General features: G+C 68.8%; 57 protein-coding genes, 1 tRNA gene and 1 pseudogene (2 of these 59 cut by a window edge). 34 read left to right on the top strand and 25 right to left on the bottom strand.

The window, feature by feature from the left end; all coding sequences use genetic code 11:
• The 8 genes from AC3IPP_RS13385 to flgF all read right to left on the bottom strand — a co-directional run.
• Window positions 1-1276, bottom strand: the 5' portion of a protein-coding gene (locus AC3IPP_RS13385) for a DUF885 domain-containing protein (RefSeq protein WP_489149312.1). It extends 515 nt beyond the left edge of the window; only the first 1276 of its 1791 coding nucleotides appear in the window; the start codon lies at window positions 1274-1276; the stop codon falls past the left edge of the window.
• A gap of 63 nt (window positions 1277-1339) precedes the next feature.
• The gene (locus AC3IPP_RS13380; RefSeq protein WP_489149311.1) at window positions 1340-1852 is read right to left on the bottom strand and encodes a hypothetical protein; all 513 of its coding nucleotides are present in this window, start codon (window positions 1850-1852) and stop codon (window positions 1340-1342) included.
• An 8-nt stretch (window positions 1853-1860) separates the two neighbouring features.
• Complete coding sequence (locus AC3IPP_RS13375; RefSeq protein ID WP_087141028.1) at window positions 1861-2364, bottom strand: hypothetical protein; 504 nt, start codon at window positions 2362-2364, stop codon at window positions 1861-1863.
• Window positions 2365-2400: 36 nt separating this feature from the next.
• The gene (locus AC3IPP_RS13370) at window positions 2401-2877 is read right to left on the bottom strand and encodes a hypothetical protein (protein ID WP_489149310.1); all 477 of its coding nucleotides are present in this window, start codon (window positions 2875-2877) and stop codon (window positions 2401-2403) included.
• A 124-nt stretch (window positions 2878-3001) separates the two neighbouring features.
• Window positions 3002-3727 (bottom strand): flagellar basal body L-ring protein FlgH, encoded by a 726-nt coding sequence (gene flgH, locus AC3IPP_RS13365; RefSeq protein WP_256968228.1) that lies wholly within the window; start codon window positions 3725-3727, stop codon window positions 3002-3004.
• An 11-nt stretch (window positions 3728-3738) separates the two neighbouring features.
• Window positions 3739-4518, bottom strand: a complete 780-nt coding sequence (gene flgA, locus AC3IPP_RS13360) for a flagellar basal body P-ring formation chaperone FlgA (RefSeq protein ID WP_489149309.1) — start codon at window positions 4516-4518, stop codon at window positions 3739-3741.
• Between the two features lie 16 nt (window positions 4519-4534).
• Window positions 4535-5323: a flagellar basal-body rod protein FlgG gene (gene flgG / locus AC3IPP_RS13355; protein ID WP_046651706.1), complete on the bottom strand. Its 789-nt coding sequence runs from the start codon at window positions 5321-5323 to the stop codon at window positions 4535-4537.
• A 14-nt stretch (window positions 5324-5337) separates the two neighbouring features.
• Window positions 5338-6075: a flagellar basal-body rod protein FlgF gene (gene flgF / locus AC3IPP_RS13350; protein WP_087141024.1), complete on the bottom strand. Its 738-nt coding sequence runs from the start codon at window positions 6073-6075 to the stop codon at window positions 5338-5340.
• A 179-nt stretch (window positions 6076-6254) separates the two neighbouring features.
• Between flgF and AC3IPP_RS13345 the strand changes: the two genes are divergently transcribed.
• From AC3IPP_RS13345 to AC3IPP_RS13285, 13 genes are all read left to right on the top strand, one after another.
• Entirely contained in the window at window positions 6255-6914 is a 660-nt protein-coding gene (locus AC3IPP_RS13345) for a flagellar basal body-associated FliL family protein (RefSeq protein ID WP_087141023.1), read from the top strand.
• Between the two features lie 2 nt (window positions 6915-6916).
• On the top strand, window positions 6917-7999 hold the full coding sequence (gene fliM, locus AC3IPP_RS13340) for a flagellar motor switch protein FliM (RefSeq protein ID WP_489149308.1): 1083 nt from the start codon (window positions 6917-6919) through the stop codon (window positions 7997-7999).
• A gap of 1 nt (window position 8000) precedes the next feature.
• Window positions 8001-8615 carry a DUF6468 domain-containing protein gene (locus AC3IPP_RS13335; RefSeq protein WP_087141021.1) on the top strand — a complete coding sequence of 205 codons (615 nt, stop codon included), beginning with the start codon at window positions 8001-8003 and terminating at the stop codon, window positions 8613-8615.
• A 157-nt stretch (window positions 8616-8772) separates the two neighbouring features.
• Complete coding sequence (locus AC3IPP_RS13330; protein ID WP_489149307.1) at window positions 8773-9681, top strand: MotE family protein; 909 nt, start codon at window positions 8773-8775, stop codon at window positions 9679-9681.
• Between the two features lie 66 nt (window positions 9682-9747).
• Window positions 9748-9987, top strand: coding sequence for a DUF3297 family protein (locus AC3IPP_RS13325; protein ID WP_087141019.1), 240 nt, complete (start codon window positions 9748-9750; stop codon window positions 9985-9987).
• Window positions 9988-10095: 108 nt separating this feature from the next.
• Window positions 10096-11502, top strand: a complete 1407-nt coding sequence (locus AC3IPP_RS13320) for a M20/M25/M40 family metallo-hydrolase (RefSeq protein WP_489151065.1) — start codon at window positions 10096-10098, stop codon at window positions 11500-11502.
• A 10-nt stretch (window positions 11503-11512) separates the two neighbouring features.
• Window positions 11513-11597, top strand: a tRNA-Leu gene (locus AC3IPP_RS13315).
• Window positions 11598-12214: 617 nt separating this feature from the next.
• Window positions 12215-13909, top strand: a complete 1695-nt coding sequence (locus AC3IPP_RS13310; protein ID WP_489149306.1) for a sodium:solute symporter family protein — start codon at window positions 12215-12217, stop codon at window positions 13907-13909.
• A 12-nt stretch (window positions 13910-13921) separates the two neighbouring features.
• A complete protein-coding gene (locus tag AC3IPP_RS13305; RefSeq protein ID WP_218779206.1) occupies window positions 13922-14053 on the top strand; it encodes a putative transporter small subunit in 132 nt (43 codons plus the stop codon).
• 104 nt (window positions 14054-14157) lie between these two features.
• Window positions 14158-15846: an alkaline phosphatase family protein gene (locus tag AC3IPP_RS13300; RefSeq protein WP_489149305.1), complete on the top strand. Its 1689-nt coding sequence runs from the start codon at window positions 14158-14160 to the stop codon at window positions 15844-15846.
• A gap of 158 nt (window positions 15847-16004) precedes the next feature.
• On the top strand, window positions 16005-17471 hold the full coding sequence (gene pyk / locus AC3IPP_RS13295) for a pyruvate kinase (RefSeq protein ID WP_087141016.1): 1467 nt from the start codon (window positions 16005-16007) through the stop codon (window positions 17469-17471).
• A 9-nt stretch (window positions 17472-17480) separates the two neighbouring features.
• On the top strand, window positions 17481-18521 hold the full coding sequence (locus AC3IPP_RS13290; protein WP_489149304.1) for a DNA adenine methylase: 1041 nt from the start codon (window positions 17481-17483) through the stop codon (window positions 18519-18521).
• A gap of 36 nt (window positions 18522-18557) precedes the next feature.
• The gene (locus tag AC3IPP_RS13285) at window positions 18558-18770 is read left to right on the top strand and encodes a hypothetical protein (protein WP_489149303.1); all 213 of its coding nucleotides are present in this window, start codon (window positions 18558-18560) and stop codon (window positions 18768-18770) included.
• A 7-nt stretch (window positions 18771-18777) separates the two neighbouring features.
• On the opposite strand, the gene rnhB is transcribed toward AC3IPP_RS13285, so the two are convergent.
• The 10 genes and pseudogenes from rnhB to AC3IPP_RS13235 all read right to left on the bottom strand — a co-directional run bounded on the left by rnhB (window position 18778) and on the right by AC3IPP_RS13235 (window position 25259).
• On the bottom strand, window positions 18778-19428 hold the full coding sequence (rnhB, locus tag AC3IPP_RS13280; protein WP_489149302.1) for a ribonuclease HII: 651 nt from the start codon (window positions 19426-19428) through the stop codon (window positions 18778-18780).
• A gap of 81 nt (window positions 19429-19509) precedes the next feature.
• The gene (locus AC3IPP_RS13275) at window positions 19510-20466 is read right to left on the bottom strand and encodes an alpha/beta hydrolase family protein (protein WP_489149301.1); all 957 of its coding nucleotides are present in this window, start codon (window positions 20464-20466) and stop codon (window positions 19510-19512) included.
• A gap of 308 nt (window positions 20467-20774) precedes the next feature.
• Window positions 20775-21125, bottom strand: a complete 351-nt coding sequence (locus AC3IPP_RS13270; RefSeq protein ID WP_489149300.1) for a DUF1493 family protein — start codon at window positions 21123-21125, stop codon at window positions 20775-20777.
• Window positions 21126-21195: 70 nt separating this feature from the next.
• Entirely contained in the window at window positions 21196-21801 is a 606-nt protein-coding gene (locus tag AC3IPP_RS13265; protein ID WP_489149299.1) for a DNA-3-methyladenine glycosylase I, read from the bottom strand.
• Window positions 21802-21887: 86 nt separating this feature from the next.
• A pseudogene (locus tag AC3IPP_RS13260) lies at window positions 21888-22844 on the bottom strand (TraB/GumN family protein).
• A 130-nt stretch (window positions 22845-22974) separates the two neighbouring features.
• Window positions 22975-23145: a hypothetical protein gene (locus AC3IPP_RS13255; protein ID WP_489149298.1), complete on the bottom strand. Its 171-nt coding sequence runs from the start codon at window positions 23143-23145 to the stop codon at window positions 22975-22977.
• A gap of 52 nt (window positions 23146-23197) precedes the next feature.
• Complete coding sequence (locus AC3IPP_RS13250) at window positions 23198-23398, bottom strand: helix-turn-helix transcriptional regulator (RefSeq protein WP_313577189.1); 201 nt, start codon at window positions 23396-23398, stop codon at window positions 23198-23200.
• On the bottom strand, window positions 23395-23859 hold the full coding sequence (locus AC3IPP_RS13245) for a hypothetical protein (protein ID WP_489149297.1): 465 nt from the start codon (window positions 23857-23859) through the stop codon (window positions 23395-23397). Before AC3IPP_RS13245 ends, AC3IPP_RS13250 begins: the two co-directional genes overlap by 4 nt.
• A 110-nt stretch (window positions 23860-23969) precedes the next feature.
• Window positions 23970-24758 (bottom strand): CAF17-like 4Fe-4S cluster assembly/insertion protein YgfZ, encoded by a 789-nt coding sequence (gene ygfZ, locus AC3IPP_RS13240; protein WP_489149296.1) that lies wholly within the window; start codon window positions 24756-24758, stop codon window positions 23970-23972.
• 120 nt (window positions 24759-24878) lie between these two features.
• A complete protein-coding gene (locus tag AC3IPP_RS13235; RefSeq protein ID WP_087141005.1) occupies window positions 24879-25259 on the bottom strand; it encodes a hypothetical protein in 381 nt (126 codons plus the stop codon).
• A 248-nt stretch (window positions 25260-25507) separates the two neighbouring features.
• On the opposite strand from AC3IPP_RS13235, the gene AC3IPP_RS13230 reads away from it, so the two are divergent.
• The 4 genes from AC3IPP_RS13230 (at window position 25508) to AC3IPP_RS13215 (ending at window position 28475) form a co-directional block, all read left to right on the top strand.
• Window positions 25508-25867 (top strand): hypothetical protein, encoded by a 360-nt coding sequence (locus AC3IPP_RS13230; protein WP_087141004.1) that lies wholly within the window; start codon window positions 25508-25510, stop codon window positions 25865-25867.
• Window positions 25868-26548, top strand: coding sequence for a response regulator transcription factor (locus AC3IPP_RS13225; RefSeq protein ID WP_087141003.1), 681 nt, complete (start codon window positions 25868-25870; stop codon window positions 26546-26548).
• Window positions 26549-26555: 7 nt separating this feature from the next.
• Window positions 26556-27998 carry a sensor histidine kinase gene (locus AC3IPP_RS13220; RefSeq protein WP_489149294.1) on the top strand — a complete coding sequence of 481 codons (1443 nt, stop codon included), beginning with the start codon at window positions 26556-26558 and terminating at the stop codon, window positions 27996-27998.
• A 93-nt stretch (window positions 27999-28091) separates the two neighbouring features.
• A complete protein-coding gene (locus AC3IPP_RS13215; RefSeq protein WP_489149293.1) occupies window positions 28092-28475 on the top strand; it encodes a hypothetical protein in 384 nt (127 codons plus the stop codon).
• A 21-nt stretch (window positions 28476-28496) separates the two neighbouring features.
• Here the strand turns inward: AC3IPP_RS13215 and AC3IPP_RS13210 are convergent, their stop codons facing one another.
• Window positions 28497-29102: an HAD family hydrolase gene (locus tag AC3IPP_RS13210; protein WP_489149292.1), complete on the bottom strand. Its 606-nt coding sequence runs from the start codon at window positions 29100-29102 to the stop codon at window positions 28497-28499.
• A 211-nt stretch (window positions 29103-29313) separates the two neighbouring features.
• On the opposite strand from AC3IPP_RS13210, the gene AC3IPP_RS13205 reads away from it, so the two are divergent.
• From AC3IPP_RS13205 to AC3IPP_RS13145, 13 genes are all read left to right on the top strand, one after another.
• The gene (locus AC3IPP_RS13205; protein WP_489149291.1) at window positions 29314-30678 is read left to right on the top strand and encodes a hypothetical protein; all 1365 of its coding nucleotides are present in this window, start codon (window positions 29314-29316) and stop codon (window positions 30676-30678) included.
• An 18-nt stretch (window positions 30679-30696) separates the two neighbouring features.
• The gene (ccmI, locus tag AC3IPP_RS13200; RefSeq protein ID WP_489149290.1) at window positions 30697-31515 is read left to right on the top strand and encodes a c-type cytochrome biogenesis protein CcmI; all 819 of its coding nucleotides are present in this window, start codon (window positions 30697-30699) and stop codon (window positions 31513-31515) included.
• Window positions 31516-31582: 67 nt separating this feature from the next.
• A complete protein-coding gene (gene ccmE, locus AC3IPP_RS13195) occupies window positions 31583-32080 on the top strand; it encodes a cytochrome c maturation protein CcmE (RefSeq protein ID WP_087140996.1) in 498 nt (165 codons plus the stop codon).
• Window positions 32081-32083: 3 nt separating this feature from the next.
• A complete protein-coding gene (locus tag AC3IPP_RS13190; protein ID WP_489149289.1) occupies window positions 32084-34093 on the top strand; it encodes a heme lyase CcmF/NrfE family subunit in 2010 nt (669 codons plus the stop codon).
• On the top strand, window positions 34090-34569 hold the full coding sequence (locus tag AC3IPP_RS13185) for a cytochrome c-type biogenesis protein (protein ID WP_489149288.1): 480 nt from the start codon (window positions 34090-34092) through the stop codon (window positions 34567-34569). Before AC3IPP_RS13190 ends, AC3IPP_RS13185 begins: the two co-directional genes overlap by 4 nt.
• 172 nt (window positions 34570-34741) lie before the next feature.
• A complete protein-coding gene (locus AC3IPP_RS13180) occupies window positions 34742-36295 on the top strand; it encodes a Do family serine endopeptidase (protein WP_179205082.1) in 1554 nt (517 codons plus the stop codon).
• 65 nt (window positions 36296-36360) lie between these two features.
• The gene (locus AC3IPP_RS13175) at window positions 36361-37032 is read left to right on the top strand and encodes a response regulator transcription factor (protein ID WP_087140993.1); all 672 of its coding nucleotides are present in this window, start codon (window positions 36361-36363) and stop codon (window positions 37030-37032) included.
• A gap of 9 nt (window positions 37033-37041) precedes the next feature.
• Window positions 37042-38478, top strand: coding sequence for a sensor histidine kinase (locus AC3IPP_RS13170; RefSeq protein WP_489149287.1), 1437 nt, complete (start codon window positions 37042-37044; stop codon window positions 38476-38478).
• Window positions 38475-41360: a bifunctional [glutamine synthetase] adenylyltransferase/[glutamine synthetase]-adenylyl-L-tyrosine phosphorylase gene (locus tag AC3IPP_RS13165; RefSeq protein WP_489149286.1), complete on the top strand. Its 2886-nt coding sequence runs from the start codon at window positions 38475-38477 to the stop codon at window positions 41358-41360. Before AC3IPP_RS13170 ends, AC3IPP_RS13165 begins: the two co-directional genes overlap by 4 nt.
• Window positions 41361-41427: 67 nt before the next feature.
• Window positions 41428-42099 (top strand): EF-hand domain-containing protein, encoded by a 672-nt coding sequence (locus AC3IPP_RS13160; RefSeq protein ID WP_489149285.1) that lies wholly within the window; start codon window positions 41428-41430, stop codon window positions 42097-42099.
• A gap of 62 nt (window positions 42100-42161) precedes the next feature.
• Window positions 42162-42794, top strand: coding sequence for an RNA polymerase sigma factor (locus tag AC3IPP_RS13155; RefSeq protein WP_489149284.1), 633 nt, complete (start codon window positions 42162-42164; stop codon window positions 42792-42794).
• A gap of 5 nt (window positions 42795-42799) precedes the next feature.
• Window positions 42800-43222 carry a hypothetical protein gene (locus AC3IPP_RS13150; protein WP_256968220.1) on the top strand — a complete coding sequence of 141 codons (423 nt, stop codon included), beginning with the start codon at window positions 42800-42802 and terminating at the stop codon, window positions 43220-43222.
• Window positions 43219-43752, top strand: a complete 534-nt coding sequence (locus AC3IPP_RS13145; protein ID WP_489149283.1) for a periplasmic heavy metal sensor — start codon at window positions 43219-43221, stop codon at window positions 43750-43752. Before AC3IPP_RS13150 ends, AC3IPP_RS13145 begins: the two co-directional genes overlap by 4 nt.
• 6 nt (window positions 43753-43758) lie before the next feature.
• On the opposite strand, the gene AC3IPP_RS13140 is transcribed toward AC3IPP_RS13145, so the two are convergent.
• From AC3IPP_RS13140 to AC3IPP_RS13125, 4 genes are all read right to left on the bottom strand, one after another.
• The gene (locus tag AC3IPP_RS13140) at window positions 43759-46143 is read right to left on the bottom strand and encodes a cache domain-containing sensor histidine kinase (RefSeq protein WP_489149282.1); all 2385 of its coding nucleotides are present in this window, start codon (window positions 46141-46143) and stop codon (window positions 43759-43761) included.
• Window positions 46144-46219: 76 nt separating this feature from the next.
• On the bottom strand, window positions 46220-46795 hold the full coding sequence (locus tag AC3IPP_RS13135) for a hypothetical protein (protein ID WP_489149281.1): 576 nt from the start codon (window positions 46793-46795) through the stop codon (window positions 46220-46222).
• Between the two features lie 81 nt (window positions 46796-46876).
• The gene (locus AC3IPP_RS13130) at window positions 46877-47293 is read right to left on the bottom strand and encodes a CBS domain-containing protein (RefSeq protein ID WP_087141056.1); all 417 of its coding nucleotides are present in this window, start codon (window positions 47291-47293) and stop codon (window positions 46877-46879) included.
• Between the two features lie 83 nt (window positions 47294-47376).
• On the bottom strand, window positions 47377-49188 hold the full coding sequence (locus AC3IPP_RS13125) for a vWA domain-containing protein (RefSeq protein ID WP_489149280.1): 1812 nt from the start codon (window positions 49186-49188) through the stop codon (window positions 47377-47379).
• Window positions 49189-49370: 182 nt separating this feature from the next.
• Here AC3IPP_RS13125 and AC3IPP_RS13120 point away from each other — a divergent pair, with 182 nt between their 5' ends.
• The 3 genes from AC3IPP_RS13120 to AC3IPP_RS13110 all read left to right on the top strand — a co-directional run bounded on the left by AC3IPP_RS13120 (window position 49371) and on the right by AC3IPP_RS13110 (window position 53206).
• Window positions 49371-51236 (top strand): monovalent cation:proton antiporter-2 (CPA2) family protein, encoded by a 1866-nt coding sequence (locus AC3IPP_RS13120; protein ID WP_489149279.1) that lies wholly within the window; start codon window positions 49371-49373, stop codon window positions 51234-51236.
• A 6-nt stretch (window positions 51237-51242) separates the two neighbouring features.
• Window positions 51243-52553, top strand: a complete 1311-nt coding sequence (locus AC3IPP_RS13115; RefSeq protein ID WP_489149278.1) for a nicotinate phosphoribosyltransferase — start codon at window positions 51243-51245, stop codon at window positions 52551-52553.
• Window positions 52554-52633: 80 nt separating this feature from the next.
• Window positions 52634-53206 (top strand): NADPH-dependent FMN reductase, encoded by a 573-nt coding sequence (locus tag AC3IPP_RS13110; protein ID WP_087140983.1) that lies wholly within the window; start codon window positions 52634-52636, stop codon window positions 53204-53206.
• 7 nt (window positions 53207-53213) lie between these two features.
• On the opposite strand, the gene AC3IPP_RS13105 is transcribed toward AC3IPP_RS13110, so the two are convergent.
• A complete protein-coding gene (locus tag AC3IPP_RS13105; RefSeq protein ID WP_489149277.1) occupies window positions 53214-53879 on the bottom strand; it encodes a class I SAM-dependent methyltransferase in 666 nt (221 codons plus the stop codon).
• Window positions 53866-54441 (bottom strand): hypothetical protein, encoded by a 576-nt coding sequence (locus AC3IPP_RS13100; RefSeq protein WP_489149276.1) that lies wholly within the window; start codon window positions 54439-54441, stop codon window positions 53866-53868. The genes AC3IPP_RS13105 and AC3IPP_RS13100 overlap by 14 nt, the downstream gene beginning before the upstream one ends.
• A 124-nt stretch (window positions 54442-54565) precedes the next feature.
• On the opposite strand from AC3IPP_RS13100, the gene AC3IPP_RS13095 reads away from it, so the two are divergent.
• Window positions 54566-54898 carry the 5' portion of a hypothetical protein gene (locus AC3IPP_RS13095; RefSeq protein ID WP_087140980.1) on the top strand. Its footprint extends 75 nt past the window's final position, so the window shows 333 of its 408 coding nt (coding positions 1-333); its start codon is at window positions 54566-54568; its stop codon lies off the right edge, out of view.

Below are 54898 nucleotides of genomic sequence, written 5' to 3'. Positions count from 1 at the left end.
CCGGCACGGCCTCGTGCACCGTCAGGGCGGGCAGTTCATACAGGGGGCGCTGGTCCAGCTTGCCGGTATTGACGATGTAGCCCCCGGCCACGCCCGTCGCCATCGACCCGGCGTTGTAGCGGCCGGTGGTGTAGGTCTCTTCCATCTCGATCGGCACGGGGCGTACGCCGTAGGGCAGGCGCGGCAGGGTGGCGAACAGCGACGGCAGGCGGTCGTCGGCGCGCTTGGCGATCTCGGAGGCCTTTTCCAGCAGCTCCTCGCGCGTCTTGGCGTAGAATTGCGGGTCGGTGCGCAGGAAGGTCAGGAAGCCGGCGAAGTCGCCGGTCCAGCCGGCCGCGCTCATCTCCGTCTCCATGCGGGCGCGGATGCGGGCGACTTCCTGCTGGCCGATCTCATGCACCTGATCGGGCGTCAGGTCGGTGGTGGTGTGGTTGCGGACCAGGAAGGCGTACAGGTCGCGGCCGCCGGGGCGGTGGATCAGACCCGGCGCCTGTGGGGCCTTGGGCGCGTATTCGTCGCGCAGCAGGTCGCGCCAGGCGGTGCGGCGGGCGGTGATCGCTCCCTCGACCAGGGCGCGGGCGCGGGCGCGGAACTGTTCCTGCTGGGCGGCGGGGATGGAGGCGGGCAGGGCGTTGAACGGGCGCAGCAGGACGTCGCCGGCTTCGCCCGGCGTCAGGTCGCGCTCGGCCTGGGCCAGGGCGCTGTCGACGACCGACCGGGCCTGGATCAGGCCGGTCTCCAGCCCGCGCCGGGTGTTGGCGATCCCGGCGTCGTAATAGGCGGGCGCGGCCTCCAGACGCTTCAACCAGGCCTCGGCGTCGGCGGCCGTGGCGATGCGCGCAGCGGGCGCCAGATAGGCCAGAAGCTGGCCGGGGCCGCCTTCGGAATCAAAGGCCAGACGCGACGGGTCCAACTCGATCCGCTCCAGCTCGCGGCGGATCAGATAGCCGACGAAGGCGTGGTTCAGGCGGTGGCCTTCGTCCAGCGAGGCCGGGTTGATGGCGTCCAGCCGCGCCTTCAGGGCGTTCAGTGGGGCGCGGCGGGCCAGTTCGCCTGCGCGGCTGGCGTCGGGCAGGCGCGACAGGGCCGCGCGGTCGCCGTCCATGCCCGAGCCGATGGGGTCGTTCTGGCGCAGATAGGCTTCGTAATCGACCAGCAGGGCGTCCAGCGCGGCGGCGGACGACTGGCTTTGAACGGCGGCGGCCTGGGTCGGCAGGGCGGCGGCGCCCGCAAGGCCTGACAGGCCGATCCCGGCGGCGAGAAGAAGATGACGCATGAACTAAAGCCCTCCCAAGAACTGGCGGGGAGGGGAGCGGACCGCGTCGCTGCGGTCAAGCCTTCAGCGGCACAACTCCAGGAAACGCGCCGCGCGGCCTTCCGAACCAGGCTGGGCGGCCATCATCCAGCGCTGGTCGCCGTTGAGGATCGCTAGCCAGCCGAGGCGACGGAACCGCTGGATGACGGGATCGGCGGCGGGAGCCGTGGCGACCAGGTGGACGCCGTCGTGCATGTCGGCCGCTTCGACGCGCGCGGCATAGGTCTCGGTGTCGCCCCCGGATTCCAGGGTGATGGCGCGGCGCCCGTTGGCCTGGTCCGCAGCTAGGGACAGGCCGATCTTGCCCGAACCGGGCGCGCACATGAGGCTGAGCGGCACGTCGTCGGACTGAGCCAGTCCGTAGGACAGACGCGGCTCGTCCGAGTCTTCATTCAGGAACCAGTCGTAGCCCGCGACGGGCAGGGGTGCGCCGTTCGTGCTCAGCGGGGCGACGCTGGGGGCGCAGGCGCCGAGAGCGGCGGTCAGGGCGAGGGGGGCGATGAAGGCGGCGGCGGTCAGCCAGCGGGCAGGGCGCATCCTGGTCCTTATCCGGTGCACAGTTCGGCGAAGCGGCGCAGTTTGGACAGATTCGCCCGATCGATCTCGACGGTTTCGGCCTGGTCGCCCAGGGCGAGGGTCAGCCGCCCGGAGGCCAGGAAGGCGGCGAAGACGGGATGGTCGGCGCGCAAAGCCGCCTCCAGTCGTCCGCGTCGCGCGCGGGCCTCGACCTCGGTCGAGGCGGCGCCGGATCGGATGACGGCGAAGCCGTCGGCGCCGGGCGCGTCATGGAAGGCCAGACGGACGACGCTGGAGCCGGGCGCGCACTCCAGCGTGGTGCGAAGGCGTGGCGTGTCGGGGATCTCATTGGCCAGAACCAGAGGGCCGTCGCCGCTGTAGAGGGTCCAGGTCCAGCCCTCGGACGCGCGGGCTGATCGGGCCGGCGGCGCAGCCTGAGGCCGTTCGGCGGGCGGCTGCGCTCCGCTCTGAGGGGCCGTCTGCACGGCCAAGGCGAATAGCATGGCCTGGGTCAGGCCGAGCATTGAGGTCATGTTTCAGCCCCCGCTGAGGAAGACGGGGGACTGTGGTCAGGCATGTCCCGAAGCGCAATAGCTAAGAAACCCCTGGACCATTCGCCGCTCCGCACGCGTAGCGGTCAGCTGGCGCTCGCCGGCCTCGGTCTGGACGGTCATGCGGCCGCCCCGCGCCAGGCCGGTCAGGGCCGCATCGCCGAGCGGCAGGCGCGCCTCGAAGGCCTCGCCGTTCGACAGCGGGTCGATGGGCTGCGGCCCGCTGGACGCCAGGACCAGACCCGCGCTGCGCGGCTGGACGTCGCCATAGACCACGGCGGCGCCGTCGCCCGGCGCGCAGGTCAGCATCAGGGCCAACTGGTCCGAATCCGGCAGGCCATAGGCCAGTTTGGCCATCGGCCCTTCATGCAGCATATGCCAGCCGGCGACGGCTTCGGCGCCGCTGCGGGATGAGGACGGAGCATAGGTCGCCGCATGGGCCGCGACGGCGGCTAGGCCCACGGCGGCCAGGATGGGAAAGACGGTTTTACGCATGACAAGCTCACTCGCGTTCGACAGATCAAACGCGGGTCGCTTGTTAACGGTTCACGGCTCCGCTGGGCCGCGCGCGATTCAGTGATGCGCTGCGGCCGGAATCACACGTTTCGGTGAACGCGGGTCAGAAGGGGCTGAAGCGTTCGACCAGAGACTGGGCGGCGGGCGTCGCCTGCATCCGGCTGATGTCGCCGCGCCCGCCGTAGCTGATGCGCGCCTCGGCGATCTGGCTGTGGCGGATGGTGTTGGCGCTGGAGATGTCCTCGGGCCGGACGATGCCCGCCACGGTCAGCTCGCGCACCTCGCGGTTGGTGCGCACTTCTTGCCGACCCTGGATGACCAGGTTGCCGTTGGGCATGACGGCGGTGACGACGGCGGCCACCGTCAGGTTCACACGCTCCGAGCGGTTGACGCTGCCCGAGCCGTTGGCGTTCACCGCCCCTTCCGTGCCGATCATGTTTGCGGCGTCGAAGCCGCCGGGGAAGGCGCGGCCCAGGCTGTTCTCAAGACCGAAGAAGTTGGTGACGCCGCCCGAGGCGCTGTTGGTGCGGTTACGCTGGGTGGTGTTCTGGGTCTGGGCGCGGTCGTTGATGTCGATGGAGACGGTCAGGATGTCGCCGACGCGGCGCGCCCGCTGGTCGCCGAAGAAGCTGCGCGCGCCCGTGCGCCACAGGCTGTTGGCGCTGGCCGAGGTCGGCTCGGGCAGATAGGCCTGCTCCACCGGGACCAGGGCGGCGGGATAGCCGATGGGGGCCAGCTCCGGCCCCTTCACCGCCTCGATGGCGGTCGAGCAGGCGGCCAGGCTCAGGGCGGACAACGACAGGGCGGCGACGGTGATGGGGCGCATGATGGAACTCTCGCTCAACGGGCGGCGAACTGTTGCGGGTTGCGGCGGGCGATCTGGGCGGCGGGACCGGCGACGGCCCGGCCGGGGGCCACGGCCACGGCGTCGATGGTGCGGTTGGACTGGACGTTCAGGATCGGCACGGCCTCGCCCGCCGAGGCGTTGCGGGTCGCCTTGCCGGTGACGGTCAGCTCGACCCCGTCGCTGATATAGGCGACCTCGACCATGTCGTTGCGGGCGATGACCTGGGGCGAGGCCAGGTCGCGCGGGCCGACGGGCGATCCGGCGCGCAGGGCGCGCTTGGCCTGAAGGCCGATCACCGCCTCGGCGTCCTGGGGGCCGCCTGCGGGGGCCAGGTGCGACTGGACCGAGGCCCAGACCACGTCCTCGGGCTGGATCACGTCGCCGGCGGCCAGGCTGCGGGCGTAGGTCAGAACCTCGACGCTGGAGCCCGCTCGGGCGGGCGCGCCGACGCTGGCGGCCGCAGGTCGGGCGGAGGCTTCTGCAGGCAGGGCGCCGCCTTCGCGCACCACGATGCGGCGCAGGCCTGCGGGGTTGCTCCACTCCAGCCCGGCGCGGCGCGCGGCGATCTGGACCTGGGAGGCCTCCAGCACGGCGGTGGTTCCGGCGCGGCGGCCGACGACCACGCCCGATGCGGCGCCGGCGTCGTCGAACAACTCGCCCAGGGTGATGCGGCCGTCGTCGTCGACCGGATCGGGCAGCAGATTGACCGGCCCGGCCAATGCGGGTGCGGCGAATGCGGCGATGGCGGCGGCGAGGATCAGGGCGCGCTTCATGGCTCAGACCTTCCCTTTAGCTCTTCACCTGGGCCGAGACGGACAGCATCTCGTCGGCGGTGGTGATGACCTTGGAGTTCATCTCATAGGCGCGCTGGGCCACGATCAGGGCGGTGATCTCGCTGACCGCGTCGACGTTCGAGGCTTCGGTGTAATGCTGCAGCAGATTGCCGTAGCCGACGTCGCCAGGCGCCCCCACCGTGGCTGGGCCGGACGCCGCCGTCTCCAGCAGCAGGTTGTCGCCGATGGCTTCCAGGCCCGCTTCATTGAAGAAGGTGGCCAGTTCCAGCTGGCCCACGACCTGCGGCTCGGTCTGGCCGGCGGTGGTGACCTGGACCTGACCGGACTTGGAGATAGAGACGTCCAGGGCGTCCTGCGGAATGGCGATGGCCGGCTCGACCGCATAGCCGTCGTCCGTCACCAGCTGGCCTTCGCCGTTGACGGTGAAGTTGCCCGCGCGGGTATAGGCCAGCTCGCCCGAGGGCAGGGTGATCTGGAAGTAGCCCTTGCCCTGAATGGCGATGTCGTAGGTGTTGCCGGTGCGGTTGGGGCTGCCCTGTTCGGTGATGCGATAGACGCTGCCCGCCTTGACGCCCGAGCCGATCTGAATGCCGGTGGGGACCACGGTGCCCTGCGACGAGGACTGGGCCCCCATGCGCTCGACGTTCTGGTACAGCAGGTCCTGGAACTCGGCCCGCTGACGCTTGAAGCCGACCGTGTTCATGTTGGCGATGTTGTTGGAGATGACCTCCACGTTCAGCTGCTGGGCGGCCATGCCGGTGGCGGCGGTGCGAAGCGCGCGCATGTCTCAGCTCTCCCTTACGAAACCCGGCCCAGCCGCTCGACGGAGCGGCGTGACAGGTCGTTGGCGTTTTCGATCATCTTGGTCACGCGCTCATAGGCGCGGCTGATCTCGATGAGGTTGGTGATTTCCACGAGGGTGTTGACGTTCGACCCTTCCAGCATCCCCTGGCGGACCTGGGCGTCGGTCGCGTCCATCGGCTGGGCGTTGGAGGCGTTGCGGTACAGGCCGTCGCCGGACTTCTGCAGCACCGACAGGGCGTCGAAGCGCACCACGGTCAGGCGGCCGACGGGCTGGCCCTCCTGGCTGATGGTGCCGTCGTGGCCGACGCTGGCGGGACCGCGCTGCGGATCCAGCACGATCTCGGCGCCGTCGGCCAGGACCGGCAGGCCCTGCTTGGTTGTCAGCCGCCCGTCCGGGTCGGTCACGAAGGCGCCGTCGCGGGTATAGGCGGGGCCGTTCGGCGTCTGCACGGTGAAGAAGGCGCCTTCGCCCTCGATGCCGAAGTCCAGCTCCCGGCCGGTCTGCTTCAGCGTGCCCTGGCCGAAGTCGCGGCCCACGCCCTTGTCCAGCACGAAGCTGGCCGAGGGGCGGATGGCGTCGTTGCGGGCGCGCTGGCCCACTTCGGTCCCGACCATCAGCTGTTCGACCTTGAAGCCGGTCGTGTCGGCATTGGCGACGTTGTTGGCCACGATGTCCAGCTCGCGGCGAAGCGTCATCTGGCGCGACAGTCCGATATAGGCGGCGTTTTCCACGAGGCGGCTCCTTTCGCCGTTTCCCGTCGCAACGACCGTGCCAACAGGGTTAACGCCCGTGGAATGGGGGTTTGAGCGGTTTTCGCTCCTGCGGCGCCCGGCAGGATTTGCCGATTGTAAACGCCTCGTTAACCAAAACAGGGCCACACCCGGCATGTGAGGATCGGGGCGGCTTACGCATGCTGAAACTGAAGCTGGGCAAGAAGAAGAGCGAAGCGCCGACCGGCGACGACGCGAACCTGCCCGCCGTGAGCGACGGCGCGCCCGGCGCCGAGGGCGAGGACGGCGAAGCCGCGCCCGCCAAGAAGAAGATTCCGCTGCTGTTCATCATCATTCCGGCGGCCCTGGTAGTGCTGGGCGGCGGCGGCGCGACGGCCTTCCTGCTGATGAAGCCCAAACCCGCCGAGGCGGCGGGCGACCACGCGGCTCCGGCCAAGGAAGAGAAGAAGGGCAAGAAGGAGGGCGGCGGCCACGGCGGCGGGGAAGGCGAGGCGGCGCCCGAGGGCGCGGGCAAGATCGCAGCCGGTCCCGACGGCGTGACCTTCTACACCCTGCCCGACATGATCGTGAACATTCAGTCGGCCGACGGACGCCCGACCTATCTGAAGCTGCGCCTGACGCTGGAGACGAAGGACGCCGCCGTCGCCTCGCACCTTCAGGCCGAGGCCCCGCGCATGCAGGACATGTTCCAGGGCTTCTTGCGCGAACTGCGGCCCGAGGATCTGGCCGGGTCGGCCGGGTCGTATCAGCTGCGCGCCGAGATCCTGCGCCGGGTCAATCTGATCGCTGCGCCGGGCAAGGTCGACGCCGTGCTGATCGAAGAAATGCTGGTCCAGTAGTCATGACCGACGCCCTGGCCCCCGAGACGGAACTGGACCCCTTCGGCGGCGACGCCGGGCTGGGCGACGATCTCGGCGCCGACCTGGGCGCGGGGCTGTCCGAACGGGTGCTGAACCAGGACGAGATCGACAGCCTGCTCGGCTTCGACATGGGCGGCGGGGACGACTCCGAACGCAGCGGCATCCGCGCCATCATCAACTCGGCCCTGGTGTCCTACGAGCGCCTGCCGATGCTCGAGATCGTCTTCGACCGCCTGGTGCGGTTGATGACGACGTCCTTGCGCAACTTCACCTCTGACAACGTCGAGGTCAGCCTCGACACCATCAGCTCCATCCGTTTCGGCGACTATCTGAACTCCATCCCGCTGCCGGCCATTCTGGCGGTGTTCCGGGCCGAGGAGCTGGACAACTACGGCCTGCTGACGGTCGATTCCAACCTGATCTATTCGATCGTCGACGTTCTGCTGGGCGGGCGTCGCGGCACGGCGGCCCTGCGGATCGAGGGGCGGCCGTACACCACCATCGAACGGGTGCTGGTGCAGCGCATGGTCGAGGTCATCCTGAACGATGCGCGTCAGGCGTTCGAACCGCTGACCCCCGTCCACTTCAACCTGGACCGGTTGGAGACCAATCCGCGCTTCGCCGCCATCGCGCGCCCGGCCAACGCCGCTATTCTGGTCAAGCTGCGTATCGACATGGAAGATCGCGGCGGCCGGGTCGAGCTGCTGCTGCCCTATTCGACGCTGGAGCCGATCCGCAAGATGCTGCTGCAGCAGTTCATGGGCGAGAAGTTCGGCCGCGACAACATCTGGGAAGGCCACCTGGCCACCGAACTCTGGACCACCGAGACCGAGGTGCGCTGCGTGCTGGACGAGCAGCAGATGCCCCTGTCCAAGGTGCTGGACCTGAAGGTCGGCGACACCCTGATGCTGAACGTCACGCCCGAGTCCGAAGTGTCGGTGCGGGCGGGCTCCATTCCGCTGACCACCGGCCGCATGGGCCGCAAGGGCCAGCATATCGCCGTCCGCGTCGAAGGCCCCATCAGCACCGACGCCGCCGCCCGCCTCGCCAGGGAGAACAGCTGACATGACCGGCATCATCCTCGACTCCATCCTCATGCTGCTGCTGGTCGCGGCCATCGGCTACGGCATCAAGCTGGAGCGCAAGCTCAAGACCCTGCGCGAGGGCCAACTGGCCTTCGCCGCCGCCGTGACCGAGCTGAACAGCGCCGCCGGACGCGCCGAACAGGCGCTGGCCACCCTGCGCGCCTCGGGCCAGGAGACGGACCTGCTGCATGACCGCATCATCAAGGCCCGCGCCGTGAAGCAGGAGCTGGAGGTGCTGATCGCCCGCGCCCCCGCCCGCTCGGCTGACAGCCGTATCGAAACGCGCGAGGACGAACGCCGCGCCGCCGCCAAGACGCTGGCCGGCATGGAGGCGATGATTGAGGCCGAGGCGGAACCTGTCCGCACCTCTTCGGTCGCGCCTCTGCTGGACGACGAGGCGCGCGCGCGCCGCATGGCCTCGTTGATGGAGCGCATCGAGGGCGCTCGCGCGGTGATGAAGGCGCCGTCGTCGAAGCCTGCGCCCGCGCCGGAGCGCGCCTCGCCGGTGATGCAGGCCCTGGCCGCTAACCATGCTGCGCAACAGAGCCTAAACCGCGCCCGCCGTAGTCTGGACGACGACCTTTTCGCTGCTTGATTCTAAGAGCCCCTATGCCTGACGCGCGGCGTCAGGCGACTTGAGGGGCGAGGTTTCTTTTCTGGCCCCTATGTCCGAGGCGCGGCCTCGGACGACTTGAGGGGCGAAGTGTTTTCCTATCCGGCGCGTGGCGCCGACCGTTCGCTGAGTTTGACCGATGAGCAAGCTGCCCCGCCTTCTGCCCCTGATCGCCGTCGCCATCGGCGGCGTCGTGGCCGTGCGCGCCGCGGGCGTGGCGCCGGAGCTGTTCCAGGGCGCGACCGCCTGGGCTCAGGAAGCCGTCGCCGGAGAAGGCGAGGGGGCCAAGCCCGCGCCTAAGCCCGCTCCCGCCGTCTGCGCCCTGTCGCCTGAGCAACTGGCCCAGCAGGCGGGGATTTCTCCGGCTGAGCTTCGGATCATCCAGTCCCTGTCCAAGCGCCGCGACCAGCTGGACGCGCGTGACGCGGACTTCGCCACCACCCTGCCGCTGATGGTCGCGGCCGAGCAGAAGCTGGACGCCAAACTGCAGGCGCTGGAGGCCCTCAAGGGCGAGATCAGCGCCCTGGTCGGCCAGGTCGACGAGAAGGAAAAGGCCGAGGCTGATCGTCTGGTCGCCGTCTATTCCGCCATGCGGCCCAAGGAGGCGGCGGCCGTCTTCGCCACCCTGGACGACAGCGTGCGTCTGCCGGTCGCCTCGGCCATGCGTCCGCGCACCCTGGCCGCCATCATGGCCCAGATGCAGCCCGCCGCCGCCCGCGAACTGACCGAAAAGCTGGCCAAACGCTTCCAGGCCCAGCAGTACGCCGCCCGCGCCGCCGCCGCTTCGGCGCCCGCCGAGGCCGCGCCCGCGCCGACGCCTGCCGCTCAACCGGCGGCCCAGCCCGCCGCCGCCCCTGCGCCCGCTCCGGCCCGCGCGGCTCAACCGACCGCGCCGCGTCGCACGCCGACGCCTGCCGCCAACCGCCCCGCCGCCCGACCGGCGGCTCAACCTGCGGCCAAGGCGCCGACGCCTGCCGAGACCGGCCCGCGTCCCTATACGGCGGCCCCCGCCGACGCTCCGGCCGCTGCGCGCCAGTCGGTGCAATAGGCGACGGTTGTCGCACAGGCCTTGCGCGGCTATTCAGCCCGCTTCGATTTTTCGCGAGACCTTTCCATGTCCGACGCCCTGCCTGACCGCCTCTCGGTCGATCCCGACAGCCCCTTCCACAACGCCGAACTGCTGGCGCGCGGCGTGGGCATCCGCTTCAAGGGCGAGGAAAAGACCAACGTCGAGGAATACTGCGTCTCGGAAGGCTGGGTCCGCCTGGCCGTCGGCAACCGCGTCGACCGTCGCGGCAAGGCCCTGACCGTCAAGCTGCAAGGCCCGGTCGAGCCCTTCATCAAGGGCGAGTGATTCCCGCCTGGCGGCGAAGCTGAGACTTTCAGTCGCAGTCTTCGCCCGCTAGGGTCCGCGCCTGTCGTTTGAGTCTGGGAGGCGCTCTTGTCGTTCAATATCCGTCTGATGGCGGCCAGTGCATTGGCGCTCGGCCTTGTCGCTACACCGGTTCTGGCGCAGGACGCTGGCGCCATCCGCGCCGCCGAACAGGTGCGCGATCAGGCGCTGAAGGGCAACATCGCCCTCGACTACGTCACCCAGATCACCACCCGCTTCGGCCCGCGCCCGGCGGGCTCGCGCGCCGAGCAGGACGCCTCCGCCTGGGCTGCCGACTACATGCGCGCCCATGGCTTCCAGAACGTTCGCATCGAGCAGTTCCCCCTGATCGGCTGGGAGCGGGGCGAGGAAAGCGCCGAGATCCTGGGCGCACGCCCGCAGAAACTGGTCGCCGCCGCGCTCGGCCATTCCATCGCCACGCCGGCTGAAGGCGTCGAGGCCGAGGTCGTCTTCTTCGACGGTCTGGACGCCCTGCTGGCCGCGCCGGCCGGTTCGCTGGCCGGCAAGATCGCCGTGGTCGACGGCGGTCAGATGGTGCGGATGCAGGACGGCTCGGGCTACGGCCCCCTGTCGCGCATTCGCGGCGTCGGCCCGACCGAGGCGGCCAAGCGCGGCGCGGTCGCCTTCGTCATGCGCTCGGCCGGATCGGACGAACACCGGATGCCGCACACGGGCACCACCCGCTATGTCGAGGGCAAGGTGCCGCTGCCCGCCTTTGCGCTCAGCGCACCGGACGCCGATCAGATCGCACGCCTGGTCGGCATGGGCGAGACAGTGCGCCTGCGCCTGAAATCCACCGCCCACACCTATGAGACCCACAGCCAGAACGTGATGGGCGACATCGTCGGCGCGTCGCGTCCGAACGAGATCATCGTTCTGGGCTCGCACATGGACAGCTGGGATCTGGGCACCGGCGCCATCGATGATGCGGCGGGCGGCGCCATCACCCTGGCCGCGGCCAAGCTGATCGCCGAGCAGGGCCGCCCGGCGCGCACGATCCGTGTGGTGCTTTACGGCTCCGAAGAGGTCGCCCAGCCGACCGACCACGGCAACGGCGGCGGCGCCTATGTCCGCAACATCGGCGCGGACGTGGAGAAGCACGTCGTCGCCGGCGAGAGCGATTTCGGCGCCGATCGCGTCTACGCTCTGGGCCTGCCGCCCGGTTCGCAGAACACGGACTTCGCCAAGATCGCCGAGCGCGTTCTGCGGCCGCTGGGCGTCCTGCCGGGCGAGGCGGAGCTGTTCGGCGGGGTCGACATCGGCCCCCTGGCGAGGGCGGGCGTTCCGGTCTTCGGCCTGCGCCAGGACGGCACGCGCTATTTCGACCTACACCACACGGCCGACGACACCCTGGACAAGATCGACCCGGCCCAGATGACCCAGAATGTCGCCGCCTGGGCGGCCCTGGTGCGCCTGATCGCTGATTCCGATGTGGACTTCCGGGCCGCTCGTGCGGCACAGGAGGCGAAGCGCTGAGGCGCGCGCTGCGAGCGTGGCGAAACTGGTAGACGCAGCAGACTTAAAATCTGCCGACCTTGGTCTTGCGGGTTCGACCCCCGCCGCTCGCACCATCTTCGGCCGGATCTGATCCGGCCCATGCCCTTGAGGGCCTTGGCCCAGTGAGGCCGTTTCCACGCCTGCGTTCCTGAACGCAGGCGCTTTTGCGTCTTCGGCCAAGTGCGGTCCGGGGCTCAGAACCTTTAACGCGCGCGCCCTTGTCGCCGTCGCATTCCTGCATTCCATAGTGTGTGATGTCGATGAATGCAGTTTTCACATGGGAGCGAATTCTTGATCGGTTATGTGTATTTTTTGCGTATAAAGTATAGATATACATTAATATCGCTTTAGTCGATTTTTATCGTTCTTGAGAGTGTATGTTATAATTTATGGTCAAATCTCTTTCATCTGGCTGAAATTGACCTGAATTCTGTCAAGTCTTTCGCGCTGCACAAAAACTTTATCTCAGCTTCGCTGTTGATGTATTAGGCTGCTTCGTCGCGGCTTGAGGGGTTGAGCTGCGCTGGCGCGTTCGATGCGCCGTTCATTGCGCCTGGCTTTCATGTCGGGCGCGGAGGCAACCGTGACATCTCGTCTGTCTGCGCCGCTGTGCGCGGCGGCGTTCTTGCGGTTGCGCGTATAGCGGGCCGGGGGCTCGCCGGACGTTAGAGAGACAGGAGCGCAGGCGCGCGTGGACGACGTACAACTTCAACAACTGGGCGGGCCGCTGACGATCGGCCTGCTGGTGCTGTTCTTTGGCCTGACCATGCTGATCTCGCTGCGGATCAGCCGACGCAAGGAAAACGCCGACGCCTATATGACCGCCGGGAACGGCATCGGCCTGGGGGTCTCGGCCGCCTCGATGACGGCGACCTGGATCTGGGCGGCGTCGATGTACGCTTCGGCCACCTCGGGCTACGTCTACGGCATATCGGGGCCGATCCACTATGGGCTGTGGGGGGCGCTGATGATCCTGTTTATCTACCCCTATGGCCGCCGCATCCGCGCCGTGGCGCCGCGCGCCCACACCCTGGCCGAGGTCATGTACGCCCGGCATGGCCGTTCCAGCCAACTGATGCTGGCGGGCTCTAACGTCCTGGGCAGCGTGATCAGCCTGACGTCGAACTTCATCGCCGGGGGCGCGCTGATCGCCATGCTGACGCCGTTCAGCTTCAGCCAGGGTGTCGTCGTCATCGCCGGGGGCGTGCTGCTGTATACGCTGTGGTCGGGCTTCCGCGCCTCGGTGCTGACCGACTTCATCCAGGTGTGCGCCATGCTGGGCGCCGTGATCGTGGTCATTCCGGCCATCTTCTTCGCCATGGGCGGCCCGGCCGTCTTTGTCGAAGGCGCGTCCAACCTGACGCCGCAACAGACCAGCTTCTTCTCGTCCGACGCCTTCCTGAACCAGGGCGCGCCCTATATCGCCGCCGTCCTGGCCTACGCCATCGGCAACCAGACCATCGCCCAGCGTCTGTTCGCCGTGCGCGAGGACCTGATCCGGCCGACCTTCATCACCGCCACTGTCGGCTATGGCGCCACCATCATCGGCATCGGCATGCTGGGCGTTGTGGCGCTGTATGCCGGGATCAATCCGATGGAGGGCGACCTCAACAACCTGATCCCGCAACTGGCCGGAACCTATTTCGGGCCGGTGCTGCTCAGCGTCTTCTTCATCATGATCATCGGGTCTCTGGCCTCGACGGCGGACTCCGACCTGTCAGCCCTGTCGTCGATCATGATGGCCGACGTCTATGGCCGGGCGGGCAAGCGCAAGGCCGATCCGCGCCTGATGTTGACTGTGGGGCGAGCCACCATGGTCATCGCCACCGGGACCGCTCTCTATTTCGCCGGGGCGCGGATGAACATCCTGGACCTGCTGGTCCTGGTCGGCGCCATCTGGGGCGCGCTGGTCTTCCCTGTCATCGCCAGCTTCTATTGGGAGAAGGTCACTAACAGGGCCTTTACCGTCTCGGTGCTGGCGGCGCTGGCGATCTTCTTCCCGGTGCGGTTCGGCTGGATCCCGATGGACGGCGCCGTCGGCTATGTCTTCGACGCGGTCGCCGTGGTCGGGGTGGGCGTAGTCGCGGGCCTGATGGTGTTCGGCTTCTTCGGCGCTCGGCCCGCGCGGATCGTCGGGGTGATCGCGGCGCTGGCCGTGGCGCCCTTCGCCATCGGCTTCCTGCATGACTACGCCGTGCTCAGCGGTTCGCTGATCGCCTATGCCGTCAGCACCGTGGTCTGCACCGTCCTGTCCCTGTCCAACCGGACCGGCTTCGACTTTTCGCGCATCGCCCGCATGACCGGCGACTTCGACGAGGCCGACGCCGAGGCAGCCGCCGCGCCCGCCGTGGCCCGGACAGGCTCGCACCTTCCTCAGTCCCGCTAACCGGAGATCGCCATGACCCCCTTCTGGCTTACCGTCTATGTTCTGATGTGGCCCGTCATCGTCGCGGGCGTGCTGGCCTTCATCGCCCGCGCCTTCTTTCGAGAGTGGCTGGACGCGCATCGACGCGGCGAGCCGATGATTTGACGCCGAAGGGGGCTGCGGCCCCCTTTTCATAGCTGCGCTGTCTTGGCCCCGTCATGGCGGCGGCGTAGGGATTTGACGACTTTCTGCTTCGCTTGGTGTTCCCGATGATCCGCAGCCGCCTTCTCGCCTCCGCCCTGGGCCTGACCCTCGGGCTCGTCGCCATGAGCGGAGCCGCGCAGGCGGCGGAGACGACGGCGCCCGCACTGGCGCCGGCAGCCGAGCGGCCCACGCCCTCGCTGATCGTCACCGTGGTGGTCGACCAGCTCAGCGCCAATCTGTTCAACCAGTACCGCAGCCAGTTCACCGGCGGGCTGAAGACCCTGGCCGATCAGGGCATGGTCTCGATCAACGGCTATCAGACCCACGGCGTGACCGTGACCTGCGCCGGCCACTCGACCGTGCTGACCGGCGCCCATCCGGCGCGCAGCGGCATCCCGGCCAATGACTGGATCGACACGACGACCGGGCAGGAAACCTATTGCCTGGCCGCGCCGCAAAACACCCTGGCCCACGGCAAGAACACCGACAACGGCCCGGTCGGCCCGGGCCAGCTGAGCGCCTCGACCCTGGGCGACTGGCTGAAGGCCGTCAGCCCTGAAAGCCGGGTCTACGGCGTGTCGGGCAAGGATCGCGGCGCTATCAACCTGGCCGGGCACAAGGGCGACGGCGCCTTCTGGCTGACGGACAACTTCGGCTTCACCACCTATGTCGAGCCGGGTCAGTCGGCCGAAGCGCGCCTGGCGCCGGTGGCGGCCCTGAACGCGCGGATGATCGACCGCTTCACCCGCCAGGCGCCCAGCTGGACCTATTCCAACGCCGCCTGCCGTCGTCTGGAAGGGCAGTGGACCATCGCGGGCCAGACCTTCGATTCCAAGGTGCCGCCGGCCAACTTCCGTCTCGACAACTCGCCCATCCTGGACGAACTGACCATCGAGGGCGCGATCGAGCTGATGGACCGCCAGCAACTGGGTCGTCGCGGCGTCACGGACATGCTGGGCGTCAGCCTGTCGGCCACCGACCGCATCGGCCACAGCTACGGCACCCAGGGGCCTGAGATGTGCGAGCAGATGCTGCGTCTCGATGCGGCCCTGGGCGCCTTCCTGGACAAGCTGTCGACTGTTCCGGGCGGCGCCATCGTGGTGCTGACGGCCGACCACGGCGGTTCGGACTTCCCTGAGCGGACGGCGGTCGAGGGCTATCCCAACGCGGGCCGGGTGGATCGCGCCCTGCAGCCGCGCGTCAATGCGGCGCTAAAGGCCCGGTTCGGCCTGGACGCCGATCCCGTGGTGTCGTCGGCGGGCGGCTTCGTCATCGTCGACAAGGACCGCAAATCCCTGCCGGAGCCGCTGCGTTCGCAGGTGCTGGCCGCCGCTCTGGAACTGCTGAACGCCGAGCCGCAGGTGGCCTTGGCCGTCGCCCGCGATGAACTGCTGGCCGAGCCGGCGCCGAACTCGATCAATCCCGAGGATCTCAATGTGCGCGAGCGCCTGCGTCTGTCGGCGGTGGCGGGCCGCTCGCCCGACATCCTGCGCGCCTGGCAGCCGGGCCTGACCGGCCAGGGCCGTGTCGGCGGCGCCATCTCCAGCCACGGCTCGCCCTGGGATTACGACCGCCGCGTGCCCATCGTCTTCTGGTGGCCGGGCGCCGAGGGCCAGGAGCGTTTCCTGCCGATGCGGACCATCGACATCGCCCCGACCCTGGCCAATCTGATCGGCGTCACGCCGGACGCCCCGATCGACGGCCGTTGCATGGACCTGCCGCAGTTCGCCAAGGGCCGCTGCGAGACGAAATAAGACGGTCGGCCGCCATAACTTCGTGTTTCGCGGCCATAAACTCGTGTTTCCATGTCGGGAGGCGGCCTTACGCCTCCCGCATTTCATTGGCACAAGGGGCTGAGAAGCGCTTCTGAGGGGAGGCGCCGGCCGTCAGAGCCATCAGAGGAAACCCGTTCATGCAAAGAGCCCGCCGCGCGCGCATCGTCGCGACCCTTGGACCCGCCAGCCGCGCGCCGGGAACGGTCAAGGCGCTGGCCCAGGCCGGGGTGGACGTCTTTCGCCTGAACTTCAGCCACGGTTCGCACGACGATCACGCCGCCGCCTTCAAGGCGGTGCGCGGGGCCGAGATGGCGCTGAAGCGGCCGCTGGGCGTATTGGCCGACCTGCAGGGGCCCAAGCTGAGGCTGGGCCGCTTCGCCGACGTCGAGATCGAGGTGAAGCCGGGCCACCAGATGCGCTTCGATCTGAATCCGGCGCTGGGCGACGAAACGCGGGTGCAGATGCCGCATCCGGAAATCTTCAAGGCGCTGCGCCCTGGAATGCTGCTGCTGCTGGACGACGGCCGGGTGCGGCTGCGCGTGGGCGAGCGCACCGACGAGTGGTGCGACGTCACGGTCGAGAGCGGCTCCAAGCTGTCGGACCGCAAGGGGGTGGCGGTGCCCGAGGCGGTCATTCCCGTGTCGGCCCTGACGCCCAAGGACCGCGAGGATCTGGCTTTTGCGCTGCGCCTCGGCGTCGACTGGGTGGCCCTCAGCTTTGTGCAGAAGGCCGAGGACATGGCCGAGCTGAAGCAGATCGTCGACGGCCAGGCCGCCTGCCTGGCCAAGATCGAAAAGCCCCAGGCCCTGAACGACCTTGAGAGCATCCTCGACTACTGCGACGGCGTCATGGTCGCGCGCGGCGATCTGGGCGTTGAGATGGACCCCGAGGAAGTGCCGGTCGCCCAGAAGAAGATCCTCCGCGCCGCCCGCCAGCGGGGCGTTCCCGCCATCGTCGCCACCCAGATGCTGGAATCGATGACCAGCGCTCCGGCCCCGACCCGCGCCGAGGCCTCCGACGTGGCCAACGCCGTTTATGAGGGCGCCGACGCCTTGATGCTGTCAGCCGAGACGGCGGCGGGCGACTATCCGCTGGAAGCTGTCGCCATCATGAACCGCATCATGGAGCGAGTGGAGCGCGACCCCCTGTGGCCGGGTTTGATGGACGCCGAACACGCGGGCATGGACATCGACGACGTCGACGCCCTGGTCGCCGCAGCTCGCAAGGCGGCCGAGGCGTCCTCGACCGCCTGCATGGTGGTGTTCACGACGCTGGGCGGCACGGCGCGGCGGATGTCGCGCGAGCGGCCGTTGCAGCCGGTTCTGGCCCTGACGCCCAAGCCCGAGACGGCGCGTCGTCTGGCCCTGGTCTGGGGGCTGGAGCCGCGTCTGGGCGAACAGCCGACCTCGCTGGAAGGCCTGACCGACGATGCGGTCGAGGCGGCCATGCTCTATGGCCTGGCCGAGCCGGGACAGCGCATCCTGATCCTGGCCGGAACGCCCTTCGGCGCGCCGGGCGCCGCGAATCTGTTGCGTCTGGCCCATGCTCCGGCCCATGCTGCCCCCCGGCACGAACACGGGGCGAAGCGCGCCCGCAAAACCTGACGGGGCGGAATGATCAAATACATCGGCTCAAAGCGCGCGCTTCTGGGCCAGGTGATCGGTGCGGTGCGGGCGGCTCAGCCGCAGGGCGGGACGGTCTGCGACCTGTTCTCGGGCACTGCGCGCGTGGGCCACGCGCTGAAGCGCGAGGGGTTCCGCGTCTGGTCCAATGATCACAACGCCTACGCCCATGCGCTCGCCACGGCCTATGTCCAGGCCGACCGCGAGGTCTGGGCCGACAAGGCCGAGGCGGTGCTGGCCGAACTGCGCGCCGTGGCGCCTGCGCCGGGCTGGTTCACCCGCACCTATTGCCAGGAGGCCCGCTTCTTCCACCCCGACAACGGCGCCCGCATCGACGCCATGCGCGAGCGGATCGAGGTCATGGGGCTGGAGCCGGAACTGAAGGCGGTCGTCCTGGTCGCCCTGATGGAGGCGGCTGACCGGGTGGATTCCACGGCGGGCCTGCAGATGGCCTTCATGAAGCAGTGGGCACCGCGCGCGCTGAAGCCGCTGGAGCTGCGCCTGCCGGACCTGCTGCCCGGCGTGGCGGTGGGCCCGTGCGTGGCGACGCACGGCGACGCGGTTGAGATCGCCGCCGAGGTCGAGGCCGACCTCGTCTATCTGGACCCGCCCTATAACCAGCACTCCTACCTCGGCAACTACCACTGCTGGGAAAGTCTGGTGCTGTGGGACAAGCCGGAAACCTATGGCGTGGCGCGCAAGCGGGTGGATGTGAAGACGCGTAAGTCCGCCTTCAACAGCCGCCCTGGCATCGGCCCCGCCCTGCAGACCGTCATCGAGCGGTTGAAGGCGCCGAACCTGATCGTCAGCTTCAATGACGAAGGCTATCTGAGCCGCGACGAGCTGACGGCCATGCTGTCAGCGCGCGGCCACGTCCAGGTGGTCGAGATCCCGCGTCCCCGCTACGTCGGCGCCCGCATCGGCATCCACAATCTGAAGGGTCAGAAGGTGGGCTCCGTCGGGCGTCTGAGGAATGTGGAGTATCTGTTCGTGGTGACGCAGCAGCCGGTCGAACTGCCGGTCGCCGCCTGACGGGAACGAAAGCCGGGCGCGCGCCGTTTTGGCCGTATGCGTACGCTTTCCAGCCTTCCTCCCCCCGCATCCCGCTTTGACGCCCATGGTTTTGACGCTGCGCGTTTCGACGCCCAGCGGGAGACCGCGCGTCCGGCTCGCCCGTCGCCTCGGCGCGGGCGAGGTCTGGACAGCTGGATCATCCTGCTGATCGGCGCGATCGCGGCGGGCCTGATGGGAATGCTGCTGGGCGGCGCCCTGTCCGTCTGATGTTCGGTTAAGCTGCGTCCAGCAGGGCCTTGATCGGCGCCCAGCTGCGTCTGTGCGCAGGACAGGGACCGAGCGTCTGCAACGCCTTCTGGTGGATGGGGGCGTTATAGCCCTTGTGGCTGGCGAAGCCGTAGCCCGGATAGGTCGCATCCATCTCGATCATCAGCCGATCGCGCGCCGTCTTGGCCAGGATCGACGCCGCTGCAATGGACAAGGACAGGCTGTCGCCCTTGACCACGGGCGTCACGGGGCAGGGCAGCTTGAACCGATAATTGCCGTCCACCAGGGCGTGCACCGGCGGATGGGCCAGGGCCTCGACCGCCCGCCGCATGGCCAGGCCGGTGGCGTGCAGGATGTTCAGCTCGTCGATCTCCTCGACCGAGGCGAAGCCGACGCCCCAGGCCAGGGCGCGAGTCTTGATGAGCGGCTCCAGCGCCGCGCGGCGCTTTTCCGTCAACGCCTTGGAGTCGTCGATGCCGGGCGGCAGGTCGTCCGGATTCAGGATCACCGCCGCCGCCGACACCGGCCCCGCCCACGGACCGCGCCCCGCTTCGTCCACGCCGCAGACATGGCCGTTCCAGGTCGCGCGCGCCTCAAGCTCCAGCATCAGGGTGGGGAAGGGGCGGTCAGATTTGGCGGAGGCATTGGACGCAGTCATCGCGCGTCAGTGCCATGAACCAGCGCAGGGCGGAAGCAGCCCGGTCGCCTGATAAGGACGTTTGGCGGGTTTGAAGGGCTGCTAAGGGCGGGTTGCTGAAGTTGCCTCCCCTGGCTCGGCAAGCAGCACTGCCGCCGCAGCGGCCATTTTCTGGTTCTCGTGGCCTACGTTGGGCACAATCTGGAGACGCCATTCGAACGGCAAGCCCTGCTTTTCCGCGATACTCGACGCCGCAGCGTAGAAGTTCCGGCCGCGCGCCAGGCGATGTGGTCCCTGACGCATTGCGGCCGCGCTTTCATCTAGGACGCCCTGGTTCGCGTCTGCGTCCTGCTCGCCGAGTAGAAAAACAACATTCCTACTGAACGCGGTTGCGAGATCGACTGAGGATGGATCAACGCCCTTTAATCCGTAAGGAAAGGCGATTTCGGAATCCGGGAAAACGTAAGCTCCCGGGTTGGCGGCTATGCCAGTGCGCAACCGCGAATTGGGGGCAAGCATCGCCATCTTCTGCACGAACTGTCCGCCAGCCGAATGCCCGAACATGTCGTAGCCGGAGATCGACCAGCTATTCCGGTCGTTAAGCGTATCAACGATCCGCTCGATCGTGACATAGGCCCATTCGGACTGCGGATTGGCAAAGCCCAGCGCCGTAAAGAGATTGCCATCCTGATAGTCGTTGGTGACAAACCGATAGAAGGGGCTTTCGAATTCGGGCGCAATCAAGAGCACGCTCTGGCGCTCTGCAGTATCGACCCACATGTCGAGGTATTCTTCCGCGTTTCGCGACATGCCGTGCATGACAAAAAGCACCTTCCCGCCGTCACGCCAGTTCGATGGTTTGAAGGTCCAGACGCGGATGGTTCGATGCTGAGCGCCATCATGCGCACGCATGACGAAGCTTGCCTTGCCCTCTGGGGTCACGGAGGGCGCGGTTAACTCTGGTCCCTTGGGTAGCACGTACAGGTACACGTAAGCAGTTGCGGGCAGAGCCACCACCAGCCCAGCCAGTATGATGAGCGCGATCTTGAAGAACTTCATGCCTGTATCCCCCGACGGCCTTGCAGATGACCTCGTGAGGCAATGTATCTCAATACAATCTGAATGGTCGATGTTTGCTTGCCGCACGCCCGGGAACTGCGCGCTACCGTGCAACGTAGATGGGTGGTCAGTCTGGGGCCCATCCAGATCATTTCACGGCCGCGCCAGCACTTTTCGGGCGTCGGCGACTCCCACCTATCGAATTAGCAACAACCACTGACGGCTCATCCGGCGATCCAGGCCATGCACAGCCCGTCGAACGCTGAATGTCCGCAACGGGTCGTGAACCGAAGTTCGCGTAAGGGAGGTTAGCGGTCGTTCCAAGATCCGGCTTGAACCGCCGTGATAAGGCTTCCAACGGTCAGACTGCGATAGGTTCGCTCGCCGCGCCATTCGCGAAACTCTCGAACGAGGTTCAGGCCGAAGTTATGTGCTATCTCGTTTGGCGCGTATTTCCTCAAGTCCATGAGGCTGAAGTCAGTGCCGAACGGCTCCCTAATCGCATCGATGGCATCGCCCAGATCCTCACCGGCCAGACCCAGGTCGTAATACAGTTCCGTTGTGTCGGTGATTGGGTCCGCGCACATGGTGACCCGCTTCAGCGCGCTGAACACATGGTCGCGGATAGCATTCCCTGATCGATCAATGTCGTCGGCCATGCCTTCAGTGAACGCGAAAGGGGTAATGTCCGCAACGGGTCGTAGGCGGACAATTGCGAGTGTCCTGAAATCAGACGTTGGCGGTATCCATCGCACCCACCTTCCCATGCCGGAAGCACGTCGTCTGGTGATCGTTGACCATGCCGACCGCCTGCATGAAGGCGTAGGTGATGACGGGGCCGCAGAATTTGAAGCCGCGCGCCTTCAGGGCCTTGGCCATGGCGAGGCTTTCGGCGGTCTGGGTCGGGGCCTCGCGGAAATGCTCCCACTGGTTCACCAGCGGCTGGCCGCCAACGAAGGACCACAGCCAGGCCGAGAAATCCTCGCCGTTGTCGCGCATATCCAGCCAGATGCGGGCGCCGTTGACGGCGGCGTCGATCTTGGCGCCTGAGCGGATGATGCGCGGGTCGGCCAGCAGGCGGGCGCGGTCCGCCTCGCCATAGCGGGCGACGATCTCAGGGTCGAAACCGTCGAAGGCGTCGCGCATTCCCTCGCGTTTTCTCAGGATGGTGATCCAGGCCAACCCGGCCTGAAAGCCGTCCAGCACCAGCTTCTCCCACAGGGCGCGGGCGTCGTACTCGGGCACGCCCCATTCGGTGTCGTGATAGGCGATGTAGAGCGGGTCCGTCGTCCCGCACCAGCCGCAGCGGCCTTCAGCCTTTTCGGATTCGGTCATGGAAAGATGTTGCTGGAATGTTCCGGTGAGGCAAGCGAAAAGGCCCGGCGTTTCCGTCGGGCCTCGCGCAGGATGGAAGCTGGATCTTACAACCGCTCGACCGTGAACCCGCGGGCGGTCAGCATGTCGATGACGCTGTCCTGGTCGGCCAGGTGGGCGACGCCGACGGCGACGAAGGCTGAGCCGGAGCCCTTCATCATCGCCTCGATCTGGTCGGTCCAGTCGGCGTTGCGGACGACCAGGGCGGCGCGGTGGATGTCCTCGTGCACCTCGCGGGTGTCGATGCGGTTCAGGCGGCCGACTTCGGCTACATCGCCCTTGAGCCAGGCGGCGACGGTCTGGTCCAGCTTGGGGACGATCTGGCCGCCGTTGCGGACGTAGTTGTTCAGGTAGGCGACCTGGGCCTCCTCGCTCATGCCGGCGATCAGGCGCAACTGGCGGTCGGCCGTTTCGAAGCCATGGATGGTTTTGCCCTCGGCGCGGGCGCGCTCCATCAGGGTCTTGTCGACCCCGGCCTCAGGGCGATAACCGGCCTGTATCGGGGCGGTTCCGGCCACCATGAAGGCGGCCAGCCAGGGGCGATAGGCGTCCAGCGCCGCGCCGTTGGCGCCGATGCCCTGGGCGGCCTTGTCGAAGGCGGCGAAGTCTTCGGCGCTCAGGATCGACGACAGGGGGCGATCGGGGGTGACGCCGTGCTGCTCGGCGACGGCGGCGACGAGGGAAGGGTCGTCCTGGTCCGCGACCTCGACTCAGAACTGGTCGGCGGCGGCGAAGGCGGCGTCCGCCTTGTCCGAGCCCCAGGCCGTGCCGGGACGCAGATAGTGGATCGTGCCGAACAGATAGACGGTGGAGTCCGCGTCCTTGATTACCCATAGCGGCGGTCCGGCGCCCTCGGCGCGGGGGATGGGGGCGACGGCGGGGGCCGCTGGCGCAGCCTGTTCGGCATGGGCGACGCCGGGCGCGGCGGCCAGGACGGCGGAGGCGGCCAGCGCCGCCAGAAGGCCGGCGGCGAAGCGCGAGACATGGTTGGCCGATCGGCCCATGCGGTGAGCGAGGGTCATTGCAGTGTCCTTGGATTGTACGGGGGTTCAGGCGTCGCCGAGCTCAGGTGCGGGCGACGGAAAGCTCGTCAGCACAGGGGCTGGCGGCGGGTAGGCGAGGCGTCGAGAGGGATCAGCGCGCGGCGAGCTTACCGGCGCTCTGGGCGACGGCCGCCGCCGGGGTTTCGACGGAGCGGCCGAAGGTCGGCACGGCCTGGACGGCCAGGCTGATCAGCAGGGCGCCGCAGACGCCCATGGCGAAGCCCGAGAAACGGTCGGCGGCGGTCGAGAACAGGTTGAACATGATGACGGTCCTTTGATTGCGATGTGTCGATTGAAAGAGAAGGCAGGCGAGGTCAGGCGATGAAGATGGCTTCGATCGGCTGGCCGAAGAGACGGGATATGCGGAAGGCCAGCGGCAAGGACGGGTCGTAGCGGCCCTTCTCCAGCGCCTGGACGGTCTGGCGCGAGACGCCGAGGCGTTCGGCCAGGTCGGCCTGGGTCCAGTCGCGCTCGGCGCGAAAGACCTTGAGGCGGTTGATGAAGGCGCTGGTCATCGGCGGGCGATCCACCAGCTGCACCAGGCGATCCCGTAGCCGACGGCCTGGGCGGCGAAGGCGGCGAAGACGCCCAGGGCGATCAGGGCCGCATCGGTGTGCGGCGCGGCGGCGGGCAGCAGGTTCACGCCTGCGAAGGCGGCGATGACGACGGCCGCGCCGCCGGCGACGAAGCCCAGGTTACCGCCCCACCACCAGGCCCATTTGTGGGCTTCCTTGGCGGCCTCATCCAGGCTGCGCCACCAGTAGAGGGTGTGCAGGGCCAGGAAGACGGCCAGTCCGGCGGCCAGGACGACGACGCCGATCGATGGTGCGCGGCCCCAGGTTTCGGGCCAGAACGGTGTGGCGGCGGTGGCGCTGACCCCGACTACGGTCAGGGCGCACAGGGCGACGGTCAGGTCGTCCATCTTCTTCTTGTTGCGGGCGACGGCGGCGCCGGCGGTGGTGATCTCGGTGTTCATGACAAGCTCCCCTGTCGTGTTGACAAGTTAGCTTTACCAATGAGGTCGCATTTACGTCAAGCGACTTTTACATCGCGACAAGCAGATTTTCCGTTTGGTCGGATTCAGCCTTATAAATCAGGGATCCAGGCGGGCTTCTCGACCCGCACGGGGCGGCCCTCGACGGTCAGGTCGCCGTCCATGCGGTCCAGCCGCATCAGGGCGATGGCTCGTCCCTCGGCGCCGGTCATGACTTCGCCCGCGCGCAGTTCTCCGTTCAGCACCTCGGCACCGCGTTCGGGGGCGGGGCCGTCGAAGGCGATGGCCATCATGCGGTTCTTGATCGTGCCGCGCCGCTTCATGCGCGAGGTCGTCTCCTGGCCGATGAAACAGCCCTTGTGGAAGTCGATGCCGTTCAACAGGTCGAAGTCCGCTTCGATCGGATAGGTCTTGTCCATCAGGGCGTCCTGGGTCGGATCGGGCACGCCCAGGGCCAGGCGGCGCGCCTGCCAGTCGGCCTCGGTCGCGTCGGCCGCGCTCTGATCGCCCCAGCGGCGGCCGCCCAAGTCAGGCAGGCGGGGGTCGACGACGAAGCCGTCGGACATGCTCGCGCCCCAGGCGACGAAGACCGCGTCGGGAATGGGCATGACCTCGACCCTGGAGCGCAGCTTGTACATCGACAGGCGCTGGACCAGCGCGTCGCGCCGCTCGGCCGCGACGTCCAGCACGACGCCGTCTTCCTCGCCCCAGATGAACAGGTCGAACAGCAGCCGTCCCGGCGGCGACAACAGGGCGCCGAAACGAAGTTCACCCGGTTGCAGGGTCTCCACATCCTGGGTCAGCAGATTGTGCAGGAAGGGGCGGGCGTCGGGGCCGCTGACGCGGATCAGGGCGCGACTATCAAGACGGGCGATGGACATAAGGCCAAGATAGGCAGGCGGGGCGTTGTCCTCCAGTCCGCTCGCCTCTCTAAGTGGAGCAGACGCGAAAAAGGCTGCGGGATGTCTCCCGCAGCCTCTCGAAGATCGGCGCCTGTCGGCTTACCAGCGGCGGCCGTTGTGGTCGCGGCGCTCATAGCGGACCTTGGCCGACAGGGCGTCATAGCGGCGGTCCAGCTCCATGCGTTCGCGGCGGCTCAGGCCGTCGTGTCGATAGGCGCGCTCCAGCCGCACCAGGCTGTTCAGCTCGTTCTTCAGGCGGCTGGCCTCGCGGACGCTGAGCTGGCGGGTGTGGACGCCCTGGTCGATGCGGCGGTCCAGATTGTATTTTCGCTGGTTGATCGACTGCCAGCCGTCGTGTCGGCTCTCATAGACTGGAGCGTGGCGATGGGACTGGGCGGCGGCGGGCAGGGCGGCGCCGAGGGCGACGGCGGCCGTCGTCGCGGCCAGGACGGGGATCATCAGGGTTTTGAACTTGGCCATGGTCGGGCTCCTTTGTCTGTACGCAACCGATCGGGCTGCGTTGACGCCAGATAACCCCCTTGCGCCTGAGCCGCGTCTGAACGGCGCGCTTCAGATAGGGTTCATCAGCGTGACATTGTGGTCATGCTGGGCTTTCCGCGTGTGAATCCGCGACGGAGATTTCATCCCTCGACGTTCCTCTTTGGACTGAACGCCGGTAGACTGCGCGTTCAGCCGCTGTTCAGAGGCCCTGGTTTAAACCGCGATCCATGATGCGTATTCGAGCCCTTCTTTTGGCCGGCCTGATCGCCCTCGTCCCGTTGACGGACGCGGCGGCTCAGTCGCGCGGCCGCGACCGGGATCGCGACGATGATCGCCGGGAGCAACCCCGCAACTACTCCGGACAGAACTATCCGGGGCAAGGCTTGCGCGACATGCCGCGCGGCGACAGCGGCCCGCGCGCCAATCCCGGCGATGTCGCGCGCCGCGTCCAGTCGGGCCGCCCTGGCCGGATGCTGGGCGTGCAGGAGCGCGGCGGCGACTATGTGGTGCGCTGGGAATATCCGGGCGGCCGCGTCTCGGACATCCAGGTTGACGGCCGGTCCGGCCGGGTTCGCGGGGACGACTGAATGCGGGTGCTGCTTGTCGAGGACGACGTCGATCTGTCGCGCCAGCTGAAGACCGCCCTGACCGACGCCGGATACGCCGTCGACCATGCCCCCGACGGCGAGGAAGCCTGGTTCCTGGGCGACACCGAACCCTATGACGTGGTGGTGCTGGACCTGGGGCTTCCCAAGATCGACGGCGTGTCGGTGCTGGAGCGCTGGCGCCGCGAGGGCAAGGCGACGCCGGTGCTGATCCTGACTGCACGCGGCGCCTGGTCGGACAAGGTGGCGGGCTTCGACGCCGGAGCCGACGATTATCTGACCAAGCCCTTCCATACCGAGGAACTGCTGGCACGCCTGCGCGCCCTGCTGCGCCGTTCGGCCGGTCATGCGGCGGCGACGCTGAGCTGCGGCGGCCTGCGTCTGGACCCGCGCGCGGCGCGGGCCACAGTCAACGGCGAGCCGCTGCGTCTGACCAGCCTGGAATACCGCCTGCTGCACTATCTGATGATGCACCAGGGCCGGGTCATCAGCCGCACCGAACTGGTCGAGCACCTGTACGATCAGGACTTCGACCGCGACTCCAACACCATCGAGGTCTTCGTCGGCCGCCTGCGCAAGAAGATCGGCGCCGACCGCATCGAGACCGTGCGCGGCCTGGGCTATCGCCTGTCGCCGTTGGCCGGCGAGAGCGACGCGGCCTGAGCGTCGCATGACGGGCCAATCAATGGGCCAGGCTCAGACTGACCGGCGCCAGTGGGGTCGGTGGTTCGGGCGGCCCGGCCGTTCGCTGACGCGGCGGCTGATCTGGCTGGCGGCGGCGTGGATCCTGATCGCCCTGGCGGCGGCGGCCCTGGTGCTGACCGCCGTGTTCCAGGAATCGGCCCTGCGCCGTCTGGGCAACATCCTGGGCGACACCATCGACGAGGCGGTGGTGGCCGCCACCATCACGCCAGAAGGCGAAGTCTTCATCGGCGAGATTCAGGACGCCCGCACCCAGCGCCTGCTGTCCGGCAAATACTGGATGGTGGCCGAGCCGACGCCGACCGGCGGAATGCAGGTGCTGGCGCACTCGGCCTCTCTGGGCGAGGCGGAGCTGGAGCACGGCCCCGACCTGACCAACCGCCTGCGCTCGGCCTTCGGCCAGACCATCAGCTACAACGCCGAGGACGGACCCAAGGGCGAGCCCTTGCGCATCGCCGCCAGCATGAAGCAGCTTCCCGGCCGCGATCGGCCGGTGATCTTCTTCGCCGGGATCGACCGTTCGGACGTCGACGCAGACACCCGCCAGTTCGCCACCGTCACCTGGATCGCCATGCTGCTGCTGGGGGCGGGGCTGGTGACGGCGGTCTTCATCCAGGTGCAGGTGGGCCTGCGCCCGCTCTATGACCTGGGCGACGAGATTTCCGACGTGCGTCAGGGCCGCTCGCATCGGGTCGAGGGCGTCTATCCGGTCGAGATCCAGCCCCTGGCCGAACAGGTCAACCGCCTGCTGGCCCACAACCAGGAGACGGTGGAGCGTCAGCGCACCCATGTCGGCAATCTGGCCCACGCCCTGAAGACCCCTTTGGCCGTCATGCTGGCCGAGGCCGGAGCGCGCGAGGGACCGTTGCCGGACCTGATCCGCCGTCAGACCAAGGTGATGCAGGACCAGGTCGACCACCACCTGCGCCGCGCCCGCGCCGCCGCCCGCGCGGCCCACGGCCTGGGCGAGCGCACCGCCGTGGGCGAGGTGCTGGACGAGATGGCCGTCATGCTGGAGCGGGTGTTCGAGACCAAGGGCGTCGAGATCGACTGGCGCGCCCCCGACGACCTGGCCTTCTTGGGCGAGCGCCAGGACTTGCAGGAGATCTTCGGCAATCTGATCGAGAACGCCGCCAAATGGTGTCGCCGCCGGGTCCGCATCTCGGCCGGGCCCTCGACGCCGGGCCAGATGATCGCCGTGGTCGAGGACGACGGCCCCGGCCTGCCCGCCGACCAGCGCGACACGGCCCTGAAACGCGGCACGCGCATGGACGAGGACACGCCTGGCACGGGCCTGGGCCTGTCGATCGTCGACGAACTGACCCGCGCCTACGGCGGCCGCGTCACCCTGGCCGACAGCGACATGGGCGGCCTGAAGGTCGTGCTGGAACTGCCCGCGGCCGAGGGATGAGGGCGCAGAGGCGCGGAAACGGACGTTCGGCGCGCCCGCTAGGGAGAGAAAGCGGACATTGGCTGACAGCCGCCTGGGGACTAGGCTTGCGCTATGAAACAGCTATCCGCGCTCGAAATGGCAGCCGCTGTCGTTTTGGCGAAGCAAGTCAGCCCCGATGGGGGCCATGCTCTCATCGAGCAATTGAAGACGGCTGAGGTTTCTGACCGTGAATTCACAGGTTTCGGTTTTTACACTGAGTTCAGCGTAGACAGAGCGTTGCCGCCCGCCGTGGTCACCGTCAGCCTGGGGGGATGGGTTCGCTCTGAAGTGGGGCCGGATGCCTATCCCCTAGAGTTCATGCTCTACGTCAAAGACGGCTACGCGGAGATGATCGAAGCCTATAGCTATTTCGACGGCTACGGTGACATCGACCTTTTGACCGCATCATTTACCGCGCCCAACGCCGTCGATCCTCCGACCATCGAGATCCGCTAAGGGCCGTTCCAGACGTTGCGGCTAGTCGCTCAGTTCTGGAATGAGCGTGCTGAGCGTTGCGCCGGGGGTCCAAAGCGCCGCGCGCCACCCGCGCGCACGTGCAGCTTCGACGTTCTTTTCGGTGTCGTCGATGAAGGCGATCGCCGATGCGGGCAGGCCCAGGCGTTGCTCGACCGCCGCATAGAACGCCTGTGACGGCTTCGAAACGCCAAGCTGCGCGGCATAATGGATGTCGTCAAACCGATCGCGAAGCCTGAGCGTATCCCACAGATAGGACGCGCGTTCATGCTCCTGAACGGTCGCCAGGTGCAGGTCCACGCCTGCCGCCCGGACCTCGGCCAGTTGCAGCAGCAGGGCCTCGTCCAGATGGGCGTCGCCTTCGAACCAGTAGCGGATCAGCTGATCACAGCTGACATGCGGCGCGACGTCCGCGAGCGCGGGCGCCAATCGGTCCCGCAGCGTTGCGCGACCATGAACGACGTCGTCCCACCACGGCGTGAAGAAGCGGTCTTGCAGCGCCTGGCGCGGAATACCCAGATCCTCTTCAATGCGAGCAGACCATCCTGATGGATCAGGGTGACGAACCACGACGCCATCGACATCCACCATCAACACGGTCGGTTTCATCAGCGCCGCAAGCCTATCCCGCTAGAGAAAACGCCATTCTGCTGAATTGCGACCTATCGGCAATGGTCGCCAAGCGTCGTTGGTTTAAGGGCCGCCGGTCGTTGTTGCGAAGCGCGGTCGCTGCACCAACCTCGCTCAAAATCCCCTGTTAACCCCCGACGGCGCACCCTCGGCGCCGTGGCCATGAATCTGTGCGGCCGAAGGAGTGGGGATGGCGGACCTGTCGGTCGCCCAGAGGGCCGCCTTGGCCCAGCTGATCGAACGGTGCCCGGATCGGGTCCTGTCGCAGCTTTCGGGGCTGGCGGGCTCGATGGCGGGCGACCGGGCGGCGGCGTTGCGCGACATGATCGAGGTCGAGGCGCTGGACCGGCGTCGCCGCAACATCGCCTTCGCGCCCCTGCTGCCCCTGTTCCAGCTGCGCGCCGACGGTCTGCCGGGGCTCTGTTTTCCAACGGCGGTGCTGGGGCGGTTGTGGCGCGGCGCCACCCGTAACGAGCCGGAGCTGCTGCCTCAGCTGGACCGCGACGACGACCTGTCGCGCATGATCGCCGACCGCTTGTGTCTCAGCGCCGCCTTCGCCCTGCGCGATCGGGCGGGCGAGATCTGGCCGGATGCGGCGATGGAGGCCGCGGAAGCTCAGGCGCAGGCGCATGAGCTGGCGGCGTGTCTCGACCTGGCGGCGACGGCGCGGCGGGCCTTGCCCCACCTGCCGAACTGGATCGGCCGCTCGGGGCCGGAGGCGGCCGCCGAGTTGAAGCTGGCCTTGCGCCAGGCCGCCGGGATCGCGCCCGACGGCGCCAGTCGCTTGCTGGAGATGATCTTCGCCCATCTGGAGGACGCGCGGCTGATCTTGCGCGTCGCCGCCCTGGCCGCGCCGGGCGGGCGTGAACTGAGCGCCGAGACGGCCTTGGGCGAAAGCGAGCTGGGCCTGTTCGTCGATCGCATCCTGCTGGCGCTGGCGCGGCGTGCGGCGGACGCGGCGGCCTTCGATCCTGCCGGAGGCGGGGCTGAGCTGGACGTCTTCAAGGCCGACCTGGACTGGTGCGCCGAGACCCTGGCCGAGATCGACATGGCCCTGCCGCTCAAGGCCGACAGCGCCTGGGGCAAGGCGGCGCGGCAGGCGCGGCTGAAGGTGGCGCTCAGCCTGTCCGAACGTTTCAGCGCGGCCGAGCGGGCGGTGGACGCCGTCCTGCCGGTCGAGCGCACCGCCCTGGTCGGGCGCATGACGCGCCCGGCGCCTCGGCTGGACGGGGCGGTCGAGGCCGCCGCCGCCGATCGCGCGCGGGCCCTGTCGGCGCTGGTGGGACTGGTGCGTGGCCCGGCGGCTGTGTTCGGCTGCGAGGCGGAACGCCGCCAGATGGCCGAGGCCCTGACCGGCCGTCTGGCCGCCTGGGCGGACGAAGCCATGGAACGGCTCAACGACGGCCAGGCCGCTGACGAGGCGACGGCGCGCAAGCGCATCATTCTGACCGCCGAGCTTCTGGGTCTGATCGGCGCGCGCGAGGCCGCGCGCACGGTGCGGCGGCGATTGATGGCGTCAGGTGCGGCGTCGCGCGCCTCGCCTCCGGCCGCCTGATCCGCTACAGCGGCGGCCATGACGATCTTCTGGATCATGACGGCTCTTGTGACCGCGCTGGCGGGGTTGGCGGTGCTGTCCGCCGCCCGGCGCGGGGCCGAGGCCGAAAGCGTGGCGGACCGCGACGCGGGCGCGCGCGAACTGGCCGAGCTGGACCGGCTGAAGGCGCGCGGCCTGCTGGACGAGGCGGGCTGGACCGCCGCGCGGGCCGAGGCCGGGCGCCGTCTTCTGGCCGCCCGTCGCGCGGACCGTCGTCCGGTCTCGCGCCCGGCCGACCGCTATTGGGTGCTGGGCGGGATCGCGGCGACGGCGGCGGCTTCGCTGGGCCTCTACGCCGTCTTCGGCGCGCCGGGCATGAAGGATCAGGCCTATGAGACGCGCGTGCGCGAATGGGCCTCTGCGCCCGAGGCGCTGGAGCCGGCGCAGGTCGCGGCCGTGCTGGGGCAGGTGGTCAAGGACCGGCCGGACGATCGCCTGGCCCTGACCATGCTGGGCGCCGCCCGGTTCGAGGCTGGCGACCCTATCGGCGCGGCCTCGGCCTTCCGCCGCGCCCTGGCCATCCAGCCGGACGACGCCCAGAGCTGGGCGCGGCTGGGCGAAAGCCTGGTGCGGGCCAATGACGGGGCGGTCGACGGCGACGCCGAGGCGGCCTTCCGCCAGGCGGTCAAGCTGGACCCCGATCAGTTGGGCGCGCGCTTCTATCTGGGCGAGGCCGCCCTGGCGCGCGGCGACCGGGCCGAGGCCGAGGCCATGTGGACGCCGCTGATCGCCGTGCTGGCGCCGTCGGATCCGCGCCGCGCCGACCTGCAGAAACGCCTGGCCGAGGCCGCCCGATGAGCCGTTGGCCCGCCCTTGCTCCCACCTTATACGCGGCGGTGTTTTCCGCCGTCCCCGGATCGTTGACATGAGCTGGTTGCCCAAATCGCCGAAGGCGCGCCGCCGCCTTTGGGTCGTCATCGCTGCGGCGCCCGTGCTGGCGCTGGCCGTCGGCCTGTCGCTGTGGGCGATGAAGGACAATGTGACCTTCTTCTATTCCCCCTCGGAAGTGACGCCGCAGAAGGTTCCGGCCGGTCAGATGATCCGCCTGGGCGGTCTGGTCGAGGCGGGCAGCGTGCACAAGGCTGCCGACGGCTCGGTCGCCTTCGTCGTCACCGACAACGGGGCGACGGCGCAGGTGATCTATCACGGCGACCTGCCCGACCTCTTCCGCGAGGGGCAGGGCATCGTGGCGCAAGGGGCGTTCCGCCCCGATCGCACCTTTGAGGCCAGCCAGGTTCTGGCCAAGCACGACGAGACCTATATGCCGCGCGAAGTCGCCGACCGGCTGAAGGAAAAGGGCGAGTGGCGGCCCGAGGGCGGCGAGGCCGCGCCCGCCGCCGCAACCGTGCAGCAAGGGGCTTAAGCGTTGATCGTCGAACTGGGCGCCTTCGCCCTGATCCTGGCGCTGGTGCTGTCGGTGCTGAGCCTGGCGCTGACCACGGCGGGACGTCTGCGGCTCAGCCCGGTGCTGGCCGGGGCGGGGGGCGGCGCCATGCTGGCCTCGGCCGGGGCGATCCTTCTGGCCTTCGGGGCGCTGATCTACGCCTTCGTGGTGTCGGACTTCTCAGTGTCGAACGTGGCCATGAACAGCCACACCGACAAGCCGGTCTTCTACAAAGTCGCCGCCGCCTGGGGCAGCCATGAAGGCTCGCTGCTGCTGTGGTGTCTGGTGATGACGGTGTTCGGCGGGGCGCTGGCGCTGGCGCGCGGCCTGCCGTTCGGACTGAAGACCTCGGCCGTGGCCGTGCAGACGGCCCTGTCGAGCCTGTTCCTGGCCTTCGCCGCCTTCACCTCCAACCCCTTCTTCCGGCTGGACCCGGCGCCGGTGCAGGGCGCGTCGTTGAACCCCCTGTTGCAGGACCCGGCGCTGGCGGTGCACCCGCCGCTGCTCTACGGCGGCTATGTCGGGTTTTCGGTCTGTTTTTCGCTGGCGGTCGCCGCTCTGATCGAAAAACGCGTTGATCCGGCCTGGGGCCGCTGGGTGCGGCCGTGGGCGCTGGCGTCCTGGGCCCTGCTGACCGTCGGCATCGCGCTGGGTTCCTTCTGGGCCTATTACGAGCTGGGCTGGGGCGGCTGGTGGTTCTGGGATCCGGTCGAGAACGCCAGCTTCATGCCGTGGCTGGCGGGGGCGGCCCTGCTGCACTCGGCCATCGTCACCGAGCGGCGCGGGGCGCTGGCGGGCTGGACGGTCTTCCTGGCGATCCTGGCCTTCACCTTCTCCATGCTGGGCGCGTTTCTGGTGCGCTCGGGCGTGCTGACCAGCGTCCACGCCTTCGCCGTCGATCCCCAGCGGGGGATGATGCTGCTGGCCATCCTGGGTCTGGCGGCGGGCGCGGCCTTCATCCTGTTCGCCCTGCGCGCTCCGGCCATCCGCTCGGGCGCCGCCTTCGCCCCGGTCAGCCGAGAGGGTGCGTTGGTGCTGAACAACCTGTTTCTGACGGCGGCGGCGGCGACCGTGCTGCTGGGCACCCTCTATCCGCTCATTCTGGAGGGCGTGACGGGGGCGACCATCTCGGTCGGCCCGCCCTATTTCAACGCCGTCTTCAACCCGCTGATGATTGTCGCCTGTTTGATCCTGCCCGCCGGGCCGTTGCTGGCGTGGAAGCGGGGCGATCTGAAGGGGGCCTTGCAGCGCCTGTGGCTGGCGGCCGCTCTCGCTGTCGCCGCCGCCTTCGCCGCTTTCTTCCTGTTCGATCCGAAGAAGGCGCTGGCCGCAGCGGGCTTCGGCGTCGGCGCCTGGCTGATCGGCGGGGCGCTGGCGGAGCTGGGCGTGCGGACCAAGGCCTTCCGCGCGCCTTTGGCCGAGACCCTGCGCCGGGCCAAGGGCCTGCCGCTGGGGGCCTGGGGCATGGCGCTGGCCCACGCCGGTCTGGGCGTCTTCATTCTGGGCGCCGTGGTCGAAACCAGCTTCAAGGCCGAGACCGCCGCCGCCCTGCCGCTGGGAGGGGAAGTCGCCGCTGGGCCGTGGAAGGCGCGGCTGGACGCGGTCGAGGTCATCGAAGGGCCGAACTATCTGGCCGAGCAGGGCCGCCTGACCATCATGCCGGTCGACGGCCGCGCGCCCGAGCGCGTCATCACCGCCGAGCGCCGCTTTTTCCCGGCGGGCGGCCAGACGACGACCGAGGTCGGCCTCGACTTCCGCGGGCTGGACGACGTCTACGCGGTCATGGGCGACCGCGCGGCGACCGACGACGGCGAGCGCGCCTGGATCGTGCGCATCTATTACAACCCCTGGGCGCGGCTGATCTTCCTGGGGCCGGCGTTGATGGCGCTGGGCGGGCTGATCTCCCTGCTGGACCGGCGTCTGCGTGTCGGGGCGGGCTCGCGCGTGAAGAAGGCCGCCAAGCCGGGCGAGCCTGTGGAGGCGCAGGCGTGAGGCGCGCCGCCGCCCTGTTCGCAGCTGTGCTGCTGGCCAGCGCCGCCGCGCCCGCCATAGCCGAGCCGCCGCCTGCGCCCGATCGGCCCTTGACTGATCAGGCCCAGGAAGCCCGCGCCCGCGCCCTGTTCGGCGATATCCGCTGCGTCGTCTGCCAGCATGAGTCGATCGCCGACAGCCCGGCGGGCATCGCCGCCGATCTGCGCGGCCTGGTGCGCGAACAGATCGCCGCCGGAAAGACGGACGACGAGATCAAGGCCGACCTGCTGCGTCGCTACGGCGACTATGTGTTGTTCCAGCCGCCGCTGCGGATCGGCACCTGGCTGTTGTGGTTCGGCCCGTTCGTTCTGGCGGCGGGGGCGGGCGTGGTGCTGGTCCTGCGGGCGCGCCGACGCAGTGCGGGCGAGGCTGCGCCCCTGACGCCGGAAGAAGAACGCGCCCTGGCCGCCCTAACGGCGGACGACGAAAAGTCCTAGCCTGTCCATTTGGAAAGCCTTTCGCCGCCTTCCTGACGCAGCTACGCCACACCGCGAACGTCGATCAGGAACAATCATCGCGAGGGCGTGCATTGGCTTGAGGCGTAACGCCCTATATCCATGGGCGAACGGAGCTTTTCCGTATCCGCCAGTAAAGACTGCAAGGACGACGATGCTGAAACGCAAGGAGTTCATTCTGGGGGCCGCTGTCGGCCTGACCTTCGCCGCCGCCGCGACGGCGGGCGGGGTCATCACCTGGCCGGGCGCCGAAGCTGCGCCCGCCGCCAAGGTCGGACAGCTGGTTCCCTCGGCCGGCGCCGGAGCGTTGGCGTTCGCCCCGCCGCAGGGCGCGCCGCTCAGCTTCGCCGACATCTTCCAGCAGGTCGCTCCCGCCGTGGTGCAGATCGACGTGAAGACCCGCGTCCAGCGCCCGCGCGGCGTGTTCCAGATTCCGGGCTTCGGCGCCGTGCCCATCCCCGGCGCGCCGGGCGGCTCGGGCGAGGGTGAGGAAGACAATACCCAACTGGCCGCAGGCGCCGGTTCGGGCTTCTTCATCTCGGCTGACGGCTTCATCGTGACGAACAACCACGTCGTCGAAAACGCCGAAGAGATCACGGTCCGCCTGAACGACGAACGCGAGCTGAAAGCGCGCCTGATCGGCCGCGACCCGCTGACGGATCTGGCGGTCATCAAGGTCGAGGGTTCGGCCTTCCCCTTCGTCTCCTTTGAGGACAAGGCCGAGCCGCGCGTCGGCGACTGGGTCATCGCCGTGGGCAACCCCTTCGGCCTGGGCGGTACGGCGACGGCGGGCATCGTCTCGGCCAAGTCGCGCGCCATCGGAGGAAATGAAAACCCCTACACCGACTTCATTCAGATCGACGCCGCCATCAACCGGGGCAACTCGGGCGGCCCGACCTTCGACATCTATGGTCGCGTCATCGGCGTGAATACGGCGATCTTCTCGCCGACGGGCGGTTCGGTCGGCATCGGCTTCGCCATTCCCGCCGGAATCGCCAAGGACACCACGGATCGCCTGATGCGCGGCGAGAAGATCGAGCGCGGCTATCTGGGCGTGACGATCGGCAATCTGACCAATGAGTATCGCGAGAGCCTGGGTCTGCCGGAAGGCACCAAGGGCGCCTACATCACCGAGGTGACGGCGGGCGCGCCGGGCGAGCAGGGCGGGCTGCAGGCGGGCGACGTCGTCGTCTCGCTGAACGGCCGTCCGATCATCGGCAGCAATGAACTGACCCGTGCGGTGGGCTCTGCGAAGCCCGGCGACGTGCTGCGGCTTGAGCTGCTGCGCGAGGGGCGCCGTCAGACCATCAATGTTCGCGCAGGCACCCGTCCCGCCAACCTCGGCGCCGCCGAGGCCGAAAGTGATGATGCGACGACGCCGGATACGCCCGAAGCCGTGGCGGGCGAGAAGATCGAAGGCATGACGGTCGCGCCGATCAGCGCCGCCCTGCGCAGCCGTTTCGAACTCCCTGCCGAGACGCGCGGGGTGGTCATCACGGCGATCGACGCCCAGTCGCGCGCTGGGCGTCTGGGCTTCCGCCCGGGCTTCGTCGTGGTTCAGGCCAACGGTCGTGCGGTTTCTTCGGTGAAGGAGTTCCGCGATGCCGTCGAGGCTGCGCGATCAGCCAACCGACCTGGCGTCCTGCTGCTGGTGCGAACGTCGGCGGGGAACACGCCGGTCGTTCTGCCCTTCGCCAAGTCTGAATAAGGCGTAACTCACGAGATCGGCGGCGATGCGCTAACATCGCCGCCGAATCTTTTTTGGGAGGCTGCATGCGTATTCTGGTGGTTGAGGACGACGCTGAAGCCGCGACCGCCATGGTGCGCGGCCTGAGCGAGGCCGGGCATGAGGTCACCCACGCCGTGGACGGCGCCTTCGGCCTGCTGGAAACGCAGAAGGGCGGCTACGACGTCTATGTCGTGGACCGCATGATGCCGCGCCTGGACGGCGTGGGCATGGTCGAGATGGTGCGCAAGGGCGGCGATCAGACGCCGGTCCTGTTCCTGTCCGCCCTGGGCGAGGTCGAGGACCGCGTCACGGGCCTGAAGGCGGGCGCCGACGACTATCTGGTCAAGCCCTACGCCCTGGCCGAACTGGTCGCACGGGTCGAGGCCCTGTCGCGCCGTCGCGAGACGGGCGGGGTGCAGACCGTGCTCAAGGTCGGCGAGCTGGAGATGAACCTGATCGCACGCACCGTTCACCGCAACGGTCAGGAGATCGACCTGCAGCCGCGCGAGTTCCAGCTGCTGGAATTCCTGATGCGCCACGCGGGCCAGTCGGTCACGCGCACCATGCTGCTGGAGAAGGTCTGGGAGTATCACTTCGACCCTCAGACCAACGTCATCGACGTGCACATCAGCCGCCTACGCTCGAAGATCGACAAGGGCTTCGACAAGGCCATGCTGCAGACCGTGCGCGGCGCGGGGTACCGGCTGGAGGCGTAAGGCCCCGGCATGAAACTCCCCTCGCTCTTCCGCCGTACGCCCTTCCGGCTGACGCTGCTGTTTCTGGCGCTGTTCGTGGCGACGGCCAGTGCGGTGCTGGCCTATGTCTATTTCGCCTCGGCGTCCGAGGCGCGGGCGCGGGCGGAGGCCAGCGTCAAGGCCGAGGTCGAGGGGCTGACCGCCGTCTATCGCACGCGGGGCCGCGACGCCCTGAACCAGGTGCTGGTCGAACGCACGCTGAAGGGCGGCCCCTACCTCTATCTGCTGATGGCGCCGGATCGTTCTGTCATCACCGGCAATGTCTCGGAATCGCCGCTGGACCCGCCCAAGGCGGATGCGCCGCCATCGACGGCGCGCTGGGATGACTTTCGCCTGACCGACACGGACGAGGACGGGCGCGTGCGCCGTCGCGGCGCCATCGGCGTGGAAACCACTCTGTCGGGCGGCGAACACCTGTTCGTCGGCGAGGACATCGGCGACATCGAGGCCTATCTGGCGCGGCTGACTCAGGCCCTGTGGGGGGCGATGGTCATGGTTCTGGTGCTGGGCGTCGGCGGCGGACTGTGGATCAGCCGGGGCGTCGAACGGGCCATGGCCGGCCTGAACCGCGTTGTGGCGGCGGTGCAGGAGGGCGATCTGAAGACGCGCGTGCCGATCCGCCATTCCGGCGACGAGCTGGACGAGCTGGCCGAGGGCCTGAACGGGATGCTGGACCGGCTGGAAGGCTCCATGGCCTCGATCCGCCACGCGGGCGACGCCATCGCCCACGACCTGCGCACGCCATTGAACCGGATGAAGGCCAAGATGGAAGTCGCCCTGATCGACGCCGAGGCGGGGCGGACGTCGGGCGTGGACGCCCTGGGCGTGGCGCTGGACGAGGCGGACGCTTTGCTGAAGACCTTCAACACCGTGCTGGCCATCGCCCGGTTGCAGGCGGGCGGGGCGCCCGATCCCAAGGTGTTCGACGCCGCCGACCTGGCCTCTGACATGGCCGAGCTCTACGAACCGGCGGGCGAGGACAAGGGGCTGGAGTTCGCCGCCGAGATCGAGAAAGGCCTGATGATCGAGGGCAATCAGCCCTTCCTGGCCCAGGCGCTCGCCAATCTGATCGACAACGCCATCAAATATACGCCCGAAGGCGGGGCGGTGATGTTCCGCGCGCGGCGGCGATCGTCGGGCGATGTGGAGTTCTCGGTCACGGACAACGGACCCGGCGTGCCGGACGAGGATCGCGAGCGCGTGCTGCAACGCTTCGTGCGTCTGGACAACAGCCGCACCGAGCCGGGTTCGGGCCTGGGCCTGTCGCTGGTCACCGCGGTGGCCGAGGCGCATGGCGGCCGCATCCAACTGGACGAAGGGCCGGGCGCCTATGACGGACGCGGACCGGGCCTGCGCGTGGCCCTGATCCTGCCCGCCGCCAGTCGGGCGCTTGAGGCCGAGGCGTGAGCGAAGCTCTGGCGACGCGGTTGCAGCCGTGCGGCCCCGTGCGTGACGCCGATGCGGCGGCTCGCTTGCACGAGCGGCTGGCCGAGACGGCGGACGCTGACGGCTGGCGCGCGACGCTGGACGCGGCATGGGCGGCGCTGGAGCCCGTCTTCGCCGCCTCGCCTTATCTGGCGGGCTTGGCGCGGCGCTGGCCGGATCGGCTGCGGCGGACGCTGGACAGCGATCCCGAGGCGCTGCTGGCGGAGATTCTGGCCGCCAGCGACGCCCTGACGGCCGCCCCGGACGAGGCCAAGGCGCCGCTGCGCTGGCTGAAGGCGGAACTGCATCTTTTGACCGCCCTGTGCGACCTGGGCGGCGTCTGGGATCTGGATCAGGTGACGGGCGCCCTGTCGCGGTTCGCCGATGCAGCGGCGCGGGCGGCGCTGAGGATCACGGCCGACGACTGGCGCAGACGCGGGCGGTTGATCTCGACGCCTGACGATCCGCGCGGCCCGGTTCCGGGCCTGTTCGTCCTCGCCATGGGCAAGGGCGGGGCGTTCGAGCTGAACTATTCTTCGGACATCGACCTGTCGCTCTTCTATGAGCCGGAAACGCTGGCGGCGGCTCTGGCCGAGGGCGTCGAGATGCAGGGCTTCGTCAACCGTCTGGCGCAGGGGCTGACCGCCCTGTTGGCCGAGCGGACGGCGGACGGCTACGTCTTCCGCGTCGATCTGCGGCTGCGGCCCGACCCGTCCTCGACCCCGCCCGTGGTCGCGGCGCCGATGGCGCTGGCCTACTACGAATCTGTCGGTCAGAACTGGGAGCGGGCGGCCTTCATCAAGGCCCGCGTCTGCGCCGGGGATGCGGTCGAGGGCGCCGATTTCCTGAAGGCGCTGGTCCCCTACATCTGGCGGCGTAGCCTGGATTATCAGGCCGTGCTCGACATCCAGTCGATCAAGAGACAGATCCACGTCCACAAGACCGGCGAGGGCTTGGAGGCGGCGGGCGCCAATCTGAAGCTGGGCCGGGGCGGCATCCGTGAGATCGAGTTCTACGTCCAGACCCAGCAGCTGATCCTGGGCGGACGCGACCGGTCCTTGCGCTCGCCGCGCACTCTGGAGGCGCTGGACGCCCTGACCGAGGCGGGCCACGTCGCACCCGAGGCGCGTGACGAACTGCGCGCCGCCTATGTCGAGCTGCGCGCGCTGGAGCATCGGGCGCAGATGCTGGCGGACGAGCAGACGCATATCCTGCCCGTCGATGCCGAGCGGCGCGCCGATGTGGCGGCCCTGGCGGGGCAGGGCGATCTGGCCGCCTTCGATACGGAGATCGAGCGCCTGCTGATGCGGGTCAACGCCCGCTATGGCGAACTGTTCGAGGGCGGCGAAGACCTGTCCTCGCCCTACGGCAGTCTGGTGTTCACGGGGGTGGAGAACGACCCCGGCACGTTGGAGACGCTGGCGCGCATGGGCTTTTCCGAGCCCGCCACGGTGTCGGACACGATCCGCAGCTGGCACCACGGCCGCATCCAGGCCACGCGCACGGCGCGGGGACGCGAACTGTTCACGCGCCTGGCGCCGCAACTGCTGACGGCGGTGGCCAAGACGGGGGCGCCGGACGCGGCCTTCCGCCGGTTCGCCGTCTTCTTCTCGGGCCTCAGCGCCGGGGTGCAGGTGCAGGCGTTGTTCCTCAATCAGCCCAAGCTGTTCGACCTGGTGGTCGGGGTCATGGCCTTTGCGCCGCGACTGGCGCGGGCGCTGGGGCGTCAACCGCAGGCTCTGGACGGGGTGCTGGATGCGCGCTTCATGACGGCCCTGGGCACCGACACCGGCCTGGCCGACCAGGTGGTGCGCGAGGCGCATGAGGCCGGCGATTTCGAAGGGGCCATGAACGCCGTGCGCCGCCTGCACCGCGAACAGACCTTCCGCATCGGTATGCATGTCGTCACCGGCCGGACCACGGCCGAGCAGGCCGGGCTGACCTACACCTCCCTGGCCGACGCCTGCATGAGGGGGCTGGCGCCGGCGGCCCTGGCCGAGGCCGAGCGGATGGGCGGGGCCTTCGACGGCGCGGTCGCCGTGGTGGCCCTGGGCAAGGCCGGGTCGCGTGAGATGACGGCGGGGTCTGACCTGGACCTGATGACCGTCTATGCGGCGCCGCCCGAGGCGGTCTCCGCCGGGCGCGGCTGGAGCGCCGAGACCTTCTACGGCCGTTTCACGCAGCGGTTCATCGCCGCCCTGTCCGCCCACACCGCCGAGGGCGGGTTGTATGAGGTCGATATGCGGCTGCGGCCGACCGGGTCCAAGGGGCCGGTGTCGGTGCGGCTGGAGGCGATGGACGCCTATTATGCGCAGGAGGCGGACACCTGGGAGTTCATGGCCCTGACGCGCGGACGAGTGGTCTGGGCCAGCGAGCAGGGCTTCGGCGCGCGCGTGGCGCAGGCGCTGGAGGCGGCCTTGCGGCGACCGCGCCCCGGCATCGACATCGCCCAGGACGTGCGGGCCATGCGGGATTTGATGGACCGCGAGCGGCGGCCCAAGGGCTTCTGGGACCTGAAGCTGTCGGCGGGGGGGCAGGTCGACGCCGAGTTCACAGCCCAGTATCGCCAGTTGACGGCGGCTCAGACGGGAGCGCCGCTGACCGTCTCGACGCTGGAGGCGTTGGTCGGCGATCCGGTCCTGGCTGAAAGTTGGCGCACGCATCAGCAACTGGGTCAGTTGATGGCCTGCGCCTTCGAGAACGGTGGCGACCCGGATCAGGAGCCGTCCGGCTTCCAGATGCGGCTGGCCCGCGCGGCCGGGGCGCCCGATTTCGACACCTTGAAAGCACGCCTGATCGATCTGCGACTGCGGGCGCGGCGGGCTTTCGAAACGGCCCTGCCGTCATTGCGCGACGGAATCTGATCCGGGCGGCGTTCTATTTCCCGACGGGGATGCTTCACGGCTTTCGGGCCGGATGGAGAACATCGAGATGAAAACGACTTTCAGCGGCGCCGCCGCCCTTGCCTTGGCTTTCACCGTCAGCGGCGGAGCCATGGCCCAGACCCAGACCCAGACCCAGACCCAGATTCAGGCCCCGGCTCGGACTCAGGCGCCGGATGCGCGTCCGCACCACGCGCAGATGGCCGAACCGGTCAGCAAGGCGGACTTCGTGCAGCGCCGCATCGAGCGCCTGCGCGCTGCGGACGCGAATGGCGATGGTCAGGTGACGGCCGAGGAAATGCGCGCTTACGCCCAGGCGCGACGCGCCGAACGGCAGGCCGCGCGCTTCGATCGACTGGACGCGAACAAGGACGGCGTGCTCGACCGTGATGAGTTCAATACGCCTCGCGCGCGCGGCGAACGCGGTGAAGGCATGGCCGGACGTCATGCCGGCGGCCGCAATCATCGGGGCGGTCATGGAGGGGCGAACACGCGCCACATGGCTCGAGGCGGCGAAAGCCGCTTCCCTATCGTCATCGCCGATGTTGAACGCCGGGCGAATGAGGCTTTTGCTCGCATGGACGCCAACAGCGACGGCGTGCTGACGCAGGACGAGCGCCGCGCCGCTATGCGCGCCAATCGGGCGGACATGCGCCAGAGGCACGAACAGCGCCGCGCGCGCACGCCGGCGGCGTCGCCTTCGGCGCCCGCTTCGGAGTAGGGTGATGTCGGGGAAGGCGGTCCGACCGCCCGACCTTTATGGATTGAGCCAAAGAGGCTGGATTGGCGACAAGCGTCGACCCCGACGAGGATCTGGTGCGCCGCGTGGGCGAAGGCGACCCCGCGGCCATTCAGGCCATGGTCGCGCGCAAGCTGCCGCGCATGTTGTCGCTCGCCCAGCGAATGCTTGGCGACGCGGCGGAGGCTGAGGACGTGGCCCAGGAAGCGATGCTCAGAGCCTGGAGGCAGGCGCCGCGCTGGACCCCCGGCCAGGCGCGCTTCGACACCTGGCTGCACAGGGTGGGCTTGAATCTTTGCTATGATCGGCTGCGGCGTCGACGCGAGATCGCGACGGATGTGCTGCCCGACGGCATCGACGACGGCCCGGCGCCGGATCGGGGCCTGTTGGCCGCCGAGACGGGCGTTCAGGTCCAGGCGGCCTTGGCGCGTCTGCCGGAACGGCAGCGCGAGGCCATCGTCCTTTGTCACTATCAGGAGCTGGGCAATATCGAGGCCGCCGCCCTGATGGAGGTCAGCGTGGAAGCGCTGGAAAGCCTGTTGTCGCGGGGGCGTCGCGCCTTGCGGGCCGCTCTGGCGGACATCGCGCCGCATGCAACGGCGCGGCAGGATGGGCGACACGGTGAGCGAGGGGGCGCCGCACAGCGCGCCGAACGGCTATGGCGGGGGACGAGATGACGACGATGACCCGAGAACGCTTTGAATATCTGGCCGACGCCTATGGCGGCGACCTGCGCCGCTGGCCCGAGACTGAGCGTGAGGCGGCGCGCGCCCTGGCGGCGACAGACCTTCAGGCGGCGACCCTGTTGCGTGAGGCGGACGGGCTGGACGCCCTGCTGGACGCCGCGCCGCGCGTGGTCGCGTCCCACGCCCTGCGCGAACAGGTGATCGCGGCGGCGGCCAGCGCGGGCCTGGGTCGTCGTCGACGCGAAGGGTTCGGCGTGATGGCCTGGCTGTCGGGCGCCGGTTGGGCGGCGGCGGCCTGCGCGGGCGCCGTCTTCGGCGTGGTCCTGACCGGGCAGATGACGGCGGATATCCGCGCCGACACCGTGCTGTACCAGGCCAGCCTGACCGGCGCGGACGACACGGAGGTTCTGGGCGGATGAGCGGAAGAGGCCTGAAGATCGCCCTGGCGGCGTCGGTGGCGTTGAACATCTTCGCCGTGGCGGGCGCGGGCGCGGCCTGGATGGCGGCCAAACGGGTCAAGGAGGTGACGGCCGAGGCGCGTCAGCCGGGCCGCAGCGAGCCCGTCTGGGCGGTGGTCGAAGCCCGACCGCCCGCCGTGCGTGACCAGATCAAGCGTGAGATGCGCGCCACGGCCCTGGAGGCCCGGCCCGACTTCGAGGAGGCCCGCGCGGCCCGACGTGAAGCCATCGCCCTGACCCGCTCGGATCAGTTCGACGCCGTGGCGGTCGCCGCCCTGCTGGAACGATCCCGCGCGTCCGAGATGCGCGGCCGGGCGCGGCTGGAATCGGGCGCGGTGGAGACCTTGAGCCGCCTCAGCCCGTCGGATCGCGCCGCCCTGGCGCCCATCCTGTCGCGCCATAAGTCCAGGTCGAAGGAACCGTCGAAAGGCGCGCCCACGACGGCGGATGCGGCGATCAAGCCGACGACGCCGCCTAAGCCGGCGGGTTAAGCGGCTCTAGGCCGCGCGGGCCTGAACGCGCTGCACCGGAGCGCCGACGGGGGCCATGGCGCCTTCGGGCGCGCGGGTCGGCAGGTCGAACCAGACGGTCGTGCCGCGTCCCGGTTCGCTTTCGATGGTCAGGGCGCCGCCGTGCAGTTCGATCAGCGACTTGGTCAGGGCCAGACCCAGGCCCGTCCCTTGCGTCGACTTGGAGTGCTGGCCCTCGACCTGTTCGAACGGCTGGGCCAGTCGCTCCAGATCCTTGGCGGCGATGCCGATGCCCGTGTCGACGACCGAGACGCGCACGGTGTCCGCATCGCGCGGCGCGACCGTCACCGATACGGCGCCGCCCTCGGGCGTGAACTTCACCGCATTGGAGATCAGGTTCAGCAGCACCTGTTTCAGACCGCGCTGATCGGCCTCGATATGCAGGTCCTCGGGGCAGTCCAGCGTCAGGGCCAGCTGCGCCTCCTGCGCCTTGCCGCGCATCAGCCGCACGGCTTCGGCGCACAGGATGTCCAGCGCCATCGGCTCATAATGCAGGGTCAGCTTGCCCGCCTCGATCTTGGCCATGTCGAGGATGTCGTTGATGAGGCTGAGCAGATGCTGGCCCGAGCCGTGGATGTCGGCGGCGTAGCCCTTATAGCGACGATCGCCCAAGGGGCCGAACATCTCGGCCGCCATGATCTCCGAGAAGCCGTTGATGGCGTTCAGCGGGGTGCGCAACTCATGGCTCATATTGGCCAGGAACTCGGACTTGGCCTGGTTGGCGGCTTCGGCGCGGGTCATGGCGACTTCATATTTGCGCGCCAGCAGGGCCAGGTTCGCCTGGCTGGCCTCCAGCTCGGCCACCATGGCGCGCAGTTCGTCGGCGGCGCGGCGGCGCTCGGCCTCCTGGCGGCGGATGACGGTGATGTCGGCGCAGATCACCACCGTGCCGCCGTCGCCGGTGAAGCGTTCGGCCATCTGTAGCCAGCGGCCGTCCTTCAGCTCGACCTCGCGCACCCCGGCGCGGCCGCTGGCCGAGGGGTGCTCGGCCTTGATCGCCTCGGCGGCGATGCGGTTCAGCTCGTCCTTCTGCGCGCCGGGCCGCACCACGCCCTCGGGGAAGGCGAAGGCGTCCTGGAAGCCCTGGTTCCACAGGATCAGCCGCCCGCGACGGTCGAACAGGACGAAGGCGTCGGACACGCTTTCGATGGCGTCGCGCAGGCGGCTCTCGGCGGCCTGGGCCTGGGCCTTGGTGCGGCGCGCTTCTGTGACGTCCAGCGCCACGCCCATCAGGCTGTCATAGCCGCTGTCGCGACGCGACTGGCGCGACTGGCCGCGCGCGTCGATCCAGCGCACGCCGCCGTTGCTCAGCGGCACGGGGAAGGCGGCCTCGAACACCCCGTCGGCCATGGCGTTGTCCAGGGCCTCGATCATCAGCTGGCGATAGCGCGGGTGGACCCGTTCGATCATGGCCTGGGTGGTCAGGACGGTTCCGGTCTCGACCTCCAGCAAGGCGGCCATATAGTCGGACAGGGTTGCTTCGCCCTTGGCCAGATCCCATTCCCACACGCCGCAGCGCGCGGCTTCGACGGCGACCCGGAAGCGCCGTTCGGTGTCGGCCCAGCGTCGGCTGGCTCGCATCTGGCGCCAGTTCTGCACCGCGATCACCGCCAGCATCAGCACCACCAGCAGCAGAGGCGCGGCCAGCATCCAGGCGTCGTCCAGCCAGGCGGCGAAGGCGTCGGGTCGAGGCAGGCTCGCCACGACCGACAGGCCGGTGTCGCCGATCGGGGCCACGGCGGCGGTGCGGGGACGGCCGTCCGGCCCCTTGACCGCCTGATCCGGCGTGGCGGGCGCCTGACCTGACGGCAGGACGCTGAGGCTGGTCTGCGCGAGCGTCGGCTTCAAAATCGGCAGGGGCGTGCGGGCGATCAGGACGTGACCGCCCGGCGTCGTCCGGCGCGTGGTCAGGCCGTCTTCTCCGACAGACAATCCCGCGGTCGCGTCGGCGCCCAGGCGGGCGCCGCGCGCCGCCAGGGCGCGGCCGTCGGCGTCGGCGATCAGGAGGGCGGCCTCGGGGTCTTCCAGCCGGGCGCTGTCCAGCGCCTGCACCGGCTGGGCGGGCGTCTGGGCCAGGATGCGGGCGGCGGCGTCCAGGGCGCGGTCGGTTCGAGCGGCGCGGGCCTCGACCTGGGCTGCGGCCAGGCGGGCTTCCAGCATCAGGGTTTCCAGCCGGGCGGCCTCGACTTCGCGGCTGGGCCGGCTGTTCTCGCGCGCGAACAGCATGACATAGGCGGCCAACGCCAGCGCCACGGCGAGCGCAAGGATGCGAACCCAGGGCGCGGAGCGCGCGGCCTGATGGTCCGTGGCCCGACGGCCAGAGCCGTAACTGCGGCGCTCAGTGCCCCGCAAGGGCGATTCTCCTGTGATGGTTCGACAGGGAATCTAGGCTGCGTCGCGGAATTCGTCGAGGGGGCGCGCCCCGGTCTTAGGCTTCTGTCCCGACAACGTCGCCCGAGGCCGTGCGCACGGGGGGCGGCGCGGGGATTTCAGTCATGCGGCGCAGGATGGACTGGGCCTTGCGCGCCAGACGCAGGGACTCCGGCGGGGCGTCGTCCGGGGCTTCAGCCACCGAGGCCATCAGTTCGCGCGCCAGGTCCATCAGATCCGGCCCCGCCGCGATCAGGCGCGCCTGGAACTCCACCCGTTGCGGGTCACGGTCGTATTCGGCGCCAGGCACCCGCCAGCCGCCCCAGTCCGCCTTGTCGGTGACGACGACCGGATAGCTGCCGGGAAAGGGATGGTGGGCGCAGTCGGCCGGATCCTGCCACTTGTTGCGCGCCCGCAGGATGCGCCAGCCGCCCAGGGCCTCGGCGGCCGGGTCCTCGGATGAGACCTGCAGTTCTGCGGCTGCGAATTCACGCCCCAGGCCCACGTCGTAGGTGATGCGGACCGGCTCGTCGAAACCCTTGGCCCAGACCGGCATGACCTTTTCGACCTGGGCCCAGACGCCGACGCTCTCGACCCAGACCTTCTGGCCTTTCTGGAACTGGGCGCGCGCCATTCCGAACTTCCCTCGTGCAAAGAAGGGAAGGATGCGGTCCCGGCCGTTATCGCCGGGTTCCGCGAAATGGTTAGCGGCGATTTAACCCTGAGGGCGGGAAATCTCTTCCAGCGCCTCGCCGGCGTAGCGTTCCTTGACCCGCGTCGACAGGTCGCCCAGCGACACCACGCCGACCAGGCGGCCGTCCTTGTCCACAACCGGCAGGCGACGAATCTGGCGTGAGGACATCAGGTCCAGTGCGACCTTCAGGTCGTCGTCGGCCCGGACCACCAGGGCGTCGCGCGACAGGACGTCCAGCACGCGCGCTTCAGGCCCGGCGCCCGAGGCGACGCCGCGCACCACGATGTCGCGGTCGGTCAGGGCGCCGATCAGCCGGTCGCCGTCGGCCACGGGGATGAAGCCGAAATCCCCCGCCGCCATCCGCCCGGCGACGTTTTGAAGGGTGTCTTCGGGGCGGGCGACCTGCACGTCCTTGCTCATCACGTCGCGAATCTTCATGGCCATCTCCCTTGGCGCGGCCGTTGCGGCCTGGCCTTAAGGAACCCGCGCCGCCGGTCGCGGTTCCGGCGGCGCGAGGCAGGCTAGGGTTCGCGGCGTTCGGGCAGGCTCTGGGCGGTGCGGACCAACTGCACGAACTCGGCCCGTTCGCCGTAAGGATCGGCGCCGCGCGCGCCCTGGGCCTGGTTCAACACCTGATCCCAGCCGTAAGCCGGCGCCATCCACGGATCGCCGCGCAGCTTCTGGCCGAAGGCGGCGACGGCCAGGGCCCAGCGGGTCGCCTCGGGCGGAGCGGCGTTCGCGCGGTCGGTCAGCGGTTGCTGGATCAGCTCCGAACGATCCCGTCCCGGCTGTTTGTAGCGCACCTGGATGAAGCCGATCTCGCCGTTCGGGTCGCCATCGCCGGTCGCGACGCGATTGTCGGCATAGCGGCGCTCGGGGATCTGCGTCGGCCTGCCGACAGGCGTGATCTCATACAAGGCCGTGACGGAAGCGCCGGAGCCGACCTCGCCCGCATCGACGGCGTCGTTGTTGAAGTCTTCCTCGTTCAGCAGGCGGGTTTCATAGCCGATCAGCCGCCATTCGGCGACGCGGGCCGGGTTGAACTCGACCTGGATCTTCACGTCGTCGGCGATGGGAAAGGCGCCTCGGTCGAACCTCGGCCCGAACAGGCGACGCGCTTCGTTCAGGTCGTCGACATAGGCCGCCGTTCCGTTGCCCGCCTGGGCGATCGCCTGCATCCGGGCGTCCTGATAGTTGCCGCGTCCGAAGCCGTAGACGGACAGGTAGACGCCGGTCTTGCGCTTGTCGGCGACGTAGTCCTCCAGCCGCTTGTCGTCGGTGACGCCGACGTTGAAGTCGCCGTCGGTGAACATCAGGATGCGGTTGACCTTGTCCCGGCCGAAGCTGGCCTGGGCCTGGTCATAGGCGTTGGTCATGCCGGTGGCCCCCGCTGTGCCGCCCGAAGCCCGCAAGGAGGCGACGGCGCAGCGCAGCTTCAGCTTCTGCGTCCCGGCGGTGGGGGCCAGGGTCGTGCCCGCGCCTTCTGCGTAATAGGCCACGGCGACGCGGTCCTGGGGTCGCAGACGGTCGATGATCAGATTCATCGACTGTTGGGCCAGCTCCAGCTTGTCCGGACTGTTCATCGAGCCGGACACGTCGACCAGGAAGGTCAGATTCAGCGGGGGGCGCTGCCCCTCGGGCAGTTCATAGCCCTGCAAGCCGATATGGACGATCCGGCGTCCTTCGGCCCAGGGCGAGGCGGTGGTGCTCGTGGTGACGGCGAAGGGCAGAGCCGCCGAGGTCGGGCGGGCGTAGCCGTAGTCGAAATAGTTGATCATCTCCTCGACCCGTACGGCGTCGCGCGGCGGCGTCCGGCCCTGATCGATGAAGCGGCGGACGTTGGCGTAGGCGGCGGTGTCCACGTCGATGGAAAAGGTCGAGACCGGCTGGTCCGCTGTGCGCCTCACCGCATTGGGCGTGGCGTCAGGATAGCGTTCGGTATCGACGGGCCGCGGCGGCATGGGAGAGCCGGGAGGATAGGGACCGATGCGCGATCCGCTGACGACCACGCCGTTCGCCGTGGCGGGAGGGGCGGCGTATTCGACCCGGTCTTCCTTCTTGGTCGCTTCGATCGACAGGGTGACGGGTGGAGGCGGCGCGGGCTGGGGCGGCCGTGATCGCAGGTGGGGCGGTCGCACCGAGGACGGCGGCGACAGGTCGAAGCCGAATTCGCGACAGGCGGCCGGGCTGGGCGTTCCGTCCTGAACCACAGGGGGCGGAACGGGCGCGGCGCCGACTGGGGCGGCGGTCATGAGGGCGGCGGCGGCGACCAGCGTCACGCTCGCCGGGCGACGCTGGAAACCGGCGGCGCGGCGCCGTGGATGCTGGGGCATTGATCAATCTCCTCCAACCCTGTCCTGCCCATGAAGAATGACGATATTCGGCGGAACTAAGGCGAAGGTTCTTCGCTCGGGCGCCTCGTCGTCGCCCTGTGGCGCAGATGTTGTGGTGAGGAACCCCCTCGCCATTGAGCGTTTTCGCCCCCACTATGACGGACCAAGCATAAGGGTGAGCGATGGCTGAGGCTGCGACGGGATTGGAACTGGGCCATGTGGCGGCCCTGCTGGCGGCGGGCGTGGTGGCCGTGCCGATCTTCCGCAAGCTCGGACTGGGCTCTGTGCTCGGCTATCTGGCGGCGGGCGTCGCCATCGGTCCCTTCGGCCTGGCCCTGTTCCGCGAGCCGCAGACGATCCTGCACGTCGCCGAGTTCGGCGTGGTCATCTTCCTGTTCATCATCGGCCTGGAGATGCGGCCCAAGCGGCTGTGGGGGATGCGCAAGGAAATCTTCGGCCTGGGGTCGGCCCAGGTCGGTCTGGCGGGCCTGGCGTTGACGCTGGTCGCCATGGCGGCGGGCGTGTCGGCGCCGGTGGCCTTTGTCGGGGCTATGGGCTTCGTCATGTCCTCGACCGCCGTCATCGTGCAGATGCTGGAAGAGCGCGGCGACCTGCCGACGCCCAGCGGCCAGCGCGCGGTGTCCATCCTGCTGTTCGAGGATCTGGCGATCGTGCCCCTGCTGGCCATCGTCGCCCTGTTGGGGGCCTCGATGGGGCAGTCGGCGGAAAGCACGACGCCGCTGTGGCAGTCGATCGGCCTGGCGCTGGCGGCGCTGGCGGGCGTGCTGGCGGTGGGCATCTACGCCATCAATCCGGTGTTCCGTTTCCTGGCCCGCAACGGCGGGCGCGAGGTGATGACGGCCGCCGCCCTGCTGGTCGTGGCGGGCACAGCCTGGATCATGGACGGGGCCGGCCTGTCGATGGCCATGGGCGCCTTCCTGGCCGGGGTGCTGCTGTCGGACTCGACGTTCCGGCATCAGCTTGAAGCCGATGTGGAGCCGTTCCGCGCCATCCTGCTGGGCCTGTTCTTCCTGTCGGTCGGCATGGCGCTGGATATCGGCGTGGTCATCAACGAATGGCGCATCGTCGTGGCGGGTCTGGCGGCCTTCATGGTGGTGAAGGCTCTGGTCATCTATGTCGTCGCCCGCCTGTTCAAGGCGCGTCACCATGAGGCGATCGAGCGCGCGGCCCTGTTCGCTCAGGGCGGCGAGTTCGCCTTCGTCCTCTACAGCGCCGCCGCTACGGCGGGTGTGATCGACGCACAGGCGGGAGCGGCGCTGACGGCCATCGTCATCCTGTCCATGGCGCTGACGCCGCTGACGACCCTGGCGCTGAAACGCTTTCTGCCCAAGGAGGTCGGCCTGTCGCCGGAAGACGCCGAGGGCGTGGACGCCGCTGACGGTCTGCGCGGTCAGGTGCTGATCATCGGCTTCGGCCGCTTCGCCCAGGTGGTGTCGCAGCCGCTGCTGGCGCGCGACGTGGATGTGTCGATCATCGAGAACGACGTGGAGATGATCCAGGCCGCCGGGAACTTCGGCTTCAAGGTCTACTACGGCGACGGGACGCGCCTCGATACGCTAAGGGCCTCGGGGGCGGGCAAGGCCGAGGCGGTGCTGGTCTGCGTCGACAAGCCGGAGGCCGCCGACAAGATCGTGCAACTGGTCAAGTCCGAGTTCCCTGGCGTGAAGCTGATGGTGCGGGCCTTCGACCGCGGCCATTCGCTGCGCCTGATCCAGGCGGGGGTCGATTATCAGGTGCGCGAAACCTTTGAGTCCGCGCTCAGGTTCGGCCAGGCCGTGCTGGAGGAGTTGGGCCTGCCGGAGGATGAGGTCGCTGATGTCATCGCCGACGTGCGCCGTCGCGACGAGGCGCGCCTGGACCTGGATCTGACCGGCGGACTGAAGGCCGGCGCCGCCCTGATGCGCGGCAATATGCCGACGCCGCAGCCGACGCCCTACATCAAGCCGCATCGCGAGGGCCGCCTGGTCAATGAGGACGAGGCCCCGCCCGAGGCCGTCATCGAGCCGGCGGCGCAGAAGGCGGACTGATCCGGCATGGCGAGCATCGACCTGGCCAAGCGGGCCTATGACCACGGCTGGCGCCTGGACCCTATCGTTCGCAGTCTGCTCGACACCGACTTCTACAAGCTGCTGATGCTGCAACTGATCTGGCGCCGGTTCCGCGACGTGCCCGTGACCTTCTCGGTCATCAACCGCACGACGTCTGTGCGTTTGGCCGAGGAAGTGGACGAGGCCGAACTGCGCGCCCAACTGGATCACGCCCGATCCCTGCGCTTCACCAACCGGGAGCTGATCTGGCTGGGCGGCAACACCTTCTATGGGGTGAAGTCGATCTTCAGCCCGGACTTTCTGGCGTGGTTGGCCGAGTACCGGCTGCCCGAATACGACCTGTCGCGCAGCGCCGACGGCCAGTATCGGCTGGAGTTCTCGGGCGGCTGGGCCGAGACGACGCTGTGGGAAATCCCCGCCCTGTCGATCCTGAACGAACTGCGCAGTCGCCGCGCCCTGCGTCGCATGGGTCGGTTCGAGCTGGACATCCTCTACTCGCGCGCCAAGACCAAGCTGTGGAGCAAGATCGAGCGCCTGCGACAGCTTGAGCCGCTGGCCCTGTCCGATTTCGGCACGCGCCGCCGCCACGGCTTCCTGTGGCAGGGCTGGTGCGTCGAGGCGTTGAAGGAGGGGCTGGGCGGCGCCTTCATCGGCACCTCAAACGTGCTGCTGGCCATGAACAACGATCTTGAGGCCATCGGCACCAACGGCCACGAACTGCCCATGGTGCTGGCCGCTATGGCGGGCGAGGACGAGGCGGCCTTGCGCGCGGCGCCCTATCGGGTGCTGGAGGAATGGCGGGCGGCCTATGACGGCAATCTGCTGATCGCCCTGCCGGACGCCTTCGGTACGCAAGCCTTCCTGAACGATGCGCCTGACTGGCTGGCTGACTGGAAGGGCTTCCGCCCCGATTCGGCTCCGCCGATCGAGGGCGGTGAGACCATCATGGTCTGGTGGGCGTCTAAGGGGCGCGACCCCCGCGAACGGCTGCTGGTCCTGGCCGACGGGCTGGACGTGGACGGCATCGAGGCGGCCCACGCCCATTTCAAGGGCCGGGTGCAGACCAGCTTCGGCTGGGGCACCAATCTGACCAATGACTTCCGCGACTGCGCTCCGGTCGAGGCGCCCGAACTGCTGCCCCTGTCGCTGGTGTGCAAGGTGACCCAGGCGGCGGGCCGCCCGGCGGTCAAGCTGTCGGACAACGTCGAAAAGGCCACCGGCGACCGGGCCGAGATCGAACGCTATCTGCGCGTTTTCGGCGAGGCGGGGCGAGGGCGGCGGGTGGTGCGCGTCTGAGACGGAACCGCTAAGCTTGGTTGGACATTTGGCTATCAGCGGCGGCGGACGCCGCCCTTAACTTCAGCGGGACGCCTTTCATGACCACCTATAACGTCGGCTACATCATCGGCAGCCTGTCCAAGGGCTCGATCAACCGCAAGCTGGCCAAGGCCCTGGTCAAGCTGGCGCCCGAGAAGCTGCATTTCCACGAGATCGGCTTCGCCGACCTGCCGCTCTATTCCTACGACTATGACGCCGACTATCCGGCCGTGGCCGAGACCTTCAAGGCGGCGATCAAGCGCTCGGACGCTATCCTGATCGTCACGCCGGAATACAACCGCTCCATGCCCGGCGGGCTGAAGAACGCCCTGGACTGGGCCAGCCGCCCCTATGGAACCAACGCCTTCAAGAACAAGCCGACGGCAGTGATCGGCGCCTCGCCCGGCTCGATCGGCACGGCGGTGGCCCAGCAGGCCCTGCGTCCGGTCCTGGGCTTCCTGCAAGCGCCGCAGATGAACACTGTCGAAGCCTATATCCAGATGACGCCGGGCCTGATCGACGATGACGGCAACGTCACTGTCGCCAGCACCGAACAGTTCCTGCGCGACTATATGGAAGCTTTCCATCAGCACATGGCGCGGGTGCTGACCGTCCTGCCACGTGACGCCTGAGGCGGCGTCAGGCGTCCAGCGACCAGACCCGCGTGCGCTTGACCTCCTGGTCCTCCAGTTCACGCGTGGTCGGCACGCGGTATTCGGCCAGCAGGCTGAGGCCTTCTTTCGGGAAGTAGGTGCGGCCAGGATCGCCGACCAGCACGCTGGCTCCCGCCGCGCGCGCCTGCTTCAGCCAGGCCAACATCGCCTCGGCCATCGGCCCTTCATAGAAGACGTCGCCGGCGCAGATCAGGTCGAAGGCCGCAGGCGGCGCCTCCAGCAGATTGTCGGCGGTGAAGGCGATCTCGACGCCATTGGCCTGGGCGTTCGCCGCCACCGCCGCCGCGCAGAAGGGATCGATGTCGGCGGCCAGCACCGAAGCGGCGCCCGCCTTCATCGCCGCGATCGCCACCAGGCCCGAACCTGTCGCCAGGTCCAGCACGCGGCGTCCCGCGACTTCCCTGGGGTGGTCCAGCAGCCAGCGCGCCAGCGCCTGTCCGCCTGCCCAGGCGAAGGCCCAGAACGGCGGCGGCAGGCCCATCTCGCCCAGCTCTTCCTCGGTCAGCTTCCAGATGGGCGTGACCTCATCGGCCAGCCACAGGGAAATCTCGGGCGTGTGGGAGACGGGCTGAAGGCGAGTGTTGTCGCGGATGAAACGGGCGGGGTCGGCGATCCGTCTAGTCGAGCTCACGGGCGCCCTCGATCACGGCCTGATAGACCAGCGACCGATCCGGTCCGCGCGTCATGTGCAGCAGCACCCAGGTCGATCCCTTGCGCGCCACGACGACCCGCAACTGATCGTTGAACACGCCGTCGGCGAACCCCGCAGGCGCCACGGCGTCGCTCAGCAGGATCAGCGCGCCCATGCCCGAGCCGCAGCGCGCGATGCCGGTGCAGGCGAAGACGGTTTCATAACCCCCCTCGCGCAGGGCCTCCTCATAGTGGCGCGCCATGTCGATCGGCGCGACGGCGGGGCGGATCACATAGTCCAGGTGGCTGATCTGACCCTGCAGGCGCAGGGCGTTCTCCGGGGCGGCGCCTTCGGCCACTGCGCCGGTCGGCAGGGTGATCTCGGCCACCGACAACTGACGCCAGGCGCGAATGCGCGCGCCGTCCATGCGCGGCAGGTCGTCATAGTCGCGCGCGCCCCGCACGTCCTGCTCGACCGGGGGCGGGGCAGGCGAGGCGGCGGACGCGGCAAGCGGCGCGACGGCCGTCAGGACGGCGAGGACGAAGGCGGGAAGGCTACGCATGACGACAAGCTAGGGGCCGCCGAAGCGGCTGGCAACAAAGTCAGGACAGGCTGATAAAAAGTCAGGTTGACATGACATGTTGGCGATGTCAGGTTATCCTTACACAAAGTCAGGAACGCCTGCCATGTTGACCCTTTCCAAACAGCAGACTCCCGCAGGGCGCCGCTACGTTCTGCGGACCTTCGCCTTCATGGTCCCCTATGTGGCGATCTGCGTGGCGATGATGACGACCGACGCCTTCGATGGCGTGATGGGGCGGCCTGCGGGTTGGGTGCTGGCGGCCGCCGTGGCGGCTCCGGTCGTCGGCCAGATCTGGGCGACGTTGGCGCTGATGCGTGAAAGCGATGAGTTCGTGCGTATGGTCACGGCCAAGCAGTTCATCATCGCTTCCGGCCTGGCGATGGCGGTCGCGACCTTCTGGGGCTTCGGCGAGAGCTTCGCCGGCGCGCCGCATCTG

It is taken from the genome of Brevundimonas sp. KH_060 (genome assembly GCF_057838275.1).
Note: the sequence above shows the minus strand (reverse complement) of the source record. Positions and strands in the feature narration are given on the sequence as shown.

Coding starts and splice junctions, on each gene's coding strand:
- AC3IPP_RS13270 (WP_489149300.1), bottom strand. CDS start 21,125: ATGGCCGACGACATTGATCGATCAGGGAATGCTATCCGCGACCATGTG.
- AC3IPP_RS13145 (WP_489149283.1), top strand. CDS start 43,219: ATGAGCGGAAGAGGCCTGAAGATCGCCCTGGCGGCGTCGGTGGCGTTG.
- AC3IPP_RS13290 (WP_489149304.1), top strand. CDS start 17,481: ATGATCAAATACATCGGCTCAAAGCGCGCGCTTCTGGGCCAGGTGATC.
- AC3IPP_RS13255 (WP_489149298.1), bottom strand. CDS start 23,145: ATGTTCAACCTGTTCTCGACCGCCGCCGACCGTTTCTCGGGCTTCGCC.
- AC3IPP_RS13265 (WP_489149299.1), bottom strand. CDS start 21,801: ATGACCGAATCCGAAAAGGCTGAAGGCCGCTGCGGCTGGTGCGGGACG.
- AC3IPP_RS13375 (WP_087141028.1), bottom strand. CDS start 2,364: ATGACCTCAATGCTCGGCCTGACCCAGGCCATGCTATTCGCCTTGGCC.
- AC3IPP_RS13100 (WP_489149276.1), bottom strand. CDS start 54,441: ATGCGTAGCCTTCCCGCCTTCGTCCTCGCCGTCCTGACGGCCGTCGCG.
- AC3IPP_RS13115 (WP_489149278.1), top strand. CDS start 51,243: ATGGCGAGCATCGACCTGGCCAAGCGGGCCTATGACCACGGCTGGCGC.
- AC3IPP_RS13380 (WP_489149311.1), bottom strand. CDS start 1,852: ATGCGCCCTGCCCGCTGGCTGACCGCCGCCGCCTTCATCGCCCCCCTC.
- AC3IPP_RS13175 (WP_087140993.1), top strand. CDS start 36,361: ATGCGTATTCTGGTGGTTGAGGACGACGCTGAAGCCGCGACCGCCATG.
- AC3IPP_RS13370 (WP_489149310.1), bottom strand. CDS start 2,877: ATGCGTAAAACCGTCTTTCCCATCCTGGCCGCCGTGGGCCTAGCCGCC.
- AC3IPP_RS13110 (WP_087140983.1), top strand. CDS start 52,634: ATGACCACCTATAACGTCGGCTACATCATCGGCAGCCTGTCCAAGGGC.
- AC3IPP_RS13210 (WP_489149292.1), bottom strand. CDS start 29,102: ATGAAACCGACCGTGTTGATGGTGGATGTCGATGGCGTCGTGGTTCGT.
- pyk (WP_087141016.1), top strand. CDS start 16,005: ATGCAAAGAGCCCGCCGCGCGCGCATCGTCGCGACCCTTGGACCCGCC.
- flgG (WP_046651706.1), bottom strand. CDS start 5,323: ATGCGCGCGCTTCGCACCGCCGCCACCGGCATGGCCGCCCAGCAGCTG.
- AC3IPP_RS13130 (WP_087141056.1), bottom strand. CDS start 47,293: ATGAAGATTCGCGACGTGATGAGCAAGGACGTGCAGGTCGCCCGCCCC.
- AC3IPP_RS13230 (WP_087141004.1), top strand. CDS start 25,508: ATGATGCGTATTCGAGCCCTTCTTTTGGCCGGCCTGATCGCCCTCGTC.
- AC3IPP_RS13125 (WP_489149280.1), bottom strand. CDS start 49,188: ATGCCCCAGCATCCACGGCGCCGCGCCGCCGGTTTCCAGCGTCGCCCG.
- AC3IPP_RS13220 (WP_489149294.1), top strand. CDS start 26,556: ATGACGGGCCAATCAATGGGCCAGGCTCAGACTGACCGGCGCCAGTGG.
- AC3IPP_RS13275 (WP_489149301.1), bottom strand. CDS start 20,466: ATGAAGTTCTTCAAGATCGCGCTCATCATACTGGCTGGGCTGGTGGTG.
- AC3IPP_RS13335 (WP_087141021.1), top strand. CDS start 8,001: ATGACCGGCATCATCCTCGACTCCATCCTCATGCTGCTGCTGGTCGCG.
- AC3IPP_RS13235 (WP_087141005.1), bottom strand. CDS start 25,259: ATGGCCAAGTTCAAAACCCTGATGATCCCCGTCCTGGCCGCGACGACG.
- AC3IPP_RS13320 (WP_489151065.1), top strand. CDS start 10,096: ATGGCGGCCAGTGCATTGGCGCTCGGCCTTGTCGCTACACCGGTTCTG.
- AC3IPP_RS13325 (WP_087141019.1), top strand. CDS start 9,748: ATGTCCGACGCCCTGCCTGACCGCCTCTCGGTCGATCCCGACAGCCCC.
- AC3IPP_RS13305 (WP_218779206.1), top strand. CDS start 13,922: ATGACCCCCTTCTGGCTTACCGTCTATGTTCTGATGTGGCCCGTCATC.
- AC3IPP_RS13345 (WP_087141023.1), top strand. CDS start 6,255: ATGCTGAAACTGAAGCTGGGCAAGAAGAAGAGCGAAGCGCCGACCGGC.
- AC3IPP_RS13330 (WP_489149307.1), top strand. CDS start 8,773: ATGAGCAAGCTGCCCCGCCTTCTGCCCCTGATCGCCGTCGCCATCGGC.
- AC3IPP_RS13150 (WP_256968220.1), top strand. CDS start 42,800: ATGACCCGAGAACGCTTTGAATATCTGGCCGACGCCTATGGCGGCGAC.
- rnhB (WP_489149302.1), bottom strand. CDS start 19,428: ATGACTGCGTCCAATGCCTCCGCCAAATCTGACCGCCCCTTCCCCACC.
- ccmI (WP_489149290.1), top strand. CDS start 30,697: ATGACGATCTTCTGGATCATGACGGCTCTTGTGACCGCGCTGGCGGGG.
- ygfZ (WP_489149296.1), bottom strand. CDS start 24,758: ATGTCCATCGCCCGTCTTGATAGTCGCGCCCTGATCCGCGTCAGCGGC.
- AC3IPP_RS13285 (WP_489149303.1), top strand. CDS start 18,558: ATGCGTACGCTTTCCAGCCTTCCTCCCCCCGCATCCCGCTTTGACGCC.
- flgA (WP_489149309.1), bottom strand. CDS start 4,518: ATGAAGCGCGCCCTGATCCTCGCCGCCGCCATCGCCGCATTCGCCGCA.
- AC3IPP_RS13120 (WP_489149279.1), top strand. CDS start 49,371: ATGGCTGAGGCTGCGACGGGATTGGAACTGGGCCATGTGGCGGCCCTG.
- AC3IPP_RS13225 (WP_087141003.1), top strand. CDS start 25,868: ATGCGGGTGCTGCTTGTCGAGGACGACGTCGATCTGTCGCGCCAGCTG.
- AC3IPP_RS13245 (WP_489149297.1), bottom strand. CDS start 23,859: ATGAACACCGAGATCACCACCGCCGGCGCCGCCGTCGCCCGCAACAAG.
- ccmE (WP_087140996.1), top strand. CDS start 31,583: ATGAGCTGGTTGCCCAAATCGCCGAAGGCGCGCCGCCGCCTTTGGGTC.
- AC3IPP_RS13300 (WP_489149305.1), top strand. CDS start 14,158: ATGATCCGCAGCCGCCTTCTCGCCTCCGCCCTGGGCCTGACCCTCGGG.
- AC3IPP_RS13250 (WP_313577189.1), bottom strand. CDS start 23,398: ATGACCAGCGCCTTCATCAACCGCCTCAAGGTCTTTCGCGCCGAGCGC.
- AC3IPP_RS13205 (WP_489149291.1), top strand. CDS start 29,314: ATGGCGGACCTGTCGGTCGCCCAGAGGGCCGCCTTGGCCCAGCTGATC.
- AC3IPP_RS13170 (WP_489149287.1), top strand. CDS start 37,042: ATGAAACTCCCCTCGCTCTTCCGCCGTACGCCCTTCCGGCTGACGCTG.
- AC3IPP_RS13180 (WP_179205082.1), top strand. CDS start 34,742: ATGCTGAAACGCAAGGAGTTCATTCTGGGGGCCGCTGTCGGCCTGACC.
- fliM (WP_489149308.1), top strand. CDS start 6,917: ATGACCGACGCCCTGGCCCCCGAGACGGAACTGGACCCCTTCGGCGGC.
- AC3IPP_RS13160 (WP_489149285.1), top strand. CDS start 41,428: ATGAAAACGACTTTCAGCGGCGCCGCCGCCCTTGCCTTGGCTTTCACC.
- AC3IPP_RS13215 (WP_489149293.1), top strand. CDS start 28,092: ATGAAACAGCTATCCGCGCTCGAAATGGCAGCCGCTGTCGTTTTGGCG.
- AC3IPP_RS13135 (WP_489149281.1), bottom strand. CDS start 46,795: ATGGCGCGCGCCCAGTTCCAGAAAGGCCAGAAGGTCTGGGTCGAGAGC.